Below are 57,671 nucleotides of genomic sequence, written 5' to 3'. Positions count from 1 at the left end.
GAGGGCGATGGCCCGGTCGTAGTCGGCGACGGCGGCGCGAAGGTCGTCGTCGACGTGCAGGGCCGCGCCCCGGCCGTTGTACAGCCAGGCCGCCCGCGGAGCCGCGGCGATCGCCCGGTCGAAGTCGGCGACCGCCCCGGCGAGGTCGCCCATCGCATGACGAGCGGCGGCCCGCCCGCCGAGGGCGTCGGCGTCGTCGGACTCACGTCGGATCGCCTCGTCGAAGTCGGCGAGCGCCCCCGCGAGATCGCCCTGGACCTGCCGCGCCCGGCCCCTGACGACGAGGGCCCGAGCGTCCCGGGGATCGTCGCCTGAGGCGTCGGCGGCGCTCACGTCGACCTCGACGTCGGGCGATTTTTCGCGCCCCGCCGGCCTCACGATCGAGGCCCCTTCGATGGTCCGTCGGGCGATCTTCCGGCCTCGACCATCGCTTCCTCCATCATCCCGGCGATCGCGCGCGAATCCTCGTCCGGCCGCGCGGCCAGGGCCCGGATCACCTTTCTGCGACGGCCCTCCGGGTGGTTCTGCGAGAGCTTCCACTTGCCCTCCAGCCGGGTGATCTCGATGCGGAACCCCACGATGGCCCTGAGCATCATCTCGACCTGCGGGTCCGCCTCGTCGAACCGCCAGGGCTCGGGCCTCGGGCCCTCGTAGGTCGCGACCGACCGTCGCAGGACGTCCAGGAGGCCTTCCCGATCCTCGACGAGGCGGAAGACGCCGTAGGCGTGGACGGCGGCGTAGTTCCAGGTCGGGACGGTCCCCGCCTCCTCGTACCACGACGGCGAGACGTAGGCGTGCGGCCCGGAGAAGACGGCCATGACCTCGCCCTCGACAAGTCGCCACTGCGGGTTGGCCCTGGCCATGTGCCCGATCAGCCGGCCGCGCGGGCCGGCGTCCGCGTCGAGCAACAGCGGCAGATGGCTGGCGACCAGCCCGCCCTCGCCGTGCGAGGTGAGGAGGGCGAAGCCGTGCCGCCTCATGAAATCGTTCAGCCTGGCCGCGTCGGTCTCGGCGAAGGAGGCGGGGACGTACATGGCTCGATCGATCCCTCCGTCGCGCCGATCATCGCTCGTAATGGTCGCGCCCGACGCCGTCGAAAGCAGCCGGCGTCGCGGCAGCACTTCTTGAACAGGCGACCGCTGCCGCAGGGGCAGAGGTCGTTGCGGCCGAGCTTCTCGCTCAGCTCCTTGTCGCCGTGGACGACCCGGCGGCCGCGCTTGACCTGGGCTTCGCTGAGGATACCCCCTGCGACGCTTGGACATCACCTCGAAAGCAGGGCGCTTCGTCGAAATCGGGCCGCATGGCACACCTCCTTCGGATGGTGCAAACTCGCCGGGACGATCGGACCACGGAGGAGGACATCGACGGGGTCGACGAGGTTCGGATTCACTCGACGATCGTTCGGTCGCCGTCGTTGGTCGTCAGCGCCCGCTTCAGCGGGCACGCGTCGTCGACCGGCTCGCCGCGACGGTACCGCTGCAACAGCTCCTGGGAGCGGCGGGCGAACATTCGGCGGACCTCTCGCCGCGCGCCCTTCTTCTTCGGGATCGCCATGCCGTCGTAGCCGGTGGTCCGGTGCCGCAGCCAGGCGATGACGGCGGCCTCGGCCCGCTGCTCGACTGGGATGCGCTCCGTCCGGGCGACCGTGCCGCTGCCGACCGGCGTGGCATGCTCGGCGACGGCCAGGGCCAGCCGATCGGCGACGTCGGCGTGAGCGGGATCGAAGCCGAGGAACGCCGTCACGGCCCCGCGGAAGTCTTCGACGTAGGCGGCCTGGACGTCGTCGCGGCGGCGGGCGTCGGCCTGCCTCCGACGGGCGTAGGCTTCGGTGGACCGCTCGGCGTCCAGCTCGGCCCGGATCCGGTCGATGGTCGCCGACGCCGCCCAGACGCCGCGGGAGAACACCTTCCGGCCGCGCTTCTCCTGCACGACCCAGTGATCGCCGGCGGCCTTCACCCGGCGAGTCAGCCCGGGGTCGCCGGGAGGGAGGAGCGACCATCCCTCCGGCGCGGCGTGGACCCGGCCGTCGGCGGTCCGGACGGTGTCCGGGGTCGGCCCGGGGCCGAAGGTGTGATCGTCCATGAGTCTTCCGCCCGTCCCGTCCCGCCGCCCGCGAGATCCCTCGTCACTTCTTCGACGCCTCGTCCAGGAACGCGAACACCGCCTTCGTCGCCGCGTCGCCCGGCGCGCCCAGGTCGGCGTTGATCGTCCCGTGGTCCTTGCCCTCGGCGGGGAAGGCCGTCGCCGGGACGCCCGCCCCCTTCAACGCCTCGACGAGACGATTGGATTGCTTCGTGGTCTCGGGATGGCCCGCGACGTGGAGGATCAGGAAGGGCGGGACGCCCTTGCCGGAGGCGACGTGCGCGATGGGCGACAGGCGCCTCTGGCTCGCCTCGTCGCCGAACTTCCGCCGGTAGCTCTGCGCCCGACGGTCCTCGACGGTCGCCACCTGCAACGGCACGTCGTAGGTGTCGCCGTCGACCGGTACGCAGCCCTTGAGCATCGCCGGCGAGAGCCCCTCGGCCTCCAGGTAGCGGAGGTCCGTGCAGAGGAGGGCGGCGAGCTGGGCCCCGGCGGAGTGGCCCATCACGAAGACCGCGTCGGGGTCGCCGCCGTACTCTCCGGCGTGGTCGCGGACGTGGCGCAGGGCCTTCGCCAGGTCGCCGGCCATCTCGTCGATCGTCGCCTCGGGGATCAATCGGTAGCCCGCCGAGACGAAGACGCAGCCCCGATCCACGAACGCCTGGGGCTTCACCTGCACCTCGGCCTTGTCGCCCGCCTGCCAGCCGCCTCCGTGGATCCAGAAGACGATGGGATGACGATCTCCGTCGGCCGGCGCGAACACGTCGAGCGTCTGCCGAGGGTTCGTCGTCCCGGCGTAGGCGACGTCGCGACGGACCCGCGGGCCGGGCGTCGCCGCCGAGGCGACCTTTTCGCCCGGCTTCAGCTCGCGGATGCGGACGTCGCGCCAGCGGACCTCGTACGGCCCCTCGCCCTTGGCGATGCCGTGGACCTGCAGCCCGATGAGGCCGCGCTCGTCCTTCCCGTCCCGGAAGTCGCTGGCCGGCGCGCCGTTGATCCACGATCGGTAGCGGTCGCCCTGCACGACGATCCGGTAGCGGTTCCAGCCGTCGTCGTCGAAGGCGGCCTTCGCCGCCGGCTCGATCTCGGCCAGCCACTGGCCCCGGCGGCCCTCGTCGTAGAACCGTCCCGCCGTGCCGGTCTCCTTGCGGGCGACCTCGCACTGGGGGCCGTAGACGACGCCCGCCCGCTGGCGGTTCTCGTGGCTGCGGACCTGCACGCCCGAGTTGAGCCGGGGGTCGCAGCGGACCTCCAGCTCCAGCACGAAGTCCTTGAAGTCCCCCTTGCAGAGGAAGGTGTTCGGGCTCCCCTCCACCGTCTTGCCGACGATCGCCCCGCCCTCGACCCGGTACTCGGCGCGACCGCCGTTGACCTTCCAGCCGTCGAGCGACTTGCCGTCGAAGAGCGGAGTCCAGCCCCCGTCCTCGGCGCGGCCGGTCGCCCCCGGGGCGGCGAATGCGAGGATCAAGGCCGGGATGAGGAGCAGGCGTCGCGTCATGGTCGGGCTCTCCGGTTCCTGGTCGGGTCGTTCCGGGCGAGGATCGCCCCGATTGTGTCGCCCCCCGCGACCGCCGTCAAAGGGGCGGCGCCCAGCCGGCGCTCCTCATTCTTTCTTCGCGGCCGGCGGCCGGAAGCCGCGTTCGACGGCGTCGTTCGGGTCGGTGGAGACCGGGCCGTCGCGCCAGAGCCAACGCATCATGTCGGGCAGGATCGCGCCGCCGAACTTCTGTCCGTGGCCGTTCATGCCCCAGGCGTAGTTCACGTCGTAGCCCTTCTGCGTCAGGGCCTTCATCAGACGGACGTTCTGGAGGAACCAGTCCCGCTTCTCGTCGTACTTGCCGCCGCGGAGGCCGCGGTTGTCGTTGCGGCCGTCGCAGAGGTAGACCCGGATCGGCTTCTTGTCGGCCTCCATGACCTTCTCCGGATAGACGTGACCGCCGCGCAGGTCCACGAAGCTGCCGACGTTGCTCAGCACCTTGCGGAAGTGGTCCGGCCGCTCCCAGGCGACGGTGAACGCCGCGATGGCCCCCGAGCTCGACCCGCCGATGCCGTGCATCTCGGGGTCGTCCGAGATGGCGAAGTCCTTCCGCAGGGCCGGGGTCAGCTCCTCGGTGATCACCCGCGCGTACCGGTCGTCGAGCGAGTTGTATTCGGTCGGCCGGTTGGTGTCGCGGTCGCCCCAGTTCCGGGGGGTCGGCTCGGGCTGGTCGGGCCGTCGGCCCGGGTTGATGAAGACGCCGATCATGACCGGGATCTCGCGCCGGTAGATCAGGTTGTCCATCACGTTCTGGGCCCGCATGTCGCCCTTCTCGTCCTTGAACGCCTGGCCGTCCTGGAAGACCATCAGGGCCGCCGGCGCGGCGGGATCGTACTGCGCCGGGACGTAGACCCAGTACGTGTGCTGGGTGCCCGGGTAGGCCTGGCTGGGGAGGGTGTACGGCCCGCGGATCTCCCCCTTCGGGACGCCCTCCTGGGGGAGGGAGTCGGGCCCCAGCCGGTACTGGGAATCCGGGCTCGGCGGCGACGGGCCCTTCTCCTGGGCGAGGGCCGAGGCCGCCAGGGCGCCGAGCCAGGCCGCGCAGACGATCGCTTTCCCCATCCCACGACTCCCCGGCTGAAGGAATACCTGGACCTCGCGCCGCTGGCGCGGACGCCGTCGGTCCAGGGTATTCGGCCGGCGTCGGTTTCGCCAGGAGTCGGACTTCGGCGGCGCGGCTACGGTCGAGGGGCGGCCTTCCGCAGGTCGTCGTAGCTCATCCCCGAGAAGAAGCCCTGGATCCAGCTGCTCGCGGAGCCGGGGAGGCTCGTGATCGTCGCCATGACGCCCGTGGGCGGGCTGACCTCGTCTCGCAGTGCGACGAGCTGGCTGTGCAGGGCGTTGTAGTGGACGCGCTGCGTAGGGGTCGACGCCACGCCGAAGCGCAGGTTGAACGCGTTCATGAAGGTCAGGAGTTCGCCGAGGGTCGCGTCGGGTCGCCTGTCGGCGCCCGCCGCGAGCGACTCGATGTTGGGGGCCTTGAGCATGACGACCAGGCCGTGCAGGGCCTTCAGGTAGCGGTCGGCCTGCTTCTGGTCGAGGCTGCCGCGAGGCAGGATCGCGGCGGCCGTCCCCTCGGCGTCGTAGATGGCGTCCAGCAGTTTCCGGACGGTCGCGGGATCGGCCGCCTCGTTCTCGTCGACCTGGGCGAGGATCTGCAGGTCGAGGGCCTTGATCGCCTCGAAGTCCTTCGCGAACTCGGGCCTGAGGAGGGGCGCGGGCAGGGCGTCCGTGGCCAGCTGGTGCAGGCCGATCGTGATCATGGCGGCGTTGTACCGGAACGGGATGTTCCGGATGACGTCGCCGCCGACCCGGACCGTCGCCGCGCGGAGGGCCTTGGCGTAGATCCGGGGATTGTTGATCTCGTCCAGGGCGGCGTTGAGCGCGTCGCCCTGGGTGACGTCGCGCGGCGTGGGCTGATCCCGCAGGCGCTTCTGGGCGTCTTCGAGGCGTTCGGTGTTCGCCTCGCGCCGCTGCGCCATCCTCCGGAGCCGGGCCTGGTTCGCGAGCCTCTGCGACTCGAAGACGTAGTCGTTCCAGCGCATGACCGTATCGACGTTGATCGAGTCGGCGATGGCGGTCTGCTTGTTGTAGAAGCCGGCCCCCTGCGCGAACGTCCCCAGGCCCCGCGCCTGGTCTCCCGCCACGGTCGCTCCGCCTCCCCACCCCCCCCAGCCCCAGTCGCCGAACCCGCCGGGGAAATCCCACTGCGCGCGGGCCGGCTCGCCCTGCATCGCCGCGAGGGCGAAGACCAGCCAGGCGACCGCCAATCCGGATCGATTTCGCATCGTGATTTTCTGCTTTCTCGGTGTTTTCCGCGATGGGGGACGCTGCGGCGCGTCCGCTCAGGCGAGGATCTCGACCTCGCCCGAGGCCAGGTCGTCGACGCCGCCGACGACCTTGGGGCCGCCGGACTTGAGCTTCCCCGGGAGGACCGGCCCCATGATCCCGAGCTGGCCGACGCGGCGCCGGACGTTCGCCTTGATGACGACGTCGAGCTTGTCGCCGGGCGTCGACCAGGGCCGGCTTGATCAGTTCGACCCGTCCGTTCATCGAGCCGGGCGGCGAGTCCTCTGCGTCGACGTGCTGGACGGCCGCCTTGACCGCGGACTGTAACGCGCGTCGAAACGGCCGGTAAAGGGTCATCCCCTCCCGGACCGAACCGACGACCGTATGTTCGACGACGCGCGGCGATCCATGCGGGGCGTCGACCCGACGCCCCCGGTCGATCGCCCCGCGTCGCAGTCGGTCTGTGTTCAGGGGGCCGCTTGCGGCTTCGCGGCCGGGACGGGCGTGGTCGCGACGGCGTTCACCCGGTTGCGGAACGAGGCGACCGCGTACCAGATCATGTCCAGGTCTCCCCGCAGGTCGATGCGGGCGGCCTTCGCCCTCGCGTCCGTTCGGGTCTCCCCGCTGTAGACGTTCTCCAGCAGGGGGGACGACCACACCCCCTCGCGGTCGTTCCCGGGCAGGTAGACGGGCTGCTCCAGGCTGATCGGCCGGGTCAGGAACAGCTTGCTGGCGAACGGCGTCGCGACGGCGGTCAGCGGATAGCGGCCCAGGTTCTCCCAGTCGCCGATCCGCACCGGCTCGGCGAGCTTCAGCCCCTGGGATCGGTACGCCTTCTCCGTGAGTTCGACGCAGTAGAAAGCGGCGTCGTCGGGCCGGAACTCGAAGTCGAAGGGGAGCTGTCGCTCGAACTGCTCGCGGCAGTAGCCGAGGATGCCGGCGACGTGCTTCCGGTGCTCGGCCCTGAGCCGCTTGACGCCGAGGTCGCCCACGCAGTCGAGCATCCAGACCTCGAACGGCTGGCGCTGGACGCCGTCGGACGAGCAATCGTAGACCACCGGCGAGCCCTCTTCCAGCGCGACGATGCCGGTGTGGGAGAAGCGGCTGCCCGTGGCGGCGGAGATGAACCGACTGAGCGGGAACGCGCCCCCCAGGGCCTTCGCGTCGCCGAGCCGGAAGACGACGTCCCCGTCCCGGAGCACGGCCTTGCCCCAATCCGCCCAACGGGTCATCGCCGGGTTGGTCGGGAGCGGCGGAAGTTCTCCGGTCGACCGGGCGCGGGTCGCCGCCGGCCCCCAGAAATTCCCCCGCCACGTCGCCGGCTTCATCCAATCCGTCGTCTCCGCGGCATCCTTCCCGGCCATCCCGAACGCGGCGATCAGGCAGTAGAACCACGTCATGGCGAAACTCCCGCTGCGAGGTCTCGTATCGAGCCGACGCCCGGCCCTGTCAGGGGGTTATCACCATCGACGAACCGAACGGACGTCGGCCCGCGACGGATTTTCCGGGCGAGGCGTCCGACGAGGGGAGACGCCGGCGGGCGATCGGATTTCGTCCGATCGGGTCCCGCATGGAGATGAATGCGGTGAGCATGATCGGCAAAGACGAACCACGAGACTCGGAAGGAGAGAAAGATGGATCACGCCAGGCGGGCCGGCGGTTGGGCGGCCCTGATGACCCTGCTCTCGCTTTGCACGCCCGCCCCCGAAGCCGCCGCCACGGAAGACGCGGCCGCGGTCGCCCCGAGGGCCGCGCCGTCGAACGCGCCCGACGACGTCGAGTCGTTCGCGGCCTACCGGAGCGATCGCTCGAACCAGGAGGTGCAGACCTGGGGCCAGTACCGGGGCTGGGTCCGGACCTTCTACGACGGCAACATGATGTCGGACGGCTGGCGCAAGTTCGGCGAGGTGACCGTGGGCGCGGTGAAATCGGAAGCGGCCCGGCAATCCGTCGCCGCGCAGGTCGCCGAGCTGGGCAGGATCATCGGCCATGAATGGGCCAAGGATTCGAGCGTCCGGAAGATCTCCACCACCGACCTGAGACGCTGGAACGAGATGATCGCCTCCGCCCGACGCAGCGACGACGGCAGCGGGGGGCGGACCCTCGACGCCCTGCGAGCGGTCCGAAGGACGGCCGAAGATCGGTGCCGGCGCGGTTGAGCCGCGATCCGGCCCGGATGGCGAACGCCGAGCCGCCCTTGCCCGGCCCACGAGTCGGTGGACAATGGAACGTCGGGCGGGCTCGCGAGGAAGACCGGAGTTTGGGACGGCCATGCACATCCTGATCGTCGACGACGAGCCGAACATCCGGCGCACCTTGCGCGCGACCTTCGAAGCGGTCGGCCACGCCGTCGAGGAGGCGGGCTCGGGGGCCGAGGCGCTCGAACTCGTCGGCCGGCGGTCCTTCGACGTGGCGTTGGTCGACGTACGCCTCGGGGACGAATCCGGCCTGGAACTCCTCGAGCCGCTCCTGGGCCAGACGCCCCGGCTGGCGATCGTCGTCATCACCGCCTACGCCTCGATCGACTCGGCCGTGCAGGCGATGCGGCGCGGGGCCTTCGATTACCTGCCCAAGCCTTTCACCCCCGCCCAGGTCCGCGCCGTCCTGGAGCGGGTCGCCCGGGTGCGAGGTCTTCGCGACCGCGTCGCCGACCTTGAAGAGCGGGTCCGGGCCGAGATCCCCGAGGCCGAGCTGGACAGCCCCGATCCCTCGATGCGGCGGGCCTTCGACCTGGCGCGTCGGGTGGCCCCCGCCGACGCGGCCGTGCTGCTGCGCGGCGAGAGCGGGACCGGCAAGGGCGTGCTGGCGCGGGCCCTGCACGCCTGGAGCGGGCGGGCCGACGGCCCGTTCGTCACGGTGAGCTGCCCCAGCCTCAATGCGGACCTGCTGGAAGGCGAGCTGTTCGGCCACGTGCGGGGGGCCTTCACGGGCGCCGTCCGCGACGCCGCCGGCAAGGTCGCCGCGGCCGAGGGGGGCGCCCTGTTCCTCGACGAGGTGGGCGACCTGCCCACGCCGCTGCAGCCCAAGCTGCTCCGGTTCCTCCAGGAGAAGAAGTACGAGCGGGTGGGCGACGCCAAGACCCGCGCGGCCGACGTACGCCTGATCGCCGCCACCAATCGCGACCTCGAGGCGGCCGTCGCGGGCGGCTCGTTCCGCGAGGACCTCCTCTACCGCCTGAACGTCGTCGAGATCACCCTACCGCCGCTCCGCCGTCGCACCGACCTGCTCGACCTGGCGGACCACCTCCTCGGCTTCTTCGCCCGCCAGACCGCGCGTCGCCTGGATCGCTTCACCCCCGAGGCGCGCGCGGCGCTCGCCCGCCACCCTTGGCCGGGCAACCTCCGCGAGCTGCGAAACGCCGTCGAGCGGGCGGCGATGCTGGCCGAAGGGCCGGAGATCGGCCTGGCCGACCTCCCCGAGCGGATCGCGATCCCGCCCGCCGACCCGGCCCACGTCGCCGTCGAAGTCGGCGCGCCGATCAGCCTCGAACGGCTGGAAGTCGAGCACATCCGCCGCGTGACGGCCGCCGCCCCCAGCCTCGAAGCGGCCGCGCGGATCCTCGGCATGGATCCGAGCACCCTGTATCGCAAGCGGAAGCAATTCGGGATCTGAGCCGATCGGCCGCCGCGGCGGCGGGCCGTGCGATCTGCACGAGCGGCCTTGCATTTTGCACGGCCGCCCCTCGGGCGCCCCCCGTGCAACGCCGGGCTGAATCTTCCGCAACTTGAATCCAAGACGAGCCTTATGATGCACATGCGGGCAGCGGCACGAGCCTTGCTTTTGATGGGCCCAAGGCGTGAGGGTCCCGGCCGTCCCCGAGGAGCCGATCCTCGACGCGTCGAAGGGTGTTGCGATCACCCGGCATCGATGGGAATGGAAGCTATTATGTCTACGATCTACGAACTCCGCGCCGATCGCGATGCGGCGATCTTCGCCGTGCCTTACAGGGCCATGAAGCGGCGCCGGCCGGCCCGGATCCCGGACGGCGCGATCGTCGAGTCGGTCCCGCCCGATCAGCTCGCCGAGGCTCCCCCCGTGCTCCCGGGCCTCTTCGAGGTCGCCCGCAGCGGCGAGCCGGCGACGATCCATCACGTCAACCTGGGCCTCGTCGCGGGCTACCTACGCCTGGCGGGAGTCTTCTTCCTGCCGGGGGGCGAAGTCGCCGCCGTCTACGGGGCGAAGGCGGTCCCGATCGGCGCGCCGCTCCCGGCGAGCCTCTAAATCAAGATTGCCTCTCGACTCCAGGCCCGCCGCGGCGACGGACGTCTTACGACCATGCTCACGACGCTCAGATCGAAGCTGCTGCTGGGGATCGCCCCCTTGTTGGTCGCCATGTTCGGCATGGGGCTCTGGGCGGTCGTCATGTTCCAGCGCCTCGGCGGCGACATCGACGTCATCCTCCGCGAGAACTATCGGAGCGTGCTGGCGTCCCAGCGCATGAAGGAGTCCCTGGAACGCATGGACTCGGCCCTCCTCTTCGCGATCGGCGGGCAGGAGGAACGGTCCCGCGAGCAGTTCGCCCAGTCGCGGCCCGCGTTCGAGGAGAACCTGGCGATCGAGCGGGGCAACGTCACGCTCCCCGGCGAAGGGGAGCTGGCGGACGGGCTCGCCGACCTTTTCGCCCGCTACCTGGAGCTGACCGCCCGTTTCTACGATCGGCCCGCGGCCGACGTCGCGACCCGAACGGGGTTCTATTTCGACCAGGTGCTGCCCGTCTTCGACCAGATCAAGGACAAGGCGGATGACGTCCTGGACCTGAATCAAGCGAACATGGAAGCGATGGACCGCCGGGCGCGGGCGTCCGCCGCGACGTCGGCCCGCTGGATGGTCGTGCTGCTCTGCGGGTCGGCGGCGGTGGCGACCCTCGTCGCCCTGCTCTTGACCCGGTCGCTTTTAGGCCCGATCCGCGCGGTCACTCAGGCCGCCCGGGCCATGTCCCGAGGCGACCTCGAACAGGTCGTGCCGGTCCTGTCCCGCGACGAATCGGGCGAGCTGGCCGAGACCTTCAACGGCATGGCCCGCCGCATCCGCGAGTTCCAGGAGGCGGGGACCTCGAAACTCCTGCGCGCCCAGAAGACGGCGCAGGCGACGATCGACTCGTTCCCGGATCCGGTCGTGGTCGTCGATCCGTCGGGGGAGGTCGAGCGGGCCAACCCGGCCGCGCGCCGGGTGCTCGGCCTGCCGCCGGCGGGCGACGAGCCGCAGCCCTGGAACCCTCCGCCGCAGTGCCGGGCCCCGCTCTTCGAGGTGCTCAAGGGAGGCGCCGACCACCTGCCCACCGGCCTGGAGTTCGCCTTCTGCCTCCGCGACGACGGGCAGGAGCGGTTCTTCCTGCCGCGCGTCCTGGCGATCCGCGGCGAACTGGGGCCCCTGGGCGCCGCCGTGGTCCTCCAGGACGTCACCCGATTCCGCCTCGTGGATCAGCTCAAGAGCGACATGGTCGCCACCGTCAGCCACGAGTTGAAGACCCCGCTGACCAGCATCCAGATGGTCGTCCACCTCCTGCTGGAGGAGGCCGTCGGCCCGCTCTACCCGAAGCAGGTCGAGCTGCTGCTGGCGGCGCGACAGGATTCGGACCGCCTGCTGGCGATGCTCAACGACCTCCTCGACCTGGCTCGGATCGAACAGGGGAGCGTCCGGCTCGACCTGCGGCCCGAGACGTCCGACGAGCTGGTGGGCCGGGCCGTCGAGCGGTACGAGGCCAAGGCTCGGGACGCGGGGATCTCCCTCGAAAGCCGCGTCGCGCCCGGGCTCGCCCCGGTGCTCGTAGATCGCGAGCGGATCGACCACGTCTTCGACAACCTGATCGGCAACGCGCTGGACCACACGGGCCGGGGCGGCTCGGTCCGCGTGGCGGCCGAGGCCGACGACGGCTCCGTCGAATTCGCCGTGACCGACACGGGCGAGGGCATCCCGGCCGACCACCTGCCGAGGATCTTCGAGAGGTTCTACCGGGTGCCGGGCTCGCGCGTCGGCGGCGGGGTCGGCCTGGGCCTGGCCATCGCACGCGAGATCGTCGCCGCGCACAGCGGCCACATCGAGGCCGCCAGCGAACCGGGCCGAGGCAGCACCTTTACGGTGCGCCTGCCCGCCGCGTCGCACGAGGAGGGGAGGCCGAGATGAGCGATTCGCGACGCATCCTGATCGTCGAGGACGAGCCCAACGTCAGGCTCGTCTTTCGCACGGCGCTCGTCTCGAACGAGTACGCCCCGTCGACGGCCGAGGACGCCGAGAGCGCCCTGCGTTGGCTGAAGGAGCAGCCGGCCGACCTGGTCCTGCTCGACCTCCAGATGCCCGGCATGGGCGGGATGGAATTCCTGCGACGGCTCCGCGACGCGGGGATGGACGTCCCCGTGGTGATCGTGAGCGCCCACGACCAGGCGCCCAACGTCGTCCGGGCGATGCGCCTGGGGGCCATCGATTTCGTGCCCAAGCCGGTCACCCCCGAGGCCCTTCGTCGGGTCGTCGCCGAAGTCCTCATGCGGGCCGACAGGGCCGAGGCCCGGGCCGGGCCCGCGCCCCGGGTCGAGCCCGGGCCGGCCGTCGAACCGGCTGCGGAGGCGTCGGCCGACGCGTTGACGCGGGCCAAGGCGGCCCTGAACCGTCGGGCGTTCAACGACGCCGAAGCGGCCCTGCGGCAGGCCGTCGGCGTCGATCCCCATTGCGCCGAGGGGCATTACCTGATCGGGGTCTTGCACGAATTGCGAGACGAGCGGCACGCCGCCTATTCGGCCTACCGGGCCGCCGTCGTGGCCGACCCCGAGTTCGAGCCGGCCCGGCTGCACCTGATGAAATATTACGACGACAAGGTGATGTGAGGGGAGCCGTCGACCTTCAGATCGGACCCATGCCCATGCCTACGATCGACGCGATCCGGCCCGCTCCCGACACGTTCCTGAATCTCATCCGCCGCCAGGAGCGGGGCCGGCTGAAGGTCTACCTCGGCTCCAGCGCGGGCGTGGGCAAGACCTACGCGATGCTCGGCGAGGGCCGGAGGCTCAAGAAACAGGGCGTCGACGTCGCGATCGGCATCGTCGAGGCTTACGGCCGCGCGGAGACCGTCGAGCAGGTCGGCGACCTGGAGGTCGTCCCGCCTCGGCGGATCGACTACCGGGGCGTGACGCTCCGGGAGATGGACGTCGACGCGATCCTGGCCCGCCGCCCGGCCGTCTGCCTGGTCGACGAATTGGCCCACACCAACGCGCCGGGAAGCCGTCGCCCCAAGAGGTACGAGGACGTCCAGGAGCTGCTCCGCGCCGGCGTCCACGTGATCACCACGGTCAACATCCAGCACCTGGAGAGCCTCTACGACCAGGTCGAGCGGATCACCGGGGCGAAGGTCAAGGAGCGGCTGCCCGACTCGATCCTCGGCGAGGCCGACCAGGTCGTCAACGTGGACGTCTCCACGGAGGACCTCCTGGAGCGGATGAGGGCGGGCAAGATCTACCCGCCGGAGCGTGCCGAGCGGGCGATGCAGAACTTCTTCACGCCGGGGAACCTGACGCGGCTGCGCGAACTCACGCTGTCCGAGACGGCCCACCTGATCGACCGTCGGGCTCGTCGGGCCGAGGCCGACCGGGCGCCGGCGACGGCCGCCGAACGGGTGATGGTGGGCCTGTCGAGCCGCAGCCCCGATGCCCCCGCCCTGCTCCGCAAGGCATCCCGGCTGGCCGATCGGCTGAACGCCCCGTGGTACGCCGTCTACATCGAGACCCCGGCCGAGGAGCTGTCGCGCGTCGACGAGGCCGCCCGGGCGGAGATCCGCACGAACCTCGACCTGGCGCGGCAGCTCGGCGGCGTCCCGATGACGTTCAGGGGCCCGGAGGTCGTCTGCACGATCCTGGCCTTCGTCCGGGAATACCGCATCCGCGTGATCGTGATGGGCAAGAGCCGCCAGCCCTGGCGTCGCCGCGTGCTGGCCGGCTCGATCGCGGATCGCCTGCTGCGGCGGTCGGAGGGGGTCGACGTGATGATCGTCGACGTCTAGCCACGCGCCCTCGCGGCATATGAGCAGCTCGCGGCCGCGATTCGTGATCGCCGGCCGATCGACCCGACGGGGCGCCGCGTCCGCCCGTCGTCGGGGCTCGTACGTTCGGGACGCGTTCGGGAGAGATGATGCAAGCCGACGACCTTTATTTCGTCATCCCCACGTACCGCCTCAGGGACGTCGGGGAGACGGTCGAGCTCTACGACGAACATTTCTGGCGCAACGGCCATTCGCTGAGCCTGATCGTGTGCGACGATTCCAGCCCGGCCGCCCAGGAGAAATATTATTCCTCGCTCGAACAGACCAGCACCCACAACGAGCTGTACTACGTCGGGCCGCGCGAGAAGGAGCAGCTCGTCGCCCACCTCAGCCGACGGCTGCGCGACAAGCGCCTGGACGGCCTGGTCAAGAACCTGTTCCGCCCCAGCTACGGCGGGAATCGGAACTTCACGCTGATGCACACTCTCGGCGGGCTGATGATCTCGTCCGACGACGACATGCGGCCCTACGCCCTGATGGAACACAGCCCCGAGTCGCTCGACGACGGCGAGGTGAGCCGGGGCCGGCTGCACCGCAGCGGCCTGGACGGCTACACCCGCAAGTCGTTCGACGTCGTCGGCGCGTTCCTCGACGTCCTCGGCAAGAAGGCCGCGGACGTGCCGGACAACTACGACATGGGCGACGTCCTGGTCGACACCGCCATGGACCTGGAGACGAACGCGACGAAGGGCCTGGCCCGGGAGAACTCGCTGATCCTGGGGCGCGGCCGCGTGGCGCCCGACGCCGTCGTGAAGATGGCCCAGACGTTCCGATCCGGCACCAACGACATCGACGCCATGGACTTCGCCGACCTCTTCCTCGAGGACGAGCACCAGGTCGACCCGGACGACCTCAACGAGCTGTACGTCCTGGTCAACTTCCGCCCCGCGGTCACGAACAAGAACTGGCGCATGGACTGCGGGGTCGCGGGGTACGACAACACCTTCGGCCTCCCCCCTTTCTTCCCGACCCGCCTGCGGTTCGAGGACTACATCTATCGCCTCTGGATCCAGCAGGACGGCTTCGCCTCGGCCCACGTCGACGCCGCGCAGAACCACACGCGGTCCAACTACATGCGGAACCCCGTCGCCGCCGAGATCTTCAACGAGGAGGTGTCGAACCTGCTCAAGCGGAAGATCAAGGACTCGGTCAGCCGGGTCGACGACCTGGGGATCGCCTTCGACTACGAGGGCGAGGTCTCGGCCGAGGACGCCGCGGCCATCCTCGACAAGGTGCGGTCGATGTACCTGCGCGCCCTGGAGGCTTCGGAGCGGGCGTCGCGACCCGAGCGAAGGGAGGCCCTGCACGTCTTCGCCGCGAACCTCCAGAAGGGCTTCTACGGCTTCGAGCCCGACTTCTTCCACCAGAACCTGCTGCGGATCGTCGACGACGTGGTGACCACGATCAAGGGCTCGATCGAGCTCTGGCCGACCCTCGTCGAGATCGGCTATTTCGAGAAGTCCCGGCGCGGGCTGCCCCGCGTCCGCGTGGCCAATCGGAGGGCCGGCTGACGCCGGGCCGGGGAGAACCGCCATGCGCATCGCCCAGATCGCCCCGCTCTACGAGAGCATCCCCCCGCGGCTGTACGGGGGGACGGAACGGGTCGTCCACCACCTGACCGAGGAACTGGTCGGGATGGGCCACGAGGTCACGCTGTTCGCCAGCGGCGACTCCGAGACCTCCGCCCGGCTCGTCCCGGGCTGCCCGCGGGCCCTCTGGCGGGATCCGGACGTCCGCGAGACGCTGCCGCACCACGTCCGGCTCGTCGAGATGGTGGAGAGGGAGGCCGGCCGGTTCGACGTCGTCCACTTCCACCTCGACTACGTCCACTTCCCGGTCGTCGGGCGGCTCCCCTGCCCCACCCTGACGACCCCCCACGGCCGACTCCGACCGGCCGACCACCGGGCTTTCCTCGACGCCTTCCCCGACGTCCCGCTCGCCTCGATCTCGGAGGACCAGCGCCGGCCGCTGCCGCAGGCCGCCTGGCGCGCGACCGTCCATCACGGCCTGCCGCCCGACGTCCACACCTTCCGCGAGCGGCCGGGGGCGTACCTCGCCTTCCTGGGCCGGATCTCCCCGGAGAAGGGCCTGGACGACGCGGTCGACATCGCCCAGCGGGCCGGCCTTCCGCTGCGGGTGGCCGCCAAGATCTATCCGGAGGAGCGGCCGTACTACGAACGCGAGATCCTGCCGCTGCTCCGGCGCTGCCCCTGGGTCGAGCTGGTCGGCGAGGTCGGCGGGGCGGCGAAGGACGCCTTCCTCGGCGAGGCGCTCGCGCTGCTGTTCCCGATCCGCTGGGAGGAGCCGTTCGGGCTGGTGATGATCGAAGCGATGGCGTGCGGCACGCCGGTCGTCGCCTACCGCCGAGGCTCGACCCCCGAGGTGATGCGCGACGGAGTGACCGGCTTCCTCGTGGACGACCTCGAAGGCGCGGCGGCGGCCGTCGGCAAGGTCGGCGGCCTGGACCGGCGGGCCTGCCGACGCGACTTCGAAGAACGCTTCACCGCGGCCCGGATGGCCCGCGACTACGTCGACGTCTACCGCGGGCTGATCGAGTCGTGGGCCGGGCCGAGCGGCCTCCCCGGCGAAGTCCTGCTCGCGCGAAAGGGAGGAGCTCGATGAGCGATCCGGAGGCCCGGCGGTCGCCGGGCGCGGCGCCCGAGGGCGACCCGCATCACGTCCTGGCCGCGGCGAGCCTCGCCGACGACCGGACCCGCGTATTGAAGCACGGCGACACGTTCGCGGTGTTCGACCACCTGGGGCGGATGCTGCCCGGCGGCCTGGGCGAGCAGGGAGTCTATCACGACGGGACGAGGCACCTCTCCCACCTGTCCCTCGAGCTCGACGACCGGCCGCCGTTCTTCCTCGGGTCCACCGTCCGGGACGAGAACGACCAGCTGTCGGTCGCCCTCACGAACCCGGACCGGATCCGCGACGGGCGGATCGACCTGCCGCTCGGGACGCTGCACCTCGCCGTCCAGGCCCTCCTCTGGCGCGGCGTGCTCCACTGGCGTCTGCGGGCGACGAACCACGGGATGCGCCCCGTGGAGGCCTCGATCCGCCTCCGCCTGCGGGCCGACTTCGCGGACATCTACGAGGTCCGCGGGATGACGCGATCGGCCCGGGGCCGCGACTCGGCCCCGGAGGCGTCTCCGGGCCGGCTGGAGCTGGGCTACCTCGGCCTCGACGGGGTGCGGCGACGGACCGTGATCCGCTTCTCGCCGGCCCCGGCGGAGGCGGACGTCGACGGGGGCCGGTTCCGGCTCGCCCTCGGCCCCCGAGAGGGCGCGTCGATCGACGTGGCGGTCGCCTGCCGTCGGGGCGACGACGCCCCCGAGCCGCAGGCGTTCGACGAGGCGGAGGCCGAGGTCGTCGGTTCGATCCGCCGGTACGGATCCGCCTCCTGCCGGATCGCCTCGCCCGACGGCCGCGTGGACGCCTGGTTCCGGCGCTCCGAGGCCGACCTCCACATGCTGACCACCGACCTGCCGACCGGGTCGTACCCCTACGCGGGCGTCCCCTGGTTCAACGCCCCGTTCGGCCGCGACGGGCTCGTCACGGCCCTCGAATGCCTGTGGCTCCGGCCCGAGTTGGCCCGCGGGGTCCTCCGCCACCTGGCAGCCACTCAGGCGACCGAGTCGATCCCGTCGCAGGACGCCGAGCCCGGCAAGATCCTCCACGAGGCTCGCGACGGCGAGATGGCCGCGCTCGGCGAGATGCCCTTCGGCCGCTACTACGGGAGCGTCGACGCCACACCGCTCTTCGTGGTCCTGGCGGGCTCCTATTGCGAGCGGACCGCCGACCGGGCCTTCGTCGGCTCGATCTGGCCCAACGTCGAGGCCGCGCTCGCCTGGATCGACGCCTTCGGCGACCGCGACGGGGACGGCTTCGTCGAATACGAGCGCCGGGCCGCGGACGGCCTGATCCACCAGGGCTGGAAGGATTCGGACGACGCCGTCTTCCACGCCGACGGATCCCCGGCGCGGGGGCCGATCGCCGTGTGCGAGGTCCAGGCCTACGTCTACGCCGCCCTCCGCGCCGGCGCCGTCCTGGCGAGGGCCCTGGGCCGCGAGGGGCGGGCGGCCGCGTTCGAGGGCCGGGCCGATCGACTCCGCGAGCGGTTCGAGGCGGCCTTCTGGTGCGAAGAGATGGGGACGTACGCCCTGGCGCTCGACGGCGACAAGCGGCCCTGCCGCGTGCGGTCGTCCAACGCCGGCCAGTGCCTGTTCGGCGGTATCGCCTCGCCCGAGCGGGCGGCCCGGGTCGAGCGCGGGCTGGCCTCCGCCGACTTCTTCTCCGGCTGGGGGGTCCGGACTCTGGCGACGAGCGAGTCCCGCTACAACCCGATGTCCTATCACAACGGGGCGGTCTGGCCCCACGACAACGCCCTCATCGCCTTCGGCGCCGCGCGATACGGTCGCAAGGACCTGGCCTCCGCGATCCTGTCCGGGCTCTTCGCGGCCGGGACGTACCTGGACCTGAGCCGGATGCCGGAGCTGTTCTGCGGCTTCGGCCGCGTCCCGGGAGAGGGGCCGGTCCCCTATCCGGTCGCCTGCGCCCCGCAGGCCTGGGCGGCGGGGTCCGTCTATCTCCTTCTGCAGGCGTGCCTGGGCCTGACCGTCGACGCGGCGGAGCGGAAGATCCGTTTCCAGCGACCGCGCCTGCCCTCGGTCCTTCCCGAGCTGCGGATCACGAACCTTCACGTCGCCGGGGGTGCCGCGGACCTCCGCATCGCACGCCGGGGCGACGCCGTGAGCGTCGACGTCCTTCGTCGCGACGGAGACTTCGCGGTCGAGATCCTCGACTGACTCGGCCCCCCGGCCCGGCGAGCGACTCGATCATCGGAACGACGCGTTGCATCCAATCGGTCGTCCGACCTCGATCGCCCTCACCCCCCCAGCCGCTCGATCCGCTCCACCTCTTTGGGTTCCAGCTGGAAGTCGAAGACGTCGAGGTCGTCCCTCATGTGGGCGGCGTCGGTCGTCCCCGTCAGGGGCAGCATGCCCACGTCGAGCGCGAACCGGAAGACGACCTGGCCGACGGTGCGGTCACGCCGATCGGCGATCCTAACCAGCTCGGGATGGGCCATAACCCCGCGGTTGGCGGTCAGCAGTGAGAAGCCCTGATAGGCGATCCCGTTCTCGCGGCAAAACGCGCGGACGTCGCGGTCCCAGCCTCGCTCGGCGTAGCATCGGTTCTGGACGAATCGGGGGAGCACGCGGGCCTGGCGGCAGAAGCCCTGGAGTTGTTCTAGCGTGACGTTGCTGACGCCGAGCAGGCGGGCTCGGCCGCCGTCGTGGAGGGCCTCCATCGCCCGCCAGGCCTCCCGATCGGCCGCCGTCAGCCCGGCACCGCGGGTCGGCCCGTGGAGCAGATAGGAGTCGATCGCCGCGACGCCCAGGTGTTCGAGCGAGCTCGCGAACGACTGTTCCACCTGGACCCCGACGGGAGCCTCCGGGTCATAAGGCAGGCGATGATCCTGGCCGTTTCGAAACGTGTACTTGGTCTGCAGGAAGAGGTCGTCGCGGCCCAGCAGCCCGTTCCCGACCGACGCCGCGACGGCCTTGCCGACCTCGGCCTCGTCGTAATGGCGCCGCTGGTTCGCCGTATCGATCCCGCGGAAGCCCTGACGGAGGGCGAGTTCGGTCAGGTGCTGCGTCCGCTCGGCCTTCCAGGCGGTGCCGTACAGGAAGCGCGGCACGCGGACGCCATCGATCGACAAGCTCTGAGGGTCCATTGGTCTCTCCGGCGCCTTGAGGAAGCCCGCGGCCATTGTAGCGACGCGCGGGCTCGCCCCGGAATGGAAGCCGCGCCGGCGTGGCGACTTCAAACCGACGAGGCGTTGATGCCGGGACCGGCAGGCCCTTGCAACCGCCGAACTTTACAGTGTAAAGTTTACACGACTCGGCCCCGGGCCCGGCCGGGGTTCCGAATCGGTGCGTCGAACTTTGCTCCTAATGGATGCTGGAGGCCGACCCGATGGCGACGCGCAGGTGGTCGGGGCTGGGCCCGGTCTTCGCCTATGAGTGGTTGGCGGCCTCGCGACGCTGGCAGGGCTATGCGCTGCGGTCCGCGTTGGTCCTTCTGCTTTTGCTCGGGCTGTCGGCCGTCTGGCTGGGCAGCCGCGAGGTGGCGGGAGAGCCGTCGGTCCAGCGGATGGCCGAGGTCGGCCGGGGCTTCTACGCCGTGACGACGCTGATCCTGCTCGGGCTGGTCGGCCTGGCGGCGCCCGCGGCGACGGCCGGGTCGATCTGCCTGGACAAGGCCCGGGGCAACCTGGCCCTGCTGTTCGCGACCGACCTGACCGACGCCGAGATCGTGCTGGGCAAGCTGGCGGCGCGGCTGGCGCCGGTGCTCGGCCTGATCGCCTGCGCCGCCCCGGTGCTGGGGCTGGCGACGCTCCTCGGCGGCGTCGACCCGGCCTTGCCGATCGGCGCGACCCTGGTCTGCCTCGCCTGCGCCGTCTTCGGCTGCACCCTGGCCCTGACGCTGTCGGTTTGGGGCCGGAAGACGCACGAGGTGCTGCTGGCCACCTACGCCTTCGGGATTTTCTGGCTGCTGTCGGCGCCGATCTGGATGGGCCTGAACTCGGCGCTCCCCTGGCAAATCCGGCCGGACTGGCTGCCGGGGCAACTGGCCCTGTTCCCCTACAACCCCGTCTTCCTCGTGCTCGGCCCGCTGAGCGGCCCGACGGCGATGGTCTCGATCGGGCTGGGGACGCAGGCCCGGTTCTGCGCGCTGGGGCTCTCGACCTCGGCGCTGCTGGCCGCCGTGGCGACCTGGCGGGCCCGGGCGGTGGTCATCCATCAGGCCAGCCGGGCGGAGGCGGCGCGCCGGGCGGAACGCCCGCCCCGGGCCCGCCGAGGGTTACTCGCCCGCTTCCTGCCGTCGCCGTCGCTCGACCGCGACCCGGTGCTCTGGCGCGAGTGGCATCGGCGACGGCCGTCGCGCTGGTCGGTCGTGGTCTGGGGCCTGTACGCCGCTTTCGCGAGCGGCTTCAGCCTCTGGGCGATCGTCGACGCGCTCGGCGGCTCCGGGACGGCCGGCCGCGAGTTGGGCGGGCCGATCGGCGGCGCGCAGGCGGCCGCCGGGCTGCTGCTGCTGAGCGTCTCGGCCGCCACGAGCCTGGCCGAGGAGCGCCAGCGCGGCAGCCTCGACGTGCTCCTGGCCACGCCGCTGTCGACCCGGTCGATCGTCATGGGCAAGTGGTGGGGCGCCTTCCGCGGCGTCCCGCCGCTGATAATAGGCCCGGTACTCCTCGCCGCGGCCCTGTCGACGCCCGCCGGGTCCGTCCTCGGCCCGTTCCTGATCGTCGGCCTCATGTTGGCCTACGGCGCCGCGATCACGAGCCTCGGCCTGGCCCTGGCCACCTGGCTGCCCCGGATGGACCGGGCCGTCGGCCTGACCGCGGGCCTCTACGTCGTCGCGTCGATCGGGGCCGTCCCTTCCGCGTTCATCTTCTTCGGCGACGGCCCCGACGAGGCCGGTTCCGGCCTCGCCTCGGCCAGCCCGCTCTGGGGCGTCGGCTTCACCATCGCCGTGCTCGCCGACCAGGTCGGGCCGGGACGCGAGCCCGGGCGGCAGGCCGCCTGGCTCGCATTCTGGATCGTCGTTTACGGCCTGATCGCGTCCGGCCTCCTGCTGGCCACCCTGAAGACGTTCAACCGCTGCCTCGGACGCATGGACGATCGATAGGCCGACGAGGAACCGCGGCCGAAGAGGATCAGGGTGGCGATCGCGGCCATGGCGCCACTGGAGGGCTCGGGTACGGTGGTCGTCACGGCGGTGACCGTGGCGCTCCCCGTCGTTTGCTGGAACGTCAGCCCCAGGATCCGGAACGACGTCCACGCGCCCGAAGCGCCGAGCGACCCGACGGAGAACTCCCTGGGCTCGGTCGACGGGTTCGTCCCCTGGACGGCGCCGGTGCCCAGGGTCAGGGCCGTCATCGTCCGGCCGGGGCCCAGGGAGGCCGAGAAGGACGTGAGGTCCGCGAGGCCGAACGTCGTGGAATTCGGTGTGTTCTCGTCCAGGGAGAAGGTGAACGAGGACAGGTCCGCAAGCTCGATCGTCGCGAGTCCGTCGGCGAAGGCGAAGGTCCCGGAGCCCGTGGCGAGGAGTCCGGCGAAGTCCGGGCCTCCCCGACCCGAATAGGTGAAGCTGACGATCGTCTCGGCCTGCGTCCCGGCCGCCGTCATGGCCGTCAGGATCAGGAAGGCCGCCGCCAGCCTCGTCCGACGCACGAGTCGTCTCATCACGTCTTCCCCCTCGGATGGGTCACAGAGAAGCCCATGGGTGCGCCGGATTCACGGCCGCGCGACCCCACGCATCGACGAGGATCGAGGTGAAAAACCCATCAACGCTCTGCGAATCGACCATCTCGACCGGTCCGGAACAAGTTCGCCATGTCGCTCGGACGCATCCTGGCAGGGTAGCGACGGAGGTCGACGACTGCGAGAGGGCGATGTGGTCCGACCGAGATTTTTCGGGCGACATCCCGAAATTCGTCGGTCGTTCCAACGCGTCGACTGATCGAATAGGATCTTTCCCATCCACGGGCCCAGCGCGCGGGCCCGGGAAATCGAGCGTTGCCCCGGCCGGGCCGGCCGGGCGAGAATCGGGGCCAGTTTGAGCGATCGACCCGGCCCGCATCAGAGGAGCCCCCGGATGGCCAGTTTCGCCCTCGCCGCCCTCGTCGCGTTCGCGACCGCGGGCGAGTCCCACGCCGTCGCCGCCGCGACCTGCCACCGAGCCTTCTCGCGAGCCTTTCCGGCCCTGCAACTCCCGAAGCCCGTCCTGCTCGCACAGACGCCCGGGGCCGTGAAGGCGGCCGAGACGCCGCCCCCCGCGAAGCCCGCGACGATCGCCGAGAAGACCGCCCCGCTCGCGAAGGTCGACGGCCTCTTCCCGCTCTACTGGGACGAGAAGTCCGGCAAGGTGATGATGGAGGTCTCGCGGCCCGGCCGCGAGTTCCTCTACCAGGTGACGCTGGCCACCGGCGTGGGCTCGAACCCGATCGGGCTCGATCGGGGCCAGCTCGGCGACACCAAGGTCGTCGCGTTCCGCAAGGTCGGCCCGAAGCTCCTCCTGGAGGAGCCCAACTACCGCTTCCGCGCCCTCAGCGACAACGCCGACGAGCGGCGGTCCGTCGCCGACTCGTTCGCCCGGTCGGTGATCGCGGGCTTCAAGATCGAGGCCGAGGAGGGCGGGCGCATCCTGGTCGACGCCACCTCGTTCTTCCTCCGCGACGCCCACGGGGTGGCCGATCGGCTGGCCGCGGCCAAGCAGGGGAAATACAAGGCGGACGAGTCGCGGGGCGGCCTCGACCGGGCCGGCCTGAAGTCGTTCCCGAGGAACACCGAGGTCGAGGCCACGCTCACCTTCGCCACCGACGACGAGCCCGGGCCGCTGGTCGCCTCGACCACGCCCGCCCCCCGATCGGTGACCGTCTGCCAGCGGCACTCGCTGGTCGAACTCCCCGAGACGGGCCCGGGTTACGCGCCGCGCAAGCTCGACCCCCGCGTGGGCCTGTTCACCGTCGAGTTCGCCGACTTCGCCACGCCGACGGGGACGCCGATCGAGACCCGCTGGATCACCCGGCACCGCCTGGCCAAGAAGGACCCGAGCCTGGCCGTCTCCGAGCCGGTCGCGCCCCTGGTCTATTACGTCGACCGGGGCGCTCCCGAGCCGATCCGCTCGGCCCTGGTCGAGGGGGCGTCGTGGTGGTCGCAGGCGTTCGAGGCGGCCGGGTTCAAGGACTCCTTCCGCGTCGAGATCCTGCCCGAGGGCGCCGACCCGATGGACCTCCGCTACAACGTGATCCACTGGGTCCACCGATCGACCCGGGGCTGGTCGTACGGCTCGTCCGTGGTCGACCCGAGGACCGGCGAGATCCTCAAGGCGACGGTCTCGCTCGACTCGCAGCGCGCCCGGCAGGACGTCCTGATCGGCGCCGGCCTGATCCCCCCGGGCTCCGGGTGCGGGATGGCCATGCCGCCCGCGCCAGAGCACCTCGCCGCGGCCGACCCGGCGAGCGACCTGGGGGCGATGGCCCTGGCGCGGATCCGTCAGCTCTCCGCGCACGAGGTCGGCCATACCCTGGGCTTCGCCCACAATTTCGCCGCCAGCTCCTACGACCGCGGCTCGGTGATGGACTACCCGGCCCCGAGGGTCAAGGTCGTCGACGGCCAGCTCGACCTCTCCGACGCCTACGGCCGAGGGATCGGCCCCTACGACGCCTTCGCCGCCCGGTTCGCCTACGCCCAGTTCCCGCCGGGCGCCGACGAGGCGAAGGAGCTGCGCCGGATCGTCGAGGACGGGGTCGCCGCCGGGATGCGATTCCTCTCCGACGGCGACTCCCGGCCCGCCGGGGCCGCCCACCCGCTGGCGAGCCTCTGGGACGACGGCCCCGACCCCGTCGCCTCGCTCCGCCACGAGATGCGCGTCCGGCGGATCGGCCTGCAGGCATTCGGCCCGGGGAACCTGCCCGAGGGGGCCCCGCTCTCCGACCTGGAATCGAGGCTGCTGCCCCTCTACCTGCACCACCGCTACCAGCTCCAGGCCGCGGCCAAGACGCTCGGCGGGGTCGACTACAGCTACGCCGTGCGGACGGCCGCCGGCCCGAGCCCGCCCAGGGTCGCCGAGGTCGTCCCCGCCGCCCGCCAGCGCGAGGCGCTGGCCGCGGTGCTCGACGCCATCGACCCGAAAGAGCTGCTGATCCCGCCCGCGGTCCTGGCGCTGATCCCCCCGACCGCCTACGGTCACGACGGGGGCACCGCCGAGCTGTTCCCGAAGCGGACCGGCCCGACGTTCGACCCGATCGCCGCGGCGACCGTCGCCGCCGATGTCGCGGCCTCCACCCTGCTGCAGCCCGAGCGGGCCGCCCGGCTCGTGGAGTTCCACGCCCGCGACGCTTCCAACCCGGGCTTCGGCGAGGTCCTCGACACGCTCGTCGCCCGGTCCTTCGCCCCCCGCGACCCCGACCCTCGGGCGGCCGCGATCCAGTCCGCCGTCCGCCACCTGATCGCCGGGCGTTTGATGGAACTCGCGTCCGACGAGGCCGCCACGCCCCAGGTCCGGGCCCTGGCGACCAACGCCCTGCGCTACTCGATATCGGGACGACTCTCGGCCCTGGTCCAGGACGCCGAGATCCAGGTCGACGCGCTGGCGATCCAGGCCGAGGTCGCCCGGTTTCTCGCCCGCCCCGACGCCACTCATCGCCGGACCGAGCCCCCCGCGACGCCTCCCGGGGACCCGATCGGCTCGCGATCCCGGTGACGCCGGTCGCGTCGAATCCGCTCGAAAGGCCGAGGGAGGTCGCTCGGAGGAGACGTTTACTCGGCCTCCCCGATCCCCTTGCTGATCCGGAAGACATGCCCGTCGGGGTGTCGGACGTGCATCTCTCGCACGTTCCACGGCTCGTCGGTCGGCGGCATCGTGACCTCAAGTCCCTCTGCCAGGCAATGCCGGTGGACGGCATCGACGTCGTCGACCCAGATCGACATCCAGACGCCCTTGTCACCGTTCTCGCCATGGTCCTTGGTCGTCGGCGAAGAACTCTTCCCGCGGCCGCCCTGCGCCCCCTGGCAGAGGAAGATCTCGCATTTCCCCGAACACACGGCCCCGAAGGTGGGAGGGCTGCCCCAGTCGAAGCCCCTCGTCCATCCCAGCTTCTCGAACCAGGCGAAGCTCTCGAGGATGTCCGAGACGTTCAGGATCGGCGTCAGGGCGTGCGCGAGCATGGTCGGTCTCCGTGGGAAAGGGCTCACTTCTTGCGAGTGTATCGGGCCGTCATGAAGAGCTGCCACGCGCCGTCGTCGCCCAGGGCGTGCGACTTCAGCGTCCGGTGGTCGTCGTCGGTGAACTCGATGCTGTCGCGGTACTTCCGGGCGCCCTCGCCGGTGAAGCCCGGCCCCTCGGCGTCCAGCTCCAGCACGTCGCCCTCCAGGGAGCCGTTGTAGATCCACAGGTGCGTCATCATCGACGCGATGAACGTGCCGACGTAGCACCGGGACGCCGGGTCGTAGCCGAGCGTCATGACCGACTTGCCGACGCCCCCCTCGGGCATCTCGTTCTCGCCCTCGCCGACCGTCCACAGGCCGCCGAGCGAACGGACCGTCTCGACGCCGACGTACTTCATCGGCGGCTGGCCGGGCCCCATGGCGGCGCATTCGCCCTCGAACGTCCAGTCGCCCACGAGCCTGTCGAGCCAGCGATGTTCCTTCTGCGGTCCGGCGTCCACGGCGCACCTCCGTTGAAATAGGGTCGATCGTCCGCTCTGGCCACATGAACAGGACCCGCTTCGAGGATTGAAACCAGTTATCGGCCTCAAGTCAACAGACGTACAGTTATTTTGGAGTTTTCTTGGCTCGCGGTTCCCAACTCCGCACCTGGCGCCGAGGAGGCGTCATCGCCCGAACCGCTTCGATCGACGCGTCGTCCGGCACGGAGAAGTGCGTCGGTTTCAGGCCTTCTCCTCGATCTCGATCCAGGTGGGTGCGTGGTCGCTGGTCTTCTCCATCGCGCGCACGTCTCGATCCACGCCGGCGGCCGCGAGTCGAGGCGCCAAGTCGGGGCTCAACAGCAAGTGATCGATGCGCAGGCCTGCATCGCGCGAGAAGGCTCCTCGCATATAATCCCAGAATGTATAAACCACCTCATTCGGATATTGCCGCCGCAACGCGTCCGTCCAGCCCTGAGTCACGAGCCGGCGATAGGCCTCCCGGGCCTCGGGTCGGAACAGGGCGTCGTCGATCCATCGCTCCGGCTTGTAGACGTCGCGCTCGGTCGGAATGACGTTGTAGTCGCCCGCGAGGACGACGGGGCGCCTTTCCTCGAGCAGGCTTGCGGCGTGCGTGTTGAATCGCTCGAACCACCTCAGCTTGTAATCGAATTTCGGGCCGGGCGCGGGGTTGCCGTTGGGGAGGTACAGGCAGCCGATGGTGACGCCGCGTACGACGGCCTCGATGTAGCGGCTGTGGGTGTCGTCCGGGTCGCCGGGCAGGCCGCGGCGGGTTTCCTGCGGCTGCTCGCCCCGGGCGAGGATGGCGACGCCGTTGTAGCCCTTCTGCCCGTGCCAGACGGCCTCGTAGCCCGCCTCGCGGATGGCGTCGATGGGGAACTTCTCGTCCGCGCCTTTCAGCTCCTGCAGGCACGCGACGTCCGGCTTCGACCGTTCGAGCCATTGCAGGAGCACGGGCAGGCGGCCGTTGACGCCGTTGACGTTGTAGGTGGCAATCTTCATGCGGGCTTCCTTTTGGCTGTCTCGGGCGTCCCGGCGTTGCGGTTTCTCGGCGATCCGCCCGATCTTACGGGAATCGTCGCCGGGCGTCCCGATCAGCGGCCCGAGGCCCCGGGGCTTCCTCGCCTGGCGGTCGGCGCTGCCCACGGCGGCGTTGACCCGGTTCGGAAGACGCGGTACAGTCCGCCGCGCGTGGCAGGACGCAACCAGTCCGCGGGCAGGACCGAGTCCACCTGTCAGTCCGGCCGGAAATCTCGATCGACGCGAACCTCCTTCTCGCCCGTCGCAGCGGACACCGGGCTCCCGCGTGGGAGGTTTGTCCATGGCCAAACGTCATCTGCCCGTCCGCCCGGACCTCGACCAGCTCCGACGCCAGGCGAAGGATCTGATGCGGCAGATCCGCCGCGGCGACGCCGCCGCCCTCGCGGACCTCGCCGAGCATCATCCCGAACGGGTCGATCCCGGCTCCGCCCGGCTCGCCGACTCGCAGCTCGCGCTGGCCCGGAGCTACGGCGTCCCGAGCTGGCCGCGCCTCGTCCTCGCCTGTCGGATCGTCGACGCCATCTGGCTCGACGACGAGGACGCGCTCAGGACGATGCTCCTGAAGCATCCGACGTCGATCCACGAGACGGCTCGCGGTACGGAGCGATGCAACTGGGGCCCGCCGCTGTCCTACGCGGCGAACCTCGGCAGGGACCGGATCATCGCGATGCTCCACGGGCTCGGGGCGACCGACCTCGACAAGGCGATCGGTCGAGCGACGCTCCAGGGCCGGATCGACACCGCCCGCAAGCTGTACGACCTGATGGGCCGCCCGCAGCCGCCCGAGGATTGCCTGGGAGGCCCGGCCTACACCCTGAGCGCGACCGGGACGGCCCTGATGTTCGAATTCGGCGCCCGCGTCCGCGACGCGGACGGCCGTCGCCTCGCGCCGGTCGACGTCGTGCTCGAGACCGACAGCCGCAAGCCCGCCGCCAAGCATCAGATCCTGGAGATGTACGTCCGGCACGGGCTCGAACTCCCGGACACTCCGACGATGGCGCTCCATCGCGGGCGGATCGACCTGCTCGAAGACCATCTCAGGCGCGACCCCCTCCTCATCGGACGGACCTTCTCGCACGAGGAGATCTACCCGCCGGAGCTGGGCTGCCACGACGAGGTCCTCGCGACTCACGGGACGCCGCTGGGCGGGGCGACGCTCCTGCACATGTGCGCCGACTACGGCGAGATCGAGATCGCCGCCTGGCTGCTCGACCGGGGGATGGACCCCGACGCGAAGGCCGAGGTCGACGCCGACGGCTTCGGCGGGCACACCGCGCTCTTCTCCGCCGTCGTGTCTCAGGTGAATTTCTGGCCGAACCATTCGGGGACGCCGCACGAGACGTCCCTCACCCGTCTGCTCCTCGACCGGGGCGCCGACCCGACCATCCGGGCCTCGCTCCGCAAGCGATTGCACCCCGGCTACGACGAGCCTGCGATGCACGTCTCCAGGGACGTCACCCCACTGTCCTGGGGCGAGCGGTTCCACTTCAAGAAGCTGGTCAGCGCGCCCGCAATGAAGCTGATCGCCGAGCGGATGGGACTCCCCGAGGCCGGCCGACGCTAACGCGGGTTCGACGCCCAATCCCGTACGACGCGAGCCATCTCGACGAACACGTCGTCCGCGCTCGTGCGGGACTTCTTGAGGATCTTGCAGGATTCCGCCACTACGGCAGTGATGGGTAGAGTCGATGGAGCTTGATGCGGGAGTCGGCGACGGCGAACCGCCAGCGGGTCTCGACCCGGCGTTCGTTCCGCTCCTCCTCCCGGGCGGCGGCCTCCCGCTTCAGCTCGTCCATCGACCCGATCCGGCGGTCGAGGCCCTGGCGGGAGAGGACCGACAGCTCGATCTCGGCGACGTTCAGCCACGAGCCGTGCTTCGGCGTGCGTCGGATCTCCAGCCTCTCGGCGATCCGCCGGGCCCGCTCGGGCGGGAACGCCTCGGAGAGGCTGGCGACCTTGTGCGTGCTGAGGTCGTCCATCACGAGCACGACCTTCCCGGCCTCGGAGTGGACGTCCTCGACGAGCCATCGGACGACCTCGGCGAAGCCCTTCGCCGTCCGCCGCACGGTCGCCTTGACGGCCCGCCAGCCCAGGAGCGGCTCCGTGGCCATGAACAAGTTCGCCGTCCCATCGCGGACCTACTCGTAGTCGGCCCGCTCGGGCCGACCCGGGGCCGCCGGGATCGGCGGAATCGTCTCGCCGATCAGCTGGCGGCTCGCCTCGTCGAGGCGGACCAGCGGCCGGGCCCCGTCGTAGAGCCGGTGGTAGACGTCCAGGACGTCCTCCATCGCCGCCACGAACTCGGCGTCCCCGCCCGGCGGGATGCACCGCTGCTTCTCCAGGTGGGGCTTCAGTTCGCTTTTTCCAAGCAGCGGCGGACCGTCTGGCCGCAGACCCCTGGGACGACCCGCAACTCGACGACCTCGTCGGCCGGCAGCTGCATCGTCCACGACTCGCGACCGCCCGGCGGCGTCACGACGTATCCCTCCACAGCAATCCGCCTTACGGCTTTGATCCGCTTCTAGGAGAGCCGATCCGACGACCGCCACCAAGTCGTCAGTGGGGGAGTACTAGGACCGACGAGGCATGCGAGGGGCATAGGGGCGGGTCAAGGACCTGTACGGAATCACAAGGGGCGTGCGCAATTCGTCGATTGCGTTCGGATGGTTCACCTGCGCCGCGAGTTTCAGGCGATGATCGACCGCGGCGACGTCGGTCCTCGATTCGTCGAATGGATCCTGACCGCCGTCGAGTCCCGCCGCCGCCAGCCCCGCGACATCCTTCTCGAGGCCGTCGAAGCCCACCGCTCAGGCCGAAAGCCACTCTCGCTCGTCTCCGCCGGGGCGTGAACGGCTACGAGCCGGGACAAGGGACCTCAGCGTCATCCACCCAGGCGAATTCAGGATGCGATTCTTCGTCGGTGCGCGCCGACGTTCGTTCTCATAATCGGAATCCACGTTCTAGGCTCTCGAAAGACATTTCGGCCTGGAGTTCCGTCAACAGGATCGTTGGGCGCCGTACGCGGATCTTCCTTCGTGTCCACCCCAGGACATGAACGTCCTCGTGCGCATTGAACCGTTCACCTACCCACCTCTCATCCGGGATGCGCACTCATGGATCGGTCATTCGGCTCAGCCTCATTGCGAGCTCAAAACTCACGCTCCAGATCGCTGAAGCGGCGGCCGCGGTCGAGGACGAGACCGACCCTTGAGTTCCTCGAAACCCGAATCGCGCCGACCGTCGACGTCTGGACCGGGTTGTCGAGCAACCTCTGGTCGGACCCCGGCAACTGGACGCTCGGCGCGCCCACCATGGGGCAGGACCTGGTCTTCCCCGCGAACGCGCCGAACAAGACCTCCATCTACGACAGCGGCCTGGGCGTCTCAAACTTCGGCGCCATCACGATCGAGGGGTCCGGGTACGACATCGGCGCGTCGTTCGCGGGCTCGTTGTCCCTGACGAACGGACTCTCGGCGACGTTCGGGTCGTCGATCTCAAACTTCGACATCGACTTCGACCCTGGTGACGGGACGGTCTCCATCGGGGCGGGTGGAACGCTCGAGCTTGGTGGCGAGATCATGGGGACGTCCGGCCTGGCGGTCTCCGGCGGGGGGACGATCCAGCTCGGCGGGATCTCGGCCAACACATACGCGGGCACGACGACCGTCGCGACCGCGACCACGCTCGTCCTGGATAAGTCGAGCGCGACGGCGGTGACCGGCTCCCTGGCGATCATCGGCGGGGGCACGGTCCGGCTCGCCCAGTCTGATCAGATCGCGGACGCCGCCATGGTGGCCCTCGGCTCCGGCGCGACGCTCGACCTGAACAACTTCGACGACGCCATCGGCGTCCTGGAACTCACCGGGGCGACCGTCGCGACGGGCATCGGCACGCTCACCCTCGGCGGCGACGTCACGTCCAACACGGATATCTTCACCTCCGCGATCTCGGGCAATCTGGACCTCGGCGGGGCGACCCGCGCCTTCACGGTCGCCAACAACGCCCAGCTCGACCCCGACCTCTCGATCACGGCGAACATCAGCGGGACCGGCGCGGGTCTCACCAAGTTGGGGGCGGACAGCCAGCTCAGGCTCTCGGGGAACAACACCTACGACGGCGTGACCACCATCGCCGCGGGCCTCATCGAGATCGCCAGCGACAACGCCCTGGGCGCGTCGTCGGCCGGCACGGTCGTCGACGGCGGGTTCTCGCTCGCCTTGCTGGGCGGGATCACGACGCCCGAGCCGATCACGCTCACCGGGGCGGGCCTCGGCGGCCTGGGGGCGGTCTTCAACGGGAACGGCGACAACACGATCTCCGGCGCGATCACGCTGGGGGCGGCCAGCACCATCGGCTCGCTGAGCGGCAACCTCACGTTCAGCGGCGCGATCAACGACGGAGCGAGCAGCTTCGCCCTCACCAAGGTCCAGTCGGGCACGGTGACCCTGGCCGGCGCGAACACCTACGACGGCGGCACGACGATCAGCGGCGGGGTCATCGCGATCAGCAACGGCTCGGCACTCGGCACCGGCTCGGTACTCATCTCTAACGGGGCCGAACTCGACCTCTCGAACGACATCACCCTGAGCCGGAACATCTCGTTCTCGGGGACGGGCGCGGGGGGCGGCGGCGCGCTGCGGAGCGTCTCGGGGAACAACGTCTACTCCGGCACCGCGACCCCCTTGGCCAATGACTCCCGGATCCAGGTGGACGCCGGCCAGCTCAATTTCAGTGGTGACCTGACCGGGGGGAACGGTATTGGTCTCGGCAAGTTCGGCGCGGGCGTTCTGCTCATCGCCGGCAGCCTCACCTCGGCCCCCATCTTCCACGCCGTCGAGGGCGATCTCCGGATCACCGGCTCGGACTCCAGCGTCGTCACGTCGTATGGCGGCACCATCAGCGGCACGGGCACGGTCGGCAGCCTGGACCACGCCGGTGGTTCGTCCGGCGCGGTCGATCCGGGCACGGGCGGCGGCACCACCGGCACGTTCACCACGTCCGGCGGATACCAGGTCGGCACCCACGGCACCACCCACATCGACATCGGCGGGACGACCGCGGGCTCGACCTACGACCAGATCGCCAATACCACCTCCGGCAGCGTCGACATCACCGGTTCGACCATCGACGTCTCGCTCGTCGGCGGCTTCGTCCCGGCGATCGGCGACGAATTCATCGTCATCGACAAGCAGAACAGCGGCGCCGTCACCGGCACGTTCCTCAACCTGGCGGAGGGCGATACGTTCCGGTCGGGCGTCGTGACCTACCAGGTCAGCTACGTCGGCGGGAACGGGAACGATGTGACCCTGGAAGTCGTCGGCGTCACCTACACCTGGACCGGCCTGGGCGGGGACGGCAACTGGAGCACCGACGCCAACTGGGACACGAACCTGGCGCCGAGCGGCGGCGAGGATCTCGTCTTCCCCTCCGGCGCGGCGCGGCGGAACAACAACAACGACCTCTCGGGCAAGACCTTCCGCTCGATCGAGATCGCCGGCGGCGGCTACGACATCGCCGGCAACGCGATCACGCTGACGGACGGCCTGTCGGCGACGTTCGTTTCGGACACCTCCGAGTTCCACCCCGGCATCGCCCTCACCGCGACCGAGACGATCGACGTCGTCGACGGCGGCGACCTCATCCTCTCCGGGGCGATCTCCGGCGCCGGTTTCGGCATCGTCAAGACCGGTGGGGGCACGCTCGAATACACGGGCTTCAGCGCGAACACCTACACCGGCGCGACCACCGTCAACGCCGGCACGCTGATCCTCAACCGGGCCAGCGGCCAAAACGCCATCGCCGGTAACCTGGTCGTCGGCGACAACGTCGGCGGCGGCGAGATGGTGCAGATCGGGAGCAACAACCAGATCGCGGACGTATCGGACGTCACTGTCAACGAAGGGGCGACGTTCGATGTCGGCACAACCACCGAGACCATCGACTCGCTGACACTGCAGGGGGCCTCGGTCACAATCGGCTCCGGGGGCATTCTGATCCCCTTCAGCCTCGCTACGACCGTCTCCACCAGCCATGCCCCTTCGACGATCCAGGGTCCGGGCACGCTCGACCTGAGAAATAACCCGTTCTTCGTGATGATCGTCGCTCGCGATTCCTTCAACAACGGCACCATCAACGCCGATGCCGAGATCAGCGCCACGATCCAGAACGGCGGCATCATCAAGAGCGGTTCGGGCACCCTGGCTCTCTCGGGCCCGAACACCTATGCCTCAGCCACCTCGGTGTCCGGGGGGGGCATCCAGGTCAAGAACAACTCCGCCCTCGGGACCACCGCAAGCGGAACGACCGTCGCCAGCGGTGCGTCGGTCTACTTCAACGGTTCGACCTTGAGCATCAGCGAGAGCTTCTCCATCGCCGGCACGGGGTTTATCAACTCAGGAGCCCTGACGGTGGTGTCGGGCTCGACCACCCTGGCGGGCGACGTGGGCCTGTCGGCTGACAGCCAGATTGGAGCCACCGACGGCTCGACCCTGACGATCAACGGCGTGATCGACGAAGACAGCTCGAGCTACGGCCTCAACGTCGTCAACGGCGCGAACGGCCGGACGGTCCTCAACGGCAGCAACCTGTTCGACGGCGACGTGGTCGCCAGCTCGGGCTTCGTGCGGGGGAACAACGACAACTCGTTCGGTGATCCGGCCTCGTCCTCGAACCTCATCGTCCAGTCCGGGGCGACGCTGGAGCTGGCCGGCGGGATCACGATCCCCTCGACCAAGACGCTCGCCATCTCCGGCGTGCCGGTCAGCAACTCCAGCAAGATCATGAGCGTCTCGGGCGACAACACCATCGCCGGGGACATCGGCATCACCGGCGGCAACAACGTGGCCTTCGACGTCGCCGGGGGCACGACGCTGACGGTCTCGGGCGTGATCAGCGGGTCGCGGGACTTCGACAAGAACAACACCGGCACCCTGATCCTCACGGGCACGAACACGAACACGGGGAGCGTGAGCGTCGGCGACGGCACGCTGATCGTCGACGGCTCGCTCGCCACCAGCAACTCGGTCTTCGTCGACGGCACGCTCGGCGGCTCGGGCACGCTACCCGCCGTGACGATCTCGAACATCGGCAGGCTTTCCCCCGGCAATTCGCCGGGCCTGCTGAACACCGGCAGCCTCGCCTTCCAGAGCAGCGGATCGACCTACAACGTCGAGCTCAACGGCACGACGGCCGGCACCCAGTACGACCAGACCGACGTGACCGCCACGGTGATCCTGGCCGGGGCGACGCTCTCTGTCTCTCTGGGCTACGCCCCAGCGATCGGCGACACGTACACGATCATCAACAACGACGGCACCGACGCGGTCGACGGCACCTTCAACGGCCTCGCGGAAGGGTCCACGATCACGGTCGGCCGCCAGTCGTTCGCCATCAGCTACGTCGGCTCGGACGGCAACGACGTGACGCTCACGGCCCTCCTGCGGACCGACGTCTGGACCGGGGCCCACTCCAGCAGCCTGAGCGACCCTTTGAACTGGGTGGGCGGCCTCGCCCCGCTGGCCGGCGACCGGCTCATCTTCCCCGCGAACGCGTCCTCCTTCACCATCGTCAACGACTTTGCGGCCGGCACGCGGTTCGACTCCTTCGTCTTCGCGTCTGGGTACACGGTCACCGGCAACGCGGCCACACTCGACGCCGGGATCTCGTCCACCTACGCGGCCGGCACCGTCACGTTCGGCCTCGACGTCACGCTGACGGCCACCGAGACGCTCGACGTCGCGGGCGGCGGCACGCTGGACATGTCGGGCGTGATCACCGTCAGCAACTTCGGCGGCGGCTTCGGCGTGACGAAGATCGGCGGCGGCACTCTGAAGTATTCGGGCTCGTCCGCCAACCTGTACAACGGCGTCACCACGGTGACCCAGGGCACGCTCTTGCTGGCGAAGTCGGACGACGTCATCTCCGCCAACGGCTCGGTGTACGTCGGCGACGTGTCGGGCGGCGCCACCCTGCGGGTGATGGGGGACAATCAGTTCTGGGTCGGGTCGACCGTGACCCTCGTCTTCGGATCGACTTTCGACGTCGGCGCCTATGTCGAGCACATCAGCCCCCTGAATCTCGAGGGGTCCACCGTCCAGATCGACGCCGGGGGCGTCCTGGCCACCTTCAACGGCGTCAACACCACGGTTTCGCCGGACCACGCGATGTCGACCATCCAGGGGCTCGGCGAGCTGCAGATCTGGAACGCGTCGAACAACTTCGATATCGCCGATGATCCCGACCTCGCCGTCGAGCTGCGCATCAGCACGGCCATCCAGGGTCTGAACCCGGGCAGTGGCTTCTCCAAGAGCGGCTCGGGCGTCCTGGCCCTGTCGGGTGACAGCACCTATGGGGGCGACACGACCATCACCGGCGGGGCGATCCAGGTCGAGAGCGGCGGCGCGCTGGGGACGACGGACGGCGACACGATCGTTTACGGCGGCGCGTCGGTGTTCTTCAGCGGACCGGCCCTGAGCACCGCCGAGAACTTCATCGTCGCCGGCGCCGGCCTCGGCAACGCGGGGGCCCTGGAGGTGCTGTCGGGCTCGGCGACGCTGACAGGCGACGTAATTCTGGCCGGCGACAGCCAGATCGGCGCTGCGGACGGCGCCACCCTGACGATCAACGGCGCCATCCAGCAGGCCGGCACGCGCAGCCTCACGCTGCTCCAGGGCGCCACCTCGGGCCGCACCGTGCTCGGCGGCGGCAACACCTACACCGGCGGCACGACGGTCGCCTCGGGCACGCTCGCCATCACCAACGCCTCGGCCCTCGGCTCAGGGACGGCGACCATCGGCGACGGCTCGAACACTTCCGGCCACCTGGAGATCGACCTCGCCGGCACGGGGATCGTCTCCAACACGTTCGTGTTCAACGCGCCCATCACCACCGGCCTTCAGGTCAACAGCGGGGCCGTCACGTTCAACGGCGGCACGACGCTGGGCAGGGACTTGGGCATCAACGTGGCCACGGGCGCCTCGCTCCAGTTCGCCGGCCCGATCAACGACGGCGGCCAGGCCAGGTCTCTGACCAAGGCCGGCCCGGGCACCCTGGAATTCTCCGGGGTCAACACCTACACCGGCACGACCTTCGTCGACGAGGGGTTGCTGCTACTCAATTGCGGGATCGCCTGCATCGCGGGCGACGTCACCGTCAGCGGGCCGGGCGCCGCCGCCACGGTCCGAGAACTCCGGCCGAACCAGATCGCCGACGGCTCCACGGTCAGGCTGGCCAACGCCGGCGCCACGCTCGACCTCAACGGCTTCGACGACACGATCGGCTCGCTGTCGCTCACCGGCAGCACCGTGACGACGGGCGTAGGCACGCTGACCATCGCCTCGGGCGGCGGCATCACCACCCTCGCGTCCTCCCAGACGGCGACCATCGGCGGCCACCTCGGCTTCGGCGGCGCGAACAACTTCTTCACCGTGGCACAGGGGACGACCCAGAGCGGGGTCGACTTCTCGGTCTCGGCGGTCGTCTCCGGCTGGATCAACATCATCAAGGACGGCGCGGGGACGATGGCCCTTTCGGGGGCCAACACCTACAGCGGCGGGACCAACATCAACCTGGGCGTCCTGGCCATCAGCGCCGACACCGGGGCCGGCACAGGCGTCGTGAACATCCTGGGGACGGGCACCCTCGACCTCTCCGGCGGGATCACCGTCGCCAACACCCTCAACGTCGATTCGAGCGGCACCGCGATCCGCAACTCGGGCGGGACCAACACCATCAGCGGGGCCCTCAACCTGGGGGTCGACGCGACGATCGACACGGCCGCGTCGAGCGTCCTGGCGATCTCCTCGACGGTGGACGATTCCGGCAACATCTGGAGCCTGACCAAGACGGGTGCGGGGACCCTCGGCCTCGACGGGGCGAACACCTACCTGGGCGGCACGACGGTCGCCGCCGGCATCCTCGCCATCAGCAACAGCGGATCCCTCGGCACCGGGAACGTGGTCAATAACGCCGAGATTGAGATCGTCAACAACCTCCTCCTCAACAACAACTTCACGATCAACTCCGCCGGGACCGCGTTCCTGATCGATGGCTTGACCACGATCCAGGGGACGATCACGCTGCTGAGCAACCTGGTGATCGACACGCCCGGCTTCGCCAACCTCTATCTGAACGGAGTCATCGGCGGCGGCTTCGGCGTCGCGAAGAACGGGAGCGGGACGCTCGGGCTTGGCCAGGCCAACACGTACAGCGGCGGGACGTCCATCAACGGCGGATACCTCCAGGTCTTCGACGGCCAGGCGACCGGGGCGACGGGCACGCTCGCGATCGACACCGGGGCCGTCTTCGTCCTCTCGACGGCGACGTACACGCTCCCGTCGGGCGGCCTCAGGCTGGCCGATTCGACGACGTTCCTCGTGCCCCTCTCGAACGTCCACACGCTCAATGGCGAGGTCGCTCTGGCCGGGGACACGACGTTCAGCATCGCCGCCGGCGGGGTGCTGACGGTCGACGGCCCCATCGGCGGCGCGTTCGGGCTGACGAAGACGAACGGAGGCGCCCTGATCCTCGGGGCCGCCAGCACCTACACCGGCCCGACGACGATCGCGGCCGGCGAGCTCATCGTGAACGGAGACCTGACTTCAAGCCCGACCATCGAGGTCCAGTCGGGGGCGGTCCTGAGCGGCAGCGGCCGTCTCGCCCAGGTTCAGGTCGACCCGGCGGGCGTATTCTCGCCCGGTAACAGTCCAGACACGATCACGATCGATTCCCTCGCCCTGTCGCCCGGGGCTAGCTTCGTCGAGGAGCTCTTCGGGAACTCCCCGGGCGACGGAGCGACCGGCTACGATCAGACCATCGTGACGGCCGGCCCCGTGGACCTCGACGACGCCACGCTGACCCTGAGCCTCGGCGGCGACTACGCTCCGGCGGCCGGCGACGTGTTGACGATCATCGACAATCGATCGAACGCTCCCATCAACGGCGTCTTCAACGGCCTCGCCGAGGGGAGCCTCGTCAACGTCGGCGGAACGAGTTTCCGGCTGACCTATTTCGGCGGCGATGGAAACGACGTCGTACTCGCCGCCGTCGTATCGACCGCCACGGCCCTCTCGATCAGCCCGATCCCCAGCGTTTTCGGCCAATGGGTGACCTTGAGGGCGACCGTGACAGCCGGAGCCGCCAACGGTGTGCTCCCGACGGGCTCGGTCACCTTCCTGGACGGATCCACGGTCCTGGGGACGAGCGCGGTCGATCCCTCGGGAGTAGCCGTTCTGGCCACGACGGGGCTCTCCGCGGGATACCACGGGATCACCGCCGGGTATAACCCCACGGGGAACTTCCTAAGCAGTGCCTCGACGGCGGCCTTGCTGGGGGTCAACCAGGCCACGACGAGCCTGTCATTCTCCGACGTCCCGTCCTCGACGGTCTTCGGCCAGTCGGTCACTCTCACGGCCATCGTCGGCGTGAACTCCCCGGGCACCGGAACTCCCACGGGATCCGTCTGGTTCCTGGAGGGGCAGACCGTTCTGGGGGTGGCGGCCCTGACCTCGGTCTCGGGTCAGCCGACGGCCGTCTTCACGACCTCCGCCCTCTCGGTCGGCACGCACGCCATCACGGCCCAGTACGCCGGCAACCAGTCGTTCGCCGCCTCCTCGACCGGGTCGGTCAGCCGACTGGTCGTGAAGGCGGGCGACTCGACGACCCTGACCGGCGGCGGGACCACGGGATTCGGCCAGCCGGCGACGTTCATCGCCGTCGTCTCCGCCACCGCTCCCGGAGCCGGTACGCCGACCGGATGGGTGACGTTCCTCGACGGCTCGACGCCGATCGGGACCGCGGGATTGAACGGCGGGACGGCGACCTTCACGACGTCGAGCCTGGCCTCCGGCAGCCACGCGATCACGGCGACCTACACCTCCGGCGACGCGAACTTCAACGCCGGGACGCCTTCCTCCTCGGTCACTCAGGTGGTCGATCCCGCGGCTTCCGCCGTGGTGCTCACCTCGTCGGCCCCGACTTCCACTTACGGGCAGCCCGTGACCCTCTCGGCGTTCGTCGCCGCGGCCTATCCGAACGCCGGCCCCGCGACCGGTCTCGTGACCTTCCGTGCCGACGGCGTCCTGCTCGGATCCGCGGCGGTCGAGGGTGGATCGGCTACGCTCACCCTCAACAATCTCGATCCGGGGGTTCGCCAGATCACGGCCGCGTACTCCGGCGACGGATCTCTCGAGGCGAGCCAGGCCGCGATCACGCAGCGAGTCTCGCCGGCCCCGACGACCGCCGCCGTCTCGGTCCAGACGGTCGGGAACTGGTGGCATCGGTCATCGAGGATCGTCGTCAAGGTCGACGCTCGACCACCGGGAGCCATTCCTCCCTCCGGCACGGCCCAGATCTTCGTGAACGGGCGTCTCTACCGAAGCGTCAGGATCGTGAACGGATCATCCACGACGTCCATCCCCAACTCGTACCGATTCAAGGCGTTCGGCGTCGTATTCCAGTCCAATCCTCACTTCGCCGCCAGTTGGACGCGCGGGGTCGGGCCCATCGCTCGCCCTTGGCTCGCCTGACGCCGATTGGGAGCATCCCCCCCCGACGGCGGCCTGGAGAGTCGAACCGACTTCTCATCACCACCGACCGAGGACGGCGTCGTGGCCATCCTAGCCGACGAGACCATTCGCCGCTCGGACGCGAGTCGCCGTGCGAGTTCGAGACGACCGGGTTCACCTCCAGGCCGTCTTCACCGTCCCGGCGATCATGGACGTGACCACCGTTCGCGGCGCGGATAAGATCGCTGCCTGCGGCGAGGGGCGGTCTACGTGGGACGGCTTCCGTTGCGCCACAATCTCGGAGGCGATCATGAAGGCGATTCTCTCGATGGCATTGGTCCTCGCAGCGTGCGGCCTGACGGGCGCGGCGGACGAAAAGGCGGCCGATCCGGTCGGCAAATGGCAGTGCCGCTACGAGATCGGCGAGCAGAAGCGAACGTCCACCCTGACGATCAAGAAGGAGGGGGACGAGTTCGTCGGGACCATGGACTGGGCGGATCAGAAGGACGAAAAGCTGAAGGACCTGAAATTCAAGGACGGGAAGCTGACCTTCTCCGCCGTGCGGACGTTCCAGGGCAACACGATCCCCATCGACTACACCCTGAAGGTCGACGGCGACGAGTTCAAGGGGAAGGGAGAGGCGGATTTCGGGGGTCAGAAGCAGGAGTTCGACATCGAGGGCAAGCGCGAGAAGAAGGGCGAGAAATAGTCGCGCGGTCTCGAGGATTCCGGCGGCGGATGGGCGAGGCGGGCCGGGGTCGAGGCGTCGATGACGATCGATCTGCTGAGGGGGGCTCGAGCGACGCGAGGAACGCCTCGACGTTCTCCGGGGGCTTCTTGGCCACGGGCCACTCCTGGGGGGCGAGCGCGCCATGCGTCGCCCCCCCCTCCTCGTGGCCTTCAGCGACGCGACGAGGGCCTGGGCGCGCCCGTGTCCGAAATCCTCCTTGAGCCAGGCGATCACCCGACCCGCCTTGACGTCGGGGCGGAGCTTTCCGTCCGACATAAAGCCCTTTTCGTCGGCGAGCCTCCCGAAGTCGTCCGGCCCTTGGCCGGCCCCTCGATTCGGCAGGCCTGACGTCGTAATCCGGACCGGGATCGACCTACCAGCTCTTCGCCAGCGCCACGAGCTGATCCAGCGCCGCGCCCCAACCGTTGTGGAAGCCCATCGCCTCGTGCTTCGAACGGCCCTCCTCGGTGCTGTGGAGGACGGTCGCCGTGTATCTCGTACCGGCCCCGTCCGGCTCGATCTCGATGATCGCCGTGAAGACGAAGGGGACGTCGGCGGACAGGTTCGCCGGCCGGTAGCCCGGGAGCAGGGCGCCGGTCCAGACGAGCTTCCTGTTCGGCACGACCTCGAGGTAGCACCCGGTGTTGGGGAACCGGCCCCCCTCGGGCGACTCCATGACCGTGTGGAACTTCCCCCCGGGCTTCAGGTCGATCTCGCAGCCGACCGTCTTCCACGGGGCCGGGGTGAACCACTTCATCAGGTGCTCGGGAGTCGTCCAGGCCTTCCAGACGAGTTCCGGCGGCACGTCGACGACCCGTTCGAGCACGAGGTCGGTCGCGGGGTTCACTGAGGTCATTGGGACTGCTCCTTTAGGTCTTCGATGTAGGAATCGAGCTGGTCGAGGCGGCGTTCCCAGAGCAGGCGCTGGGTCGCCATCCAATCCTCGGCCGCCCGGAGCGTGCCCGGCGCGAGTTCGTAGGTGCGGACCCTTCCGGACTTCCGGGACCGGACCAGCCCGCATTTCTGCAGGACCTCCAGGTGCTGGAGGAAGGACGGCAGGGCCATCTTGAACGGCCGGGCCAGTTCGCTCGTCGCGCTCGGCCCGCGCGAGAGCCTCTCGACCACGGCCCGGCGGGTCGGGTCGGCCAGCGCCTGGAACAGCAGATTCAGATGCGCCGCTTGCCTAGGCATTCGACTAACTATAAACCGCTCTAAGGTTAGGTCAATACCTAGTTATCGACCGCGGTGAGTTTCGACGGCCGTCTCGCTATCCCGGCGCATCGGGAGGAACGACACGTCGTAGAACCGACGGATGACGACCGATGGGCCCTGGATCGGCGGGGGGGGCCGCTGACCGTCGCCAGCGACACCGAGTTCGTATTCTGCCCCGAGCCGACGTCGGCGACGCCGATGAGGAGATCGCCGACGAGGCGGGCCTCTCGATCGGCGACGCGGCCGACGTCCGGCGCCGGGCCGATCCTCGACGAAGGCCGAGGCGATCGTCGTCGCCGCGGCGTGCAGCCCGGTCCTCGAAGGCCGGTTCGGCCATCTCCATCGGCATTCTCACCGACGCCGCGAACTTCGCCTCGGTCACGTTCGGCCCGACCGATGACGTGATCGCGGCCGGGGGCTTCGTCATCAAGCAAGGAAGCCCGGCCACAGCCACCGCCGTCCCCGAGGCGGCATCGGCGGCGATGTTGCGCGTCGAGGCCCTCGGCGCGCCGGGCCTCGCCAAGCGTGCGGCCCCGTACGGCGACGGCCACGAGGGCTCGCGAAACCTGCCTCAGCGAAGCAGAGACTGGTCAGACGTCCTCGACCGGCAGGTCGTGCAGGGCGATGAAGGCGTCGGCCTGATGGCGGGTGAAGACGCCGGCCGTCGTCCCGACGGAGCGGACGCAGCTCGCGCCGACGGCGCTGGCCAGGCGCAGGCACCCGAGTTCGTCCAGGCCGTCGAGCAGCCCGGCGATGTAGCCGGCGTCGAAGGCGTCGCCGCCGCCGGAACCGTCGAGACAGGGGACCGGATAGGCCCCGAGGCGGGCCCGCAACGCGTCGGAGACGGCGATCGCCCCGTGCTCGCCGCGGGTGACGACCACCCGTCGGGCGCCCAGCTCGCGGAACGCCATCGCCTGGCGCAGCGGGTCGCTCTCGCCGAGGATCAGGGCCGCCTCGTCGGCGTTGGGCAGGAACACGTCGGTCTCGGGCAGGATCGACCGCAGGTGGGCCAGGTGATCGCCGGGCCCCGGGGTCACGACGTCGAGCACGGTGGTCGTCCCGCGGCGGCGGGCTCGCGCGAACCGCTCGGCGACCGCCTCGGGATCCAGGCCGGGCAGGACCAGGTAGCCGCCCAGGTACAGCACGCGGGGAGGGTCGGCCAGGGCGTCGTCGAGGTCCTCGGCCGTGAACCCTCGGTTCGCCCCGAAGCAATGGATGTAACGTCGATCCTCCCCCCGCACGTTGACGACCAGCGTCTGGCTGGTCGCACGCCCCCGGTCGACCCCCAGGGTCCGGACGTCGACGCCGTGCGCCACGAGCGTCTCGGCCACGAATCGGCCGAAGGCGTCGTCCCCCACCTTGCCGCAGATCGCCGAGCGGACGCCCAGCCGTGCGAGGTCCATCGCGGCGTTGGAGGCGCAGCCGCCGATGTTCAGCACCAGGTCGTCGGCCGTCATCAGCTCGCCCGCCGCCGGCAGGCGCTCGATCGGCGTGCAGAGGTGGTCGGCCACCACGATCCCCGCACAGACGACGGGCGGCTTCGATCCGTTGGGGCTGGGCATGGCGGCGAGCCCTTCGGGGATGAAACTCCTCGGCCGGAAGCCGAGGCGTCGGGAAGGCCTTCCGACGGCAAACGGCTGCACGACGCTCAAGCGTGGCCGCGCGGGAAGACGCCCCTCTTTCGGTCGGTCGTCACAGCACGTTGCGGATCCCCTGGACGATACGGTCGACGTCGGGGCGGTAGGCGTTTTCCAGGATCGGGGTGAACGGCACGGGGACGTCGGCCGACCCCACTCGCACCACGGGCGCGACCAGGTGCTCGCCCAGCCGCTCCATGATCCCGGCCGCCAGCTCGGCGGAGACGCCCCCGGTTCGGGGCCCTTCCTCGACGATCACCACGCGTCCCGTCTTTCGCACCGACTCGCCGATCGTCTCGTAGTCGATCGGCGAGAGGCTGCGCACGTCGATCACCTCGACGTCGATCCCCTCGGCCGCGAGCCGCTCGGACGCCTGCAGCGCGTAGTGCAGCATGAGCAGCCAGCCGAGCACCGTGGCGTGCGCGCCGCGGCGGCGGACGGCGGCGCGGTCCAGGGGCACGAGGTAGTCTCCCTCGGGCACGTCGCTCGTGGCGTCGACGGCGCCCGGCTCGGCCCGCGCCCCCTTCGAGCCGTACAGCAGCTTGTGCTCGAAGATCAGGACCGGGTCGTCGTCGCGGACGGCCGCCTTGAGCATCCCCTTCGCGTCGTACGCGTTGGATACGGCGACGACCTTCAGGCCCGGCACGCCGATGAAGTAGCGCTCCAGGCTTTGCGCGTGCTGCGAGCCGCGCCCCGTCGCGCCGATCGGCGCACGCATCACGAGCGGCACCTTCACGACGCCGCCCGACATGTAGCGCATCTTGGCGGCGTTGTTGACGATCTGGTCCATCGCCAGGAGCAGGAAGTCGCCGTACTGCACGTCGACGATCGGCCGCTGGCCGACCATCGCCGCGCCCGTCCCGGCGCCGAAGAATCCCAGCTCGGCGATCGGCGTGTTGATCATCCGGTCGGGGAATTCCTTCTCGAGCCCGAGCGTCACCGTGAAGGCCCCGCCCCAGCCCCCCGGCACGGCGATGTCCTCGCCCATGCAGAAGACCGACGGGTCGCGGCGCATCTCCTCGGCGATCCCTTCGCGCAGCGCCTCGGCGATGCTCAGCCTCCTCGTGGGCGTCCCGGGCGGCAGCGCCGCGGGGGCCGGGGTCGAGGTTCCCGCCAGCACGTCGGTGGTGAGGTCGGCGAGAGTCGGCATCGGCTGCCGACCGGCCGCCGTCACGGCCTCGCGGAACCGCTCCTCGGCCCGGGCCTTCACGTCGGCCACGCCCGCCTCGTCGATCAGGCCCCGGCCCATCAACACCTGGGCGAAGCGGTCGAGCGGGTCCTGCTGGAACCAGGCGTCGCGCTCGTCCTTCGGCTGATAGGCGCAGGCGTCGCGGCGCGAGTGCCCCGTGCGGCGGTAGGTCAACAGCTCGAGCAGCACCGGCCCGCTCCCCGCGCGGCATTCCTCCGCGGCGCGGAGCGTCGCCTCGTAGACGGCCAGGACGTCGTTGCCGTCGACCGTCTCGCCGCGGATGCCGTACGACGCGGCCCGCTCGGCCACGGTCTTGGCGCGCATGACCTGGTCGATGCGGGTCGAGGCCCCGTACAGGTTGTTCTCGCAGACGAAGACGACCGGCAGGTCCCAGATTGCGGCGAGGTTGACGCCCTCGTGGAACGCCCCCTCGGCGACGGCGCCGTCGCCGAAGAAGCAGGCGACGACGTGCGGCTCCGCGCGCATCTTGAACGCCAGGGCCATCCCCGCCGCCAGCGGGATCCCGCCGCCGACGATCGCGATGCCGGGGACCATGCCCCTGTCCATGTTGCCGACGTGCATCGAACCGCCCTTGCCCCGGCAGCAGCCGGTGGCCGCGCCGTAGAGCTCGAACAGCAGCTCCTCGACGGTGAGGCCCTTCGCCAGCGCGTGGCCGTGGCCGCGGAACGTCGAGGTGATGAAGTCGTCCGGCCGGAGCGCCGAGCAGACGCCCACCGCGGTCGCCTCCTGGCCCTGGCACTGGTGGATCGTCCCCGGCATCGAGCCCTCGAGGAAGAGGAACTTCACGCCCTCCTCGAACTCGCGGATCAGGACCATCCGCTCGTACATCGACAGCCAGAACCGGTGGTCCCCGGCGGCGGCCGACGGGGCGGTCTCGGCCTCCGCGGGCCGGGATGTGTCGCTCATCAGTCTCCCCCTCCAATCGACTCCAGTTCCCTCACGATCGCGCTCAGGAAGCCGGCGGCGTACTTGCCGCTCGCGACGCGATGATCCACCGAGAGCGTGAGGTTCACCCGCTCCTGGACGACGACCCGCCCGTCGATCGCCGTGACGGCCGGCATCACCTTGCCCACGGCGAGGACGGCCGATTCGGGCGGGTTGACGATCGCGGCGAACGACTCGACGCCGCTCCCCCCGAGGTTCGAGATGGTCAGGGACGCCGGGCGGGCGATCCGCGCCTCGGCGTCGCCCGCCCGGATCCGCTCCACGCGATCGACGATCTCGCGCGAGATGGATTCCAGGGGCCTCCGCCCGGGCTCGTCGATCGACAGCGTGAAGAGGTCCCCATCCACGTCCACGGCCACGCCGACCGCGAGGGCCGGGGCCGGGATGAGTCGATCGTCCTCGAACCGGCAGCGCATCCGGTCGAACGTCCGGATCGCCCGGGCCGCCGCGCGTACGAAGAAGGCGTCCCAGGCGAGGCCGCCGACCGCGGCCTTCCGCCGGGCGACCATCGGGCCGGCGTCGGCCGAGGTCTGGAGATAGAAGTGCGGGACCGTCGCCTGGCTCTCCGCCAGCCGCCGCGCCGCGACCTTCTGGGGGACGCTCAGCGCGATCGCGGCGAGCCCGCCCGACGACCTGGCCTCGCGGTTGCGAGCGAAGAAGGATCGCCGCCCCCCGGCCTCCGGGATCGCCGGTCGCGTCGGCCGAGGCGGGGCCGCCTCCGCGACCTGCGGCGAGTCCTTCGAAGGCTGCGAGGCCGCCGAGTCGTCTCCCTCGAGGACGGCGATCGTCTCGCCGGCGTCGACCTCGGCCCCCTCGTCCGCGACGATCGCTTTCAAGACCCCGGCCGCGGCCGCCTCGACCTGCATGACGGCCTTGTCGGTCTCGACCTCGAGGATCGGATCCCCGCGTCGGATTACGGTCCCGGCCGCGACGAGCCAGCGGAGGACCTTGACGGTCGCCCCGGTCGTCGCCAGGTCGGGCATCTTCAGGGGGATGTCCATCATGGTCCCTCCGAGTCGGGCGCGGGCGCCTGTCCGCAGCAGCCCAGCAGGCCGATCCGCTCGAGGACGGCCTCGCGGACGGCCCGTCGCCCGGCCACCATCACGTCGTCCTCGCCGCCCATGCCGAGCCTCCGGTGGGGGTCGTCGCAGTCGCGGTCCAGGTGGACGCGGACGGCTCTCAGGTAACGCTGCTTGAGGTAGGTCCCGAAGTTCACCTTGGCGACGCCCAGCGCGATCGCTTCGCGGAGCGAGTCCGGGTCGATGCCGGTCCCGCCGTGCAGGACGAGGGGCGCGTTCGTCCGCTCGCGGATCTTCTCCAAAAGCGCCAGGTCGAGCGTCCGCGTGCCGTCCAGCTTGACGTGGACGTTGCCGACGCTGACCGCGAGCAGATCGACCCCCGTGGCCTCGACGAACCTCGCGGCCTGATCGGGATCGGTGGCCGCGCCGGCCGCGCTGCCGTGCCCGGGGCTGCCGGCGGGCAGCTCGCCGAGCTCGGCCTCGACGGCCACGCCCCGCGCGTGGGCGAGCTCGGTCAGCCGGGCCACCCGCCGCGTGTACTCCTCGAGCGTGGCGGCCGGGTCGGCCGGCATGACGAGGTTGAACCCGAACGCGATCGCCGAACGCACCTGCGAATCATCCGGACATTCATTGAACAGCAGGCCGCACGGGACCTTGGCCGATTCGGCGGCGGCCTTGCCCAGGGCGGCGTACCAGGAGATCCGCTCCTCGCTCTTCCGGCCCGGATCGCTCAGGAACGCCCCGTTGAATCCGACGATCGTCGGCGAGCCGGTCTGCTCGGCCGCGTCGAGCACGCCGCCGAGCGACTCGAGATTCCAGCTCTCGAAGTAGCCGAGCGCATACCCGCCCGCGGCGGCCCTGGACACCATCGCGAGCACGTCCTCAAGAGGCATGGGTCACCTCCTCCAGCCGGGCCGACCCGTCCCCGGTCACGAGGAGGCGCTTGCCGGCCCGCTCCAGACGCCTCAACTCGGTCTCGGGGGTCGCGGCGTCGGTGACCACCGTGTGGATCTGCCCGGAATCGAGCGCCTTGCACAGGGCCCGGATGCCGAACTTGGTGTGGTCGGCCAGCAGGACCAGCTCCGAACACCGCCGGGCGGCCACCTGCTTGATCCGGATCGATTCGATCGCCGCCTCGAAGGTCCCCTCGGCCGGGAGGAACCCCTTGGTCGAGACGAACGCGCGGTCGACGAAGAACCGATCCAGCCACTCCTCGCTCGCCGACCCGACGAACGAGCCGCTGGCCGGGTCGAATTGGCCGCCGATGCCGATCGTCGTGTTCCGGCCGCCTCGCCCCAGCTCCAGGCAGGCCAGCGCCGAGTTGGTGACGACGGTCACGGACTCCCGCTCCCGGCCGATCCGCCTCGCCAGCTCCAGGCAGGTCGTGCTCGGGTCGAGGAAGATGGTCTGCCCCGGGGCGATTAGGCCCAGCGCACGCTCCGCGATCGCCCGCTTCTCCGCGACGTTGACCGCGAATCGGTCGCTCAGCGGCGTCTCGTAGTAGCCCGGCGGCGCCATCGCCTTCTGGACCCCGCCCAGCGTCTTGATCGCCGCGCCCTTGCTCGCCAGCCGGTCGACCTCCCTTCGGACCGTCATGGTGCTGACCCCGAGCGCCTCGGCCAGTTCCTGGTAGCTGCACGCCCCCTGGCGCTCCAGTCGATCGAGGATCATCCGTTCTCGCTTCATCATCGACGGCCCGGCCTCGTCAAAGCTCGATCCACCGATCCTCACTCCGCCACGACCGGCCCGCCAAGCACGATAAGGGGCCGAGCTCGACCTTTCAACCCGGTCGCGTGAATTTTTCTCACGTCCTTGGGCCCCGATGTGAAAACCTCACAGACCGGCCGCGTCACGTCGCGCGTCGCGCAGCCGGCGCTGAACGTCCTTGAGCGGCGGGTGCTGGGCCTCTTGCGTGACGAACAGGGCCGGAGAAACCGGAGGTCCATCATCGCCGCGCATGCGACCGCAAGGACAAGGACGACGCCAACCCCGAACAGCTCCAGGAGTTCCGGGCCGACGCCCGGGCCGACTTCGAGGCGGTCCAGAGCTACGGAGGAGTCGATCCGCACCTACGAACGGCCCGAGGATGCGCCGCCGGGGTGCGACGTCACCGCCCGACGGACGCGTTCGACCGCCTGTCCGGACCGCTCATCGAGCGTGGGGAAGGCGAAAAGCACCACGACCGTTTCAGCCTCGACCGACCTGGCGGGCTACGCGTCTCCGGTCGTATTCACCGCCGACGTCATCGAGCGTGGACTTCGGTCCCACCGGATTCTGGCACCGCGGCCCCACCGGCACGTCCCGGATGATCGACGCCGTCGACCCGCAAGGGCTCGCGGGGCGACGCAGCTCGACCGTGAGGCCGCCCCGCACTCGAGGCCTCGACCTATCCCCCTTCAGGAACGCCCTGAAGCGGGTCCGGACGCAGGCAAGGAATTCATCGGACTCGGCGCGGGGACGGCCTTACTGGTGGGGACTCACGCCGCGCTCGACCCCGGCGACGATCGCCTACAGGCTCGGCCTCAGCTCGGCCGGGAGGGCGACCCAATCGTCGGCGGGGATGCCGTCAGGCCGCGTCATGCCTCGAAGATGATCAGGCCGACCGTCGTCGGTCAGGTACCGGCTTGCAAACGGCTGCGAGCATCCCTGCATCCCGTACGACTACACAGCCGACCGCACCCCGGGAGGGGCCGGAGGGGTTCCTGGGCGACTACAAGGGATGTCGCCAGGCCGACGCCTGCGGCGGCTACGACCGGATCTGCTCTAGGGGAGTGTGGAGGTCGAGTGCTTCGCCCATGCGCGGCGCAAGTGCTTCGATGCCCGTACGAGCGACCTCGAGCGGCCCTACGAGACCCTGGCGCGGACCCGCCTGCTCTACGCGGCGGCATTCGCGGTCAAGGGCCTCGATGAGGCCGGACGGCTCGCCCTACGGCGAGATCGGAGGGTCACTGACTTATTGCCCGATCGCTGGCGGAGTCACCAATTCTTCAGGGGACCGGCTCCGGCGGCATACTCGGGCCGCCACCGAGGGAGGGCGTGGAGTGGCGCTCGATCGGATGACGCCGAACCGCCGCATACCGTGCCTGCGAGTCGCTCCACGGCCGGCGTTGGTGGTCCTTGATACCGCGTTGACGGAGGCGCGGCGAGCAGGGTGAACCGGCCGGGACGGGGCCGGTTTTCCTGAGCCTACAGGCCCGGAGGACGAACTCGACGCCTGTCCCGTAGGGCCACGGCCTCTCGCGGGCACCAGGGCAATCCAGCTTCGGACTACGACCAGGTCCCAGAAGTGGCCCCATCACGGTCGGCCGAATGATCGCGAGGAAGTCCCCGGCGTTCCTGCTCGCGCAGGTATCACCCCGGCGGCCTCCCGCACGATGCCCAGCGGATCCTCCGGCGGCGATTCGGTGTGGTGATGCGCCGCCAGGCCGTCTGCGACCTGCTGCATGGCCGCTCCTCCAGGACGCCGACGCCCCGCGCGCAGCGCGAGGAGGCCGAACCCGAGGTCCATTCCGGTGCCCGTATTAGACGAGTTATGGGCCCCTAATCCCACGCGAGCATGACGCCGTCCTCAATCTCGATGAATCCCGGAGACGTCTCTTGTCGCGCACCAATCGGCTCCCATTCTCGTCCCGACGCAAACGACGCCCGGCCGACCGGGCGGGCAGATCGATGAACCGGTTCCGCCCCGCGATCCAGGGCCTTGAGGACCGGAGGGTCCCGGCCGTGACCTCCGTGTTCAACCCCGGCCTCGGGACGCTCATGGTCTTCGGCGATGCCGCGGACGACACGATCGAGATCAGCCGCGACGCCCTCGGGGTCATCAGCGTGAACGGCGAAGTCCCGCTCGCCGGCGGCCTCTCGGGCGGGGTCCCGAGCGTGTTCAACACCCGGACGATCAGCGTCTTCGGGCTGAGCGGTCGCGACACGATCGGCTTGGACGAGGCCAACGGGCCGCTCCCCCCCGCTCAGCTCTTCGGCGGGTCGGGCGACGACACCCTCGTCGGCGGCTCCGGCGCGGACGCGCTTCAAGGCCAGTCCGGCGATGACCTGCTCCTTGGTCAGGGCGGCGACGACGTCCTGGTCGGTCAGTCGGGCGATGACGTGATGTCCGGCGGGGACGGCGCCGACCAGATGCTCGGCGGGGACGGCTCCGACTCCGCCGACGGCGACCGCGGCGACGACGCGGCGTTCCTGGGCGAGGGCGACGACCTGTTCGTCTGGGATCCGGGCGATGGCAGCGACCGGGTCGAGGGCGAGGCCGGGTTCGACACCATGCTCTTCAACGGCTCCGGGGCCGACGAGGTGTTCGAGGCGTCGGCCGACGGGCCTCGTCTCCGCTTCACACGCGACGTGGGCGACATCGTCATGGACGTGGACGGCGTCGAGCGCGTGGACGTCGAGGCCCTGGGCGGGGCCGACACGCTGACCCAGAACGACCTGGCCGGCACCGACGTCCAGGAGATCCGCGTCGACCTGGAGGCGGTCAAGGGCGGCGGGGCTCCGGACGACGCGACCGACCGGGTGGTCGTGAACGGCACCGCCGACGACGACTTCGTGGACGTCCTCGCCTTCGGCGGCCAGGTCTTCGTTCTCACCCCGACGTTTGTGACCGTCGAGGGGGCCTCGCCGGGGGACGAGCTGGTTGTCAAAACCCTCGACGGGGACGACCGGATCGAGGCGGGGGGCGTGGCCGCCGGGCTGATGACGTTCACGCTCGACGGCGGCTCCGGCGACGACGACCTGAGCGGCACCGCGGGGGCCGACGTGCTGGTCGGAGGGAGCGGGGACGACTTCGTCGACGGCCGGCGGGGGGACGACGCGCTCCTCCTCGGCGACGGGGACGATATCGCCTTCTGGCGTGCGGGGGACGGCAGCGACGTGATCGAGGGCGGGGCCGGGCGGGACGCCCTCTCCGCCAGCGGGTCGACGGCCGACGAGGAAGTCACCCTCGCCGCCGTCGGCGGGCGATTCCGGATGGATCGCGACGTGGACGCCGAGGCGCTCGACGCGGGCGGGCTCGAGTCGTTCTCGTTCTTCTCGTTCGGCGGGTCCGATCGGATCGTGATCGACGACCTGTCCGGCGCGGGGGTGGACCGGGTCGACCTCAGCCTGTTCGACTTCGCCTTGCCGGGTGGGGATCAGGACGAGGTGGTCGTCAAAGGCACCGCCGGCGACGACGCCATCCAGGCGTCGACCGACGAAGCGGGGACGGTCACCGTGTCCGGGCTGGCCGCCCGGGTGCGCATCACCGGCGCCGACTCGACCGGCGACCGGCTGGAAGTGTCCGGCTTGGGGGGCGACGACTTGATCGACGCCACCGCCATCGACCCGCGGGAGATGAGCCTCCTGGCCGACGGCGGGGAGGGGGATGACGTCCTGCTGGGCGGCGACGGCGACGACATCCTCCTCGGCGGCGCGGGATCCGACGTCCTGTTCGCCGGCTCGGGCGACAACGTGGCGTCGGGCGGCGACGGCGACGACGTGCTCCGAGGCGAGGAGGGCGACGACGTCCTCGACGGCGGCGACGGGGATGACATCCTCATCGGCGGCCCGGGGGATGACGTCCTGCTCAACGGCGAGGTGATCTTCGACGAGTGACGGCTCGGCGGGCCGGTGGGGGTCGCCATCGCCTCACCGGCCGGCCGCAAATGAGCCGGGAGGGCCCGTTCGGAAGACGTGATCGACGACCCGGCCACGGTTGACGCACTGGGTTCGTCCGGGCCGCGTCGAGTGCGGCGGCGAGCCCCTGATCATGGTCCTGTCCGTCGGGCCGGGCGGATTCCCGGCCGCCGAGTACGAGCACCCTGATCACGACGGGCGCTTGGAAGTCCTCTGGGGGAGCAGGCGCCCCCCTGCCAGGTCCCGCGTCTCATCCGGAGTACCTACCGCTCCTCGGGAATCCGGCCCGGCAGCCCACGTGACGCCCGTCGCGAACCGGTTTTGAGGAGGTGAACGATCATGAGCATCCCGTCTCGAGTGGGAATCGGCATGGCGATGCTGGTCGCGGGCGTCGCGGTGGGCCGCTCGACGGTCGCCGACCGCGGCGAGGCGCCGGCTGCTGGCGTCGCGTCGACCGCGGCCGTTGATCCGGTGCCGCCCCGAGCCTGGGAGGCGACCGTCCACCTGCCCCTGGCCGACGAGCTGGGCCGGCCTTTCACGGCCGAGGAGTGGGGCGAAGCCCTGGAGATTCTCGTGACACGATTCGGGGGCGCCACGCTGGCCGAGCCCCGGGAAGGCTGCTGGCTCGACGCCCGCCGCGGCGTCCTCCGCGAGCCGATCCGACCCGTCGCCGTCAGCTTCGCCCCCCACCGGCTCGAGGAATTCCGCCGGGCCGCCCTCGACGTGGGCCGCCACCTCGGCCAGGAGGCCGTGTACGTCCGCTTCGACGAGCCGCGTGTCGAGCTGATCCCCGTAAGGTCGGCCCGACCCGGGTCGGGCCGCTGAAGGACTCCCCGGGGCTCCGGCCCCCCGCTCCCCTTGGGAACCGGAGTACAGGGTTCGCCGGGGCGGGGAATACATCAAATTAATTGATATATCTTATACATAAAACGTTATTTTATAAGCTGGCCGACCATCCGTCCCGGCGGGGGTTCCATCGACTCTGGCACCGGCGCGGTCGCCTCGCGGCGCGACCTTGAAGAGTTCTCGGGTCGCCCGACACGGAGGCCGTTCCCGGAGGACGAGCCATGAGGACGATCGGCGTCCTGGGGGTATCGGTCCGCAAGCCGCGATGGACTTCGGGCGGGGCGTCCGTCGCGGAACTGGAATACGGGGCCGATGACGCCTTCATCCTGGCACCCGACGACGGGGGGGGGCACCCACTTCCCACCTCATCCCGAAGCACTTGAAGAGCCGGCACGGCGAGGCCCGAGATCTCGCCCTCGACTTCGACCGTCCGCACCAGCGATACACGGCGGCCGCGCAGACCCGCCCCCCGAAGCGAGCCGCGAAGGCGAGCTACAGTCTGCACTCCGATCCCTCTGGGCAGGCGCTCGACCGGTCGACGACGGCGAGGGTGAGCCGTGAGCGAGACGGCTCGGAATCCAAAGTGGATGACCTCGAAACGGATTTCTCGGCTGCGCTTCGAGATCCTCAACGCGTTCCTTAATCTGGGCATGGCCGAGTTGAGCCGGGCCGAGATGGCTGTCTGGCTCATCCTGTACCTCGACACGAAGCGGTACGGGCCGCAACTCCAGGGGCCGGCGTGCATCATGACCCGGCCCCTGGACCGTCCGGATCGCCCTACGTCTACGGCCACGTCTTCGCCGTCCTCGCGCTCCTTATAGACCACGAGACCTGGGGCATGATCGCCCTGCCGCTGCCGTCCCGACTCTATGTCCGAAAGAGTGACTTGCCGGGCATCGACCCGAAGCACCGGCCGACATTCCGCACCAAGCTGGAATTGGCTGTCGAACTGCTGCGGCGGGCCAAGTCGTGGTCGGGCTGCTGAGGCTGCCGATCTGGGTTGTGGCCGACGGAGCCTATGCCGGGAAGGAGTTCCTCAAGCCGGCGGCCCCGGGATGACAGTCGTCGCCCGGCTCCGCAAGCACGCGGCCCTGCGGAGCTTGCCCGGGCCGAAGCCGTGGGACGGCGCGGCCCGGCCCCGACCTGCGGCCAGGACGTGATCGACCTGGCCAAGCGGGGCGGCCAGCGGCGGGGCTGGTCCTCCGACACGTTCGAGCTGTACGGGGAGAAGGCGGTCAAGCGATACAAGACGTTCCTGGCGACCTGGAGGCCGGCCGGCGGCGTGATTCGATCCGACCGGTTGGCGGCCGTACTTCTGCACCGAGCCCTCGGCGAGCGTCGCCGACATCCTGGGGATGGCGGCCGATGGCTTCAGCCTGGAGATCGACCACCCGAACCGCCACCCAAGCGACGGGGCGCCAGCAGTGTTCATCGTCGATTACGATCGACGTTCCGGCGCCGCTGACCCTCGCCAGGTGGTGCCGTCGACAGCTCTCGCCGCCTGAAGGCGGAGCCCCCATGCCCTCCCGCCGCACTCGCCCCGCCCCCCGCGCCTGAAGGCGTCGATCCCTCCGTCGCTGCCGAGGATCTGGAAGGCGATGCCGGCCGATCGGCGACAGGAAGTCGCAAGAGTCCTCGCCCTGGCCGTCGGCCGGCGATCGCCCCCCCGCCTCCGAGGGAGGGGACCGATGAACCCCGCTGAAGTCGGCCACGAGCGCCGCGACAAGGGGACGGAACGCGTCGAGGTCCTCGTCCGGTCGTCGGGCGGTTGCGAGACGGGGCACGAGGTGAGACGACCCGTCGGCCGCTATGAGCGGATGTCCGACCTGCCGGCGCTGCTGGGCCGGATCGAGGCGTTGCGGGCCGAAGGGCAGTCGCTCGCGACCGTCGCCGGCCGGCTCAACGCCGAGGGATTCAGCCCCCGAAGCGCACGGGGCTCATCACCCCCCCGATGCTGACGCGCCTGCAGGCGAGCCACTCGCGGCGGACGAGTATTGGCTGACGGATCCGGTGCGCCGACTCGGCGTGCCCGCGGCCACGGCCCGAGGGTGGGTGAGGCGGGGCCGGGTGGACGCCCGGGTGGTGACGATGCCTTCAGGGGAACGATGGGCGGTATGGGCGGACGCCGAGGAATTGGGACGGCTCGACGAGTTGCGGAGCGGCCCGCGGAGCTGGGACTGCAGGCCTCGGCGAGCGGCCTTGATCGTTCCGAAGCCGCGGGCGGGCGCGGCATCGTGAGGATTGATCGGGCCTTTCGCGTCGGTCGATCGACCTGAGACGGGGGTCTCTCTTGCGAGGCATTATGGGCTGACCATCGAGACCACCTTCCGCGAGTGCGAGCAGGTCGTCGGGGCGGGTCGGCAGCATGTGAGGTTCATCTGGGCGAACGTCGGGACGTTCCACGTCTGCTCGTGGAAGTTCGCGATGACCGAGGCGTCGGCCGGGGGCCGCAAAGAGCAGGAGTCGGCGGCCCGCTCGGGCTCGCCGTGGGACGAGGTATCACGCCGCCCGAGCCACGCGGACAAGCGGAGGGCGCGGCGTCGTGAACTGCTGGCCGAGGAAATCCGTGCGGTCCTGCGACCCGGGGTCACCGAGGGTGAGACTCAAGCCGCCGCCGACAGGCCGCTCAACCTTGCGGTCAGACATACACGTTCTCCCGGAAAGTCCAGGAGCTAAAGCAGAGGGAGGCTTTTGGACGATACTAGCGAGCATTCGCGTCGCGACGGCTGTCGCAATTGCGACGGCGCCGCGCGTCGAAGATGTCGCGGCATGAGGGGCACATCGGGAATTCCCGCCATCACGTCATCCGTCTGGAGGCGGGCCATGTCACGTCTCGTGCCGTCGATCATCACACTCGTGGCGTTGTCGACCCTCGGATGCCGATCCATCGGCAGGTTTCCCGGGATTGACCCGACGGATTACGCCTATTCGTACTTCAATGGCAAGGTGACCCAGGTTTATCAATTTACCGTGCCGCAGGTCGAATCCTCCGCGCTTGAAGCGCTGGTCGACATGGGCTTCAGGAAGATCGACGGATCACGGGAAGATGGAGACGTCGTGATCTATGCCAAGACCCTGGATCACCGCCCAGCCTGCGTCACCATCCGCCGCCGGAATGCGATGTCCGTCTTGTCCGTCCGCATCGGGTTGGAAGGGGATGAGATGGTCTCCGAGGCCTTCATCCAGCGGGTGGCGTTGAATCTAGGGACCATTCCCCGGACGATCTTGCCGCTGGAGCCGACCTTGCGACGACGATCAGACCCGCCGATGCCTCCGCACGTCGAGTCGTCCGTCACGACGTCCCCGCACCTACCCCTCACCGATCCCGGTCGTATCGCCCCCAACGGCTTCGGCCGCTCCACACGGGGGGAAGCCATCCCTGAAGACGATCCGCTCGTACCCACGCTCCCGGAACCGCTCACGCCGGAAATGCCGCTCCTGCCGCTGCTTGAGCCGCGCCAGGAAGCCACGTCGACGAGCTGAATGGATCCTTTCTCGCAGGAAGGCGTGGCTCCAGAGAACACTCACGCAACGAGCCCGGGGCCGGACAATCGCCCTTTTCGCGACCGTCGGCAAACTCGACTTTATCCGAAGAGCCCTCAAGTTCCTCCTGGCCGATGGCGATTTCTAGTTTAGGAACCATCTCTCTTCGAAATCGAGACGTGCATGGACCGCCATCGGTCCTTATTTGGGCCGAATCGCGGTGATTCGGCCCAATGTCAGGGGGAATACTTTGGGCCGAAGGCTGAATTCACGGCTCACGATAGCCCTCATCAGCCTAAGCCTGGCACTGCCGGGCCGCGCCGACCCTCCGGCCTCCCTGCCGCATGCACGAATCCTAGCCGAGTCCCAGGTCTCCGAGGGGGGCTCGGGACAGGATCCCGAGAGGAATCCCACGGACGCCCCCCCCTCACCCGAGGTCGTCCCCCCTCCTCCGGCCCCATCCCCATTCCAGGTCGAACCTAAAGCGCCCAGCACTCCAGGTCCGGGGGGCGAGGGCCGGGCCGGTATCGAGCGACAGATTCGGGTCGAAGCCGACGGCCGGATCACCTTGCACATGGACGACCTGGATGTCCGACGCGCGCTCGAGATCCTCAGCCGCCAGGGCGGGCTGAACATCATGATCGCTCCGGGCGTGACCGGCCGCGTGACGGCCAACCTGGAAAGGGCGACCCTCAATCAGGCTCTGAGGGCCATCCTCAAGCTCAGCGACCTCATCGCGAGGCGTGAGGACGGGATGATCTACGTCTATTCCCGCCTCGAATTCAAGCAGCTCGCCGTCGCCAATCAGCCGATCGCCTCGCGGTTGTATCGCCTTAATTACATTCGGGCGAGCGACTTGATGACGATGATCACGGAACTCCTCAGCGATGTCGGCACCATGACCTCCACACCCGAGAGTGAAGAGGGGATCAGCACGGGCCCCGTAACCAGCAGGGGAGTCGGAGGGGGCGGGGGCGGCGGGGGCGGCGCCGTGGCACCGAGCAGCGGGGGGGGTGGAGGAGGTGGTGGGGGCGGCTCCACCGGGGGAAACTCGATGGCCGGCGGCGACGTGCTCATCGTGCGCGATTACGAAGAAAACCTGAAAGCCGTCGACGCCATCGTGGAACTTATGGACATCCAGCCGGTGCAGGTGCTCGTCGAGGCGGTGATCATCAGCGTCGAGCTCCGACGACAGAACGAACTGGGCGTCAACTACTCGGTCGTGGACAACCTCGCGCAGGCGCTGGGGACGAT

44 protein-coding genes and 1 pseudogene (2 of these 45 cut by a window edge) are annotated in these 57,671 nt (G+C 70.0%); 21 read left to right on the top strand and 24 right to left on the bottom strand.

Features of this window, described 5'->3' with window-relative positions; translation table 11 throughout:
* The 8 genes from PZE19_RS28670 to PZE19_RS28640 form a co-directional block, all read right to left on the bottom strand.
* Positions 1-333, bottom strand: partial view of a tetratricopeptide repeat protein gene (locus tag PZE19_RS28670; RefSeq protein ID WP_277864027.1) — the 5' end (the start) only. Its footprint begins 1,704 nt before the window's first position; only the first 333 of its 2,037 coding nucleotides appear in the window; the start codon lies at positions 331-333; the stop codon falls past the left edge of the window.
* A 41-nt stretch (positions 334-374) separates the two neighbouring features.
* Positions 375-1,034, bottom strand: coding sequence for an FMN-binding negative transcriptional regulator (locus tag PZE19_RS28665; protein WP_277864026.1), 660 nt, complete (start codon positions 1,032-1,034; stop codon positions 375-377).
* Positions 989-1,183, bottom strand: coding sequence for an SEC-C metal-binding domain-containing protein (locus tag PZE19_RS33270; RefSeq protein WP_368411392.1), 195 nt, complete (start codon positions 1,181-1,183; stop codon positions 989-991). The genes PZE19_RS28665 and PZE19_RS33270 overlap by 46 nt, the downstream gene beginning before the upstream one ends.
* Positions 1,184-1,386: 203 nt before the next feature.
* A complete protein-coding gene (locus PZE19_RS28660) occupies positions 1,387-2,082 on the bottom strand; it encodes a DUF2293 domain-containing protein (RefSeq protein WP_277864025.1) in 696 nt (231 codons plus the stop codon).
* 43 nt (positions 2,083-2,125) lie between these two features.
* On the bottom strand, positions 2,126-3,580 hold the full coding sequence (locus PZE19_RS28655) for a 3-keto-alpha-glucoside-1,2-lyase-like domain-containing protein (RefSeq protein WP_277864024.1): 1,455 nt from the start codon (positions 3,578-3,580) through the stop codon (positions 2,126-2,128).
* A gap of 105 nt (positions 3,581-3,685) precedes the next feature.
* A complete protein-coding gene (locus PZE19_RS28650; protein WP_277864023.1) occupies positions 3,686-4,681 on the bottom strand; it encodes an alpha/beta hydrolase in 996 nt (331 codons plus the stop codon).
* Between the two features lie 116 nt (positions 4,682-4,797).
* Entirely contained in the window at positions 4,798-5,907 is a 1,110-nt protein-coding gene (locus tag PZE19_RS28645; RefSeq protein ID WP_277864022.1) for a hypothetical protein, read from the bottom strand.
* 468 nt (positions 5,908-6,375) lie between these two features.
* The gene (locus tag PZE19_RS28640) at positions 6,376-7,308 is read right to left on the bottom strand and encodes a YiiX/YebB-like N1pC/P60 family cysteine hydrolase (RefSeq protein ID WP_277864021.1); all 933 of its coding nucleotides are present in this window, start codon (positions 7,306-7,308) and stop codon (positions 6,376-6,378) included.
* Between the two features lie 234 nt (positions 7,309-7,542).
* On the opposite strand from PZE19_RS28640, the gene PZE19_RS28635 reads away from it, so the two are divergent.
* From PZE19_RS28635 to PZE19_RS28595, 9 genes are all read left to right on the top strand, one after another.
* Positions 7,543-8,067, top strand: coding sequence for a hypothetical protein (locus PZE19_RS28635; RefSeq protein ID WP_277864020.1), 525 nt, complete (start codon positions 7,543-7,545; stop codon positions 8,065-8,067).
* 112 nt (positions 8,068-8,179) lie between these two features.
* Positions 8,180-9,520, top strand: a complete 1,341-nt coding sequence (locus PZE19_RS28630) for a sigma-54-dependent transcriptional regulator (protein ID WP_277864019.1) — start codon at positions 8,180-8,182, stop codon at positions 9,518-9,520.
* Between the two features lie 273 nt (positions 9,521-9,793).
* Positions 9,794-10,129, top strand: coding sequence for a hypothetical protein (locus PZE19_RS28625; RefSeq protein WP_277864018.1), 336 nt, complete (start codon positions 9,794-9,796; stop codon positions 10,127-10,129).
* 54 nt (positions 10,130-10,183) lie between these two features.
* Complete coding sequence (locus tag PZE19_RS28620) at positions 10,184-12,031, top strand: sensor histidine kinase (protein ID WP_277864017.1); 1,848 nt, start codon at positions 10,184-10,186, stop codon at positions 12,029-12,031.
* The gene (locus tag PZE19_RS28615; RefSeq protein ID WP_277864016.1) at positions 12,028-12,726 is read left to right on the top strand and encodes a response regulator; all 699 of its coding nucleotides are present in this window, start codon (positions 12,028-12,030) and stop codon (positions 12,724-12,726) included. Before PZE19_RS28620 ends, PZE19_RS28615 begins: the two co-directional genes overlap by 4 nt.
* Positions 12,727-12,761: 35 nt before the next feature.
* Positions 12,762-13,895, top strand: a complete 1,134-nt coding sequence (locus PZE19_RS28610; RefSeq protein WP_277864015.1) for a sensor protein KdpD — start codon at positions 12,762-12,764, stop codon at positions 13,893-13,895.
* 128 nt (positions 13,896-14,023) lie between these two features.
* Positions 14,024-15,445, top strand: a complete 1,422-nt coding sequence (locus PZE19_RS28605) for a hypothetical protein (RefSeq protein ID WP_277864014.1) — start codon at positions 14,024-14,026, stop codon at positions 15,443-15,445.
* 22 nt (positions 15,446-15,467) lie between these two features.
* On the top strand, positions 15,468-16,556 hold the full coding sequence (locus tag PZE19_RS28600; RefSeq protein ID WP_277864013.1) for a glycosyltransferase family 4 protein: 1,089 nt from the start codon (positions 15,468-15,470) through the stop codon (positions 16,554-16,556).
* The gene (locus tag PZE19_RS28595; RefSeq protein ID WP_277864012.1) at positions 16,553-18,742 is read left to right on the top strand and encodes an amylo-alpha-1,6-glucosidase; all 2,190 of its coding nucleotides are present in this window, start codon (positions 16,553-16,555) and stop codon (positions 18,740-18,742) included. Before PZE19_RS28600 ends, PZE19_RS28595 begins: the two co-directional genes overlap by 4 nt.
* 80 nt (positions 18,743-18,822) lie before the next feature.
* Here PZE19_RS28595 and PZE19_RS28590 read toward each other — a convergent pair whose 3' ends face one another.
* Positions 18,823-19,656: an aldo/keto reductase family protein gene (locus PZE19_RS28590; RefSeq protein ID WP_277864011.1), complete on the bottom strand. Its 834-nt coding sequence runs from the start codon at positions 19,654-19,656 to the stop codon at positions 18,823-18,825.
* Positions 19,657-19,913: 257 nt separating this feature from the next.
* Between PZE19_RS28590 and PZE19_RS28585 the strand changes: the two genes are divergently transcribed.
* On the top strand, positions 19,914-21,629 hold the full coding sequence (locus PZE19_RS28585; protein ID WP_277864010.1) for an ABC transporter permease subunit: 1,716 nt from the start codon (positions 19,914-19,916) through the stop codon (positions 21,627-21,629).
* Here the strand turns inward: PZE19_RS28585 and PZE19_RS28580 are convergent.
* A complete protein-coding gene (locus PZE19_RS28580; RefSeq protein WP_277864009.1) occupies positions 21,548-22,186 on the bottom strand; it encodes a hypothetical protein in 639 nt (212 codons plus the stop codon). The two genes, PZE19_RS28585 and PZE19_RS28580, sit on opposite strands and share 82 nt — an antisense overlap.
* Before the next feature lie 412 nt (positions 22,187-22,598).
* Here PZE19_RS28580 and PZE19_RS28575 point away from each other — a divergent pair, with 412 nt between their 5' ends.
* Positions 22,599-25,208, top strand: coding sequence for a zinc-dependent metalloprotease (locus PZE19_RS28575; protein ID WP_277864008.1), 2,610 nt, complete (start codon positions 22,599-22,601; stop codon positions 25,206-25,208).
* 56 nt (positions 25,209-25,264) lie between these two features.
* On the opposite strand, the gene PZE19_RS28570 is transcribed toward PZE19_RS28575, so the two are convergent.
* The 3 genes from PZE19_RS28570 to xth all read right to left on the bottom strand — a co-directional run bounded on the left by PZE19_RS28570 (position 25,265) and on the right by xth (position 27,174).
* Complete coding sequence (locus tag PZE19_RS28570; RefSeq protein ID WP_277864007.1) at positions 25,265-25,672, bottom strand: bleomycin resistance family protein; 408 nt, start codon at positions 25,670-25,672, stop codon at positions 25,265-25,267.
* A 23-nt stretch (positions 25,673-25,695) separates the two neighbouring features.
* The gene (locus PZE19_RS28565; protein WP_277864006.1) at positions 25,696-26,172 is read right to left on the bottom strand and encodes a DUF1579 domain-containing protein; all 477 of its coding nucleotides are present in this window, start codon (positions 26,170-26,172) and stop codon (positions 25,696-25,698) included.
* A gap of 222 nt (positions 26,173-26,394) precedes the next feature.
* The gene (gene xth, locus PZE19_RS28560) at positions 26,395-27,174 is read right to left on the bottom strand and encodes an exodeoxyribonuclease III (protein ID WP_277864005.1); all 780 of its coding nucleotides are present in this window, start codon (positions 27,172-27,174) and stop codon (positions 26,395-26,397) included.
* 319 nt (positions 27,175-27,493) lie between these two features.
* Between xth and PZE19_RS28555 the strand changes: the two genes are divergently transcribed.
* Complete coding sequence (locus tag PZE19_RS28555; RefSeq protein ID WP_277864004.1) at positions 27,494-28,777, top strand: ankyrin repeat domain-containing protein; 1,284 nt, start codon at positions 27,494-27,496, stop codon at positions 28,775-28,777.
* 100 nt (positions 28,778-28,877) lie between these two features.
* On the opposite strand, the pseudogene PZE19_RS28550 reads toward PZE19_RS28555, so the two are convergent.
* The 3 genes and pseudogenes from PZE19_RS28550 to PZE19_RS28540 form a co-directional block, all read right to left on the bottom strand.
* Positions 28,878-29,333, bottom strand: a pseudogene (locus PZE19_RS28550) (transposase); the annotation flags it as partial.
* A gap of 18 nt (positions 29,334-29,351) precedes the next feature.
* Positions 29,352-29,510 (bottom strand): hypothetical protein, encoded by a 159-nt coding sequence (locus tag PZE19_RS28545; RefSeq protein WP_277864003.1) that lies wholly within the window; start codon positions 29,508-29,510, stop codon positions 29,352-29,354.
* Between the two features lie 53 nt (positions 29,511-29,563).
* Positions 29,564-29,689 (bottom strand): hypothetical protein, encoded by a 126-nt coding sequence (locus PZE19_RS28540; RefSeq protein WP_277864002.1) that lies wholly within the window; start codon positions 29,687-29,689, stop codon positions 29,564-29,566.
* Positions 29,690-29,876: 187 nt separating this feature from the next.
* On the opposite strand from PZE19_RS28540, the gene PZE19_RS28535 reads away from it, so the two are divergent.
* The 3 genes from PZE19_RS28535 (at position 29,877) to PZE19_RS28525 (ending at position 40,425) form a co-directional block, all read left to right on the top strand.
* Positions 29,877-30,062 (top strand): hypothetical protein, encoded by a 186-nt coding sequence (locus tag PZE19_RS28535; RefSeq protein WP_277864001.1) that lies wholly within the window; start codon positions 29,877-29,879, stop codon positions 30,060-30,062.
* A 408-nt stretch (positions 30,063-30,470) separates the two neighbouring features.
* Entirely contained in the window at positions 30,471-39,737 is a 9,267-nt protein-coding gene (locus tag PZE19_RS28530) for an Ig-like domain repeat protein (RefSeq protein ID WP_277864000.1), read from the top strand.
* A 130-nt stretch (positions 39,738-39,867) separates the two neighbouring features.
* Positions 39,868-40,425 (top strand): DUF2147 domain-containing protein, encoded by a 558-nt coding sequence (locus PZE19_RS28525; protein WP_277863999.1) that lies wholly within the window; start codon positions 39,868-39,870, stop codon positions 40,423-40,425.
* 394 nt (positions 40,426-40,819) lie between these two features.
* On the opposite strand, the gene PZE19_RS28520 is transcribed toward PZE19_RS28525, so the two are convergent.
* The 7 genes from PZE19_RS28520 to PZE19_RS28490 all read right to left on the bottom strand — a co-directional run bounded on the left by PZE19_RS28520 (position 40,820) and on the right by PZE19_RS28490 (position 48,140).
* A complete protein-coding gene (locus PZE19_RS28520; protein WP_277863998.1) occupies positions 40,820-41,302 on the bottom strand; it encodes an SRPBCC family protein in 483 nt (160 codons plus the stop codon).
* Positions 41,299-41,637, bottom strand: a complete 339-nt coding sequence (locus PZE19_RS28515; RefSeq protein WP_277863997.1) for an ArsR/SmtB family transcription factor — start codon at positions 41,635-41,637, stop codon at positions 41,299-41,301. Before PZE19_RS28515 ends, PZE19_RS28520 begins: the two co-directional genes overlap by 4 nt.
* Positions 41,638-42,248: 611 nt before the next feature.
* Complete coding sequence (locus PZE19_RS28510; protein WP_277863996.1) at positions 42,249-43,220, bottom strand: carbohydrate kinase family protein; 972 nt, start codon at positions 43,218-43,220, stop codon at positions 42,249-42,251.
* 130 nt (positions 43,221-43,350) lie between these two features.
* Positions 43,351-45,411 (bottom strand): alpha-ketoacid dehydrogenase subunit alpha/beta, encoded by a 2,061-nt coding sequence (locus PZE19_RS28505; protein WP_277863995.1) that lies wholly within the window; start codon positions 45,409-45,411, stop codon positions 43,351-43,353.
* Positions 45,411-46,454 carry a 2-oxo acid dehydrogenase subunit E2 gene (locus PZE19_RS28500; protein ID WP_277863994.1) on the bottom strand — a complete coding sequence of 348 codons (1,044 nt, stop codon included), beginning with the start codon at positions 46,452-46,454 and terminating at the stop codon, positions 45,411-45,413. The genes PZE19_RS28505 and PZE19_RS28500 overlap by 1 nt, the downstream gene beginning before the upstream one ends.
* The gene (locus PZE19_RS28495; RefSeq protein WP_277863993.1) at positions 46,451-47,362 is read right to left on the bottom strand and encodes a class II fructose-bisphosphate aldolase; all 912 of its coding nucleotides are present in this window, start codon (positions 47,360-47,362) and stop codon (positions 46,451-46,453) included. The genes PZE19_RS28500 and PZE19_RS28495 overlap by 4 nt, the downstream gene beginning before the upstream one ends.
* Positions 47,352-48,140, bottom strand: a complete 789-nt coding sequence (locus PZE19_RS28490) for a DeoR/GlpR family DNA-binding transcription regulator (protein WP_277863992.1) — start codon at positions 48,138-48,140, stop codon at positions 47,352-47,354. Before PZE19_RS28490 ends, PZE19_RS28495 begins: the two co-directional genes overlap by 11 nt.
* Positions 48,141-50,138: 1,998 nt before the next feature.
* Between PZE19_RS28490 and PZE19_RS28485 the strand changes: the two genes are divergently transcribed.
* From PZE19_RS28485 to PZE19_RS28470, 4 genes are all read left to right on the top strand, one after another.
* The gene (locus tag PZE19_RS28485; protein WP_277863991.1) at positions 50,139-52,067 is read left to right on the top strand and encodes a calcium-binding protein; all 1,929 of its coding nucleotides are present in this window, start codon (positions 50,139-50,141) and stop codon (positions 52,065-52,067) included.
* Positions 52,068-52,427: 360 nt separating this feature from the next.
* A complete protein-coding gene (locus tag PZE19_RS28480) occupies positions 52,428-52,913 on the top strand; it encodes a hypothetical protein (RefSeq protein ID WP_277863990.1) in 486 nt (161 codons plus the stop codon).
* A gap of 760 nt (positions 52,914-53,673) precedes the next feature.
* Positions 53,674-53,919: a hypothetical protein gene (locus tag PZE19_RS28475; RefSeq protein WP_277863989.1), complete on the top strand. Its 246-nt coding sequence runs from the start codon at positions 53,674-53,676 to the stop codon at positions 53,917-53,919.
* 703 nt (positions 53,920-54,622) lie between these two features.
* Positions 54,623-54,892 (top strand): hypothetical protein, encoded by a 270-nt coding sequence (locus tag PZE19_RS28470; protein ID WP_277863988.1) that lies wholly within the window; start codon positions 54,623-54,625, stop codon positions 54,890-54,892.
* A gap of 342 nt (positions 54,893-55,234) precedes the next feature.
* Here the strand turns inward: PZE19_RS28470 and PZE19_RS28465 are convergent, their stop codons facing one another.
* Positions 55,235-55,459 carry a hypothetical protein gene (locus PZE19_RS28465; RefSeq protein WP_277863987.1) on the bottom strand — a complete coding sequence of 75 codons (225 nt, stop codon included), beginning with the start codon at positions 55,457-55,459 and terminating at the stop codon, positions 55,235-55,237.
* Between the two features lie 298 nt (positions 55,460-55,757).
* Here PZE19_RS28465 and PZE19_RS28460 point away from each other — a divergent pair, with 298 nt between their 5' ends.
* Together PZE19_RS28460 and PZE19_RS28455 are read left to right on the top strand one after the other, a co-directional pair.
* Complete coding sequence (locus PZE19_RS28460) at positions 55,758-56,417, top strand: DUF3568 family protein (protein WP_277863986.1); 660 nt, start codon at positions 55,758-55,760, stop codon at positions 56,415-56,417.
* Between the two features lie 574 nt (positions 56,418-56,991).
* Positions 56,992-57,671 carry the beginning of a secretin GspD/PilQ domain-containing protein gene (locus PZE19_RS28455; protein WP_277863985.1) on the top strand. The gene runs 1,501 nt beyond the window's last position, so the window shows 680 of its 2,181 coding nt (coding positions 1-680); its start codon is at positions 56,992-56,994; its stop codon lies beyond the right edge, outside the window.

This window comes from Paludisphaera mucosa (assembly GCF_029589435.1).
GTDB classification, from domain to species: Bacteria; Planctomycetota; Planctomycetia; order Isosphaerales; family Isosphaeraceae; genus Paludisphaera; species Paludisphaera mucosa.
This window is presented reverse-complemented; position numbering and strand designations above follow the sequence as displayed.

Excerpts from the sequence above, each read along its gene's own strand:
- PZE19_RS28625 (WP_277864018.1), top strand. The coding sequence starts at position 9,794 with ATGTCTACGATCTACGAACTCCGCGCCGATCGCGATGCGGCGATCTTC.
- PZE19_RS28575 (WP_277864008.1), top strand. The coding sequence starts at position 22,599 with ATGGCCAGTTTCGCCCTCGCCGCCCTCGTCGCGTTCGCGACCGCGGGC.
- PZE19_RS28520 (WP_277863998.1), bottom strand. The coding sequence starts at position 41,302 with ATGACCTCAGTGAACCCCGCGACCGACCTCGTGCTCGAACGGGTCGTC.
- PZE19_RS28500 (WP_277863994.1), bottom strand. The coding sequence starts at position 46,454 with ATGATGGACATCCCCCTGAAGATGCCCGACCTGGCGACGACCGGGGCG.
- PZE19_RS28505 (WP_277863995.1), bottom strand. The coding sequence starts at position 45,411 with ATGAGCGACACATCCCGGCCCGCGGAGGCCGAGACCGCCCCGTCGGCC.
- PZE19_RS28630 (WP_277864019.1), top strand. The coding sequence starts at position 8,180 with ATGCACATCCTGATCGTCGACGACGAGCCGAACATCCGGCGCACCTTG.
- PZE19_RS28655 (WP_277864024.1), bottom strand. The coding sequence starts at position 3,580 with ATGACGCGACGCCTGCTCCTCATCCCGGCCTTGATCCTCGCATTCGCC.
- PZE19_RS28470 (WP_277863988.1), top strand. The coding sequence starts at position 54,623 with ATGAACCCCGCTGAAGTCGGCCACGAGCGCCGCGACAAGGGGACGGAA.
- PZE19_RS28510 (WP_277863996.1), bottom strand. The coding sequence starts at position 43,220 with ATGCCCAGCCCCAACGGATCGAAGCCGCCCGTCGTCTGTGCGGGGATC.
- PZE19_RS28650 (WP_277864023.1), bottom strand. The coding sequence starts at position 4,681 with ATGGGGAAAGCGATCGTCTGCGCGGCCTGGCTCGGCGCCCTGGCGGCC.
- PZE19_RS28610 (WP_277864015.1), top strand. The coding sequence starts at position 12,762 with ATGCCTACGATCGACGCGATCCGGCCCGCTCCCGACACGTTCCTGAAT.
- PZE19_RS28460 (WP_277863986.1), top strand. The coding sequence starts at position 55,758 with ATGTCACGTCTCGTGCCGTCGATCATCACACTCGTGGCGTTGTCGACC.
- xth (WP_277864005.1), bottom strand. The coding sequence starts at position 27,174 with ATGAAGATTGCCACCTACAACGTCAACGGCGTCAACGGCCGCCTGCCC.
- PZE19_RS28495 (WP_277863993.1), bottom strand. The coding sequence starts at position 47,362 with ATGCCTCTTGAGGACGTGCTCGCGATGGTGTCCAGGGCCGCCGCGGGC.
- PZE19_RS28485 (WP_277863991.1), top strand. The coding sequence starts at position 50,139 with ATGAACCGGTTCCGCCCCGCGATCCAGGGCCTTGAGGACCGGAGGGTC.
- PZE19_RS28605 (WP_277864014.1), top strand. The coding sequence starts at position 14,024 with ATGCAAGCCGACGACCTTTATTTCGTCATCCCCACGTACCGCCTCAGG.
- PZE19_RS28585 (WP_277864010.1), top strand. The coding sequence starts at position 19,914 with ATGGCGACGCGCAGGTGGTCGGGGCTGGGCCCGGTCTTCGCCTATGAG.
- PZE19_RS28490 (WP_277863992.1), bottom strand. The coding sequence starts at position 48,140 with ATGATCCTCGATCGACTGGAGCGCCAGGGGGCGTGCAGCTACCAGGAA.
- PZE19_RS28535 (WP_277864001.1), top strand. The coding sequence starts at position 29,877 with ATGGTTCACCTGCGCCGCGAGTTTCAGGCGATGATCGACCGCGGCGAC.
- PZE19_RS28570 (WP_277864007.1), bottom strand. The coding sequence starts at position 25,672 with ATGCTCGCGCACGCCCTGACGCCGATCCTGAACGTCTCGGACATCCTC.
- PZE19_RS28645 (WP_277864022.1), bottom strand. The coding sequence starts at position 5,907 with ATGCGAAATCGATCCGGATTGGCGGTCGCCTGGCTGGTCTTCGCCCTC.
- PZE19_RS28615 (WP_277864016.1), top strand. The coding sequence starts at position 12,028 with ATGAGCGATTCGCGACGCATCCTGATCGTCGAGGACGAGCCCAACGTC.
- PZE19_RS28665 (WP_277864026.1), bottom strand. The coding sequence starts at position 1,034 with ATGTACGTCCCCGCCTCCTTCGCCGAGACCGACGCGGCCAGGCTGAAC.
- PZE19_RS28600 (WP_277864013.1), top strand. The coding sequence starts at position 15,468 with ATGCGCATCGCCCAGATCGCCCCGCTCTACGAGAGCATCCCCCCGCGG.
- PZE19_RS28580 (WP_277864009.1), bottom strand. The coding sequence starts at position 22,186 with ATGAGACGACTCGTGCGTCGGACGAGGCTGGCGGCGGCCTTCCTGATC.
- PZE19_RS28660 (WP_277864025.1), bottom strand. The coding sequence starts at position 2,082 with ATGGACGATCACACCTTCGGCCCCGGGCCGACCCCGGACACCGTCCGG.
- PZE19_RS28640 (WP_277864021.1), bottom strand. The coding sequence starts at position 7,308 with ATGACGTGGTTCTACTGCCTGATCGCCGCGTTCGGGATGGCCGGGAAG.
- PZE19_RS28620 (WP_277864017.1), top strand. The coding sequence starts at position 10,184 with ATGCTCACGACGCTCAGATCGAAGCTGCTGCTGGGGATCGCCCCCTTG.
- PZE19_RS28515 (WP_277863997.1), bottom strand. The coding sequence starts at position 41,637 with ATGCCTAGGCAAGCGGCGCATCTGAATCTGCTGTTCCAGGCGCTGGCC.
- PZE19_RS28635 (WP_277864020.1), top strand. The coding sequence starts at position 7,543 with ATGGATCACGCCAGGCGGGCCGGCGGTTGGGCGGCCCTGATGACCCTG.
- PZE19_RS28555 (WP_277864004.1), top strand. The coding sequence starts at position 27,494 with ATGGCCAAACGTCATCTGCCCGTCCGCCCGGACCTCGACCAGCTCCGA.
- PZE19_RS28595 (WP_277864012.1), top strand. The coding sequence starts at position 16,553 with ATGAGCGATCCGGAGGCCCGGCGGTCGCCGGGCGCGGCGCCCGAGGGC.
- PZE19_RS28480 (WP_277863990.1), top strand. The coding sequence starts at position 52,428 with ATGAGCATCCCGTCTCGAGTGGGAATCGGCATGGCGATGCTGGTCGCG.